Source organism: Vibrio gallaecicus (genome assembly GCF_024347495.1).
Classification (GTDB): domain Bacteria; phylum Pseudomonadota; class Gammaproteobacteria; order Enterobacterales; family Vibrionaceae; genus Vibrio; species Vibrio gallaecicus.
In genome coordinates this window covers 576,715-634,385 of sequence record NZ_AP025490.1, presented here as the reverse complement: position 1 = coordinate 634,385, position 57,671 = coordinate 576,715, and the positions used below count along the sequence as shown (strand labels likewise).

Annotated in this window: 50 protein-coding genes and 1 other annotated feature (1 of these 51 running past the window's edge); of the genes, 19 read left to right on the top strand and 31 right to left on the bottom strand. The window is 40.9% G+C overall.

What is annotated here, in order from left to right; translation table 11 throughout:
• Positions 1 to 29 precede the first annotated feature (29 nt).
• Both pgeF and rluD read right to left on the bottom strand, forming a co-directional pair.
• Positions 30 to 770, bottom strand: a complete 741-nt coding sequence (pgeF, locus tag OCU78_RS02790) for a peptidoglycan editing factor PgeF (RefSeq protein WP_137374582.1) — start codon at positions 768 to 770, stop codon at positions 30 to 32.
• A gap of 2 nt (positions 771 to 772) precedes the next feature.
• The gene (gene rluD, locus OCU78_RS02785; RefSeq protein ID WP_004735031.1) at positions 773 to 1,747 is read right to left on the bottom strand and encodes a 23S rRNA pseudouridine(1911/1915/1917) synthase RluD; all 975 of its coding nucleotides are present in this window, start codon (positions 1,745 to 1,747) and stop codon (positions 773 to 775) included.
• Between the two features lie 138 nt (positions 1,748 to 1,885).
• Here rluD and OCU78_RS02780 point away from each other — a divergent pair, with 138 nt between their 5' ends.
• The 6 genes from OCU78_RS02780 to yjjX all read left to right on the top strand — a co-directional run bounded on the left by OCU78_RS02780 (position 1,886) and on the right by yjjX (position 9,590).
• Positions 1,886 to 2,611, top strand: coding sequence for an outer membrane protein assembly factor BamD (locus OCU78_RS02780; protein ID WP_137374581.1), 726 nt, complete (start codon positions 1,886 to 1,888; stop codon positions 2,609 to 2,611).
• 138 nt (positions 2,612 to 2,749) lie between these two features.
• Complete coding sequence (locus OCU78_RS02775) at positions 2,750 to 4,183, top strand: MltF family protein (RefSeq protein WP_137374580.1); 1,434 nt, start codon at positions 2,750 to 2,752, stop codon at positions 4,181 to 4,183.
• Positions 4,184 to 4,649: 466 nt separating this feature from the next.
• Positions 4,650 to 4,985: a ribosome hibernation-promoting factor, HPF/YfiA family gene (gene hpf / locus OCU78_RS02770; protein ID WP_137374579.1), complete on the top strand. Its 336-nt coding sequence runs from the start codon at positions 4,650 to 4,652 to the stop codon at positions 4,983 to 4,985.
• Between the two features lie 112 nt (positions 4,986 to 5,097).
• Positions 5,098 to 5,218, top strand: a sequence feature (Phe leader region).
• A 12-nt stretch (positions 5,219 to 5,230) separates the two neighbouring features.
• Positions 5,231 to 6,406, top strand: a complete 1,176-nt coding sequence (gene pheA, locus OCU78_RS02765; protein ID WP_137374578.1) for a prephenate dehydratase — start codon at positions 5,231 to 5,233, stop codon at positions 6,404 to 6,406.
• Between the two features lie 270 nt (positions 6,407 to 6,676).
• Positions 6,677 to 9,013 carry a putative bifunctional diguanylate cyclase/phosphodiesterase gene (locus tag OCU78_RS02760; RefSeq protein WP_137374577.1) on the top strand — a complete coding sequence of 779 codons (2,337 nt, stop codon included), beginning with the start codon at positions 6,677 to 6,679 and terminating at the stop codon, positions 9,011 to 9,013.
• Between the two features lie 52 nt (positions 9,014 to 9,065).
• Positions 9,066 to 9,590, top strand: coding sequence for an inosine/xanthosine triphosphatase (gene yjjX, locus OCU78_RS02755; protein ID WP_137374576.1), 525 nt, complete (start codon positions 9,066 to 9,068; stop codon positions 9,588 to 9,590).
• Between the two features lie 94 nt (positions 9,591 to 9,684).
• On the opposite strand, the gene trpR is transcribed toward yjjX, so the two are convergent.
• Positions 9,685 to 9,978 (bottom strand): trp operon repressor, encoded by a 294-nt coding sequence (gene trpR, locus OCU78_RS02750; RefSeq protein ID WP_137374575.1) that lies wholly within the window; start codon positions 9,976 to 9,978, stop codon positions 9,685 to 9,687.
• 257 nt (positions 9,979 to 10,235) lie between these two features.
• Positions 10,236 to 12,185 carry a transglycosylase SLT domain-containing protein gene (locus tag OCU78_RS02745; RefSeq protein WP_137374574.1) on the bottom strand — a complete coding sequence of 650 codons (1,950 nt, stop codon included), beginning with the start codon at positions 12,183 to 12,185 and terminating at the stop codon, positions 10,236 to 10,238.
• A 300-nt stretch (positions 12,186 to 12,485) separates the two neighbouring features.
• Between OCU78_RS02745 and ettA the strand changes: the two genes are divergently transcribed.
• From ettA to OCU78_RS02730, 3 genes are all read left to right on the top strand, one after another.
• Positions 12,486 to 14,153, top strand: a complete 1,668-nt coding sequence (gene ettA / locus OCU78_RS02740) for an energy-dependent translational throttle protein EttA (RefSeq protein WP_137374573.1) — start codon at positions 12,486 to 12,488, stop codon at positions 14,151 to 14,153.
• Between the two features lie 93 nt (positions 14,154 to 14,246).
• Entirely contained in the window at positions 14,247 to 14,612 is a 366-nt protein-coding gene (locus OCU78_RS02735; protein ID WP_137374572.1) for a PilZ domain-containing protein, read from the top strand.
• Positions 14,613 to 14,665: 53 nt separating this feature from the next.
• Positions 14,666 to 15,685, top strand: coding sequence for a M23 family metallopeptidase (locus OCU78_RS02730; protein ID WP_137374571.1), 1,020 nt, complete (start codon positions 14,666 to 14,668; stop codon positions 15,683 to 15,685).
• Between the two features lie 162 nt (positions 15,686 to 15,847).
• Here OCU78_RS02730 and tyrA read toward each other — a convergent pair whose 3' ends face one another.
• The 3 genes from tyrA to nagZ form a co-directional block, all read right to left on the bottom strand.
• On the bottom strand, positions 15,848 to 16,975 hold the full coding sequence (gene tyrA, locus OCU78_RS02725) for a bifunctional chorismate mutase/prephenate dehydrogenase (RefSeq protein ID WP_137374570.1): 1,128 nt from the start codon (positions 16,973 to 16,975) through the stop codon (positions 15,848 to 15,850).
• Positions 16,976 to 17,140: 165 nt separating this feature from the next.
• Positions 17,141 to 18,214: a 3-deoxy-7-phosphoheptulonate synthase gene (locus OCU78_RS02720; RefSeq protein ID WP_137374569.1), complete on the bottom strand. Its 1,074-nt coding sequence runs from the start codon at positions 18,212 to 18,214 to the stop codon at positions 17,141 to 17,143.
• Between the two features lie 246 nt (positions 18,215 to 18,460).
• Complete coding sequence (gene nagZ, locus OCU78_RS02715) at positions 18,461 to 19,450, bottom strand: beta-N-acetylhexosaminidase (RefSeq protein WP_137374568.1); 990 nt, start codon at positions 19,448 to 19,450, stop codon at positions 18,461 to 18,463.
• 100 nt (positions 19,451 to 19,550) lie between these two features.
• On the opposite strand from nagZ, the gene OCU78_RS02710 reads away from it, so the two are divergent.
• Together OCU78_RS02710 and murQ are read left to right on the top strand one after the other, a co-directional pair.
• Complete coding sequence (locus tag OCU78_RS02710) at positions 19,551 to 20,666, top strand: anhydro-N-acetylmuramic acid kinase (protein WP_137374567.1); 1,116 nt, start codon at positions 19,551 to 19,553, stop codon at positions 20,664 to 20,666.
• A gap of 39 nt (positions 20,667 to 20,705) precedes the next feature.
• Positions 20,706 to 21,632 carry an N-acetylmuramic acid 6-phosphate etherase gene (murQ, locus tag OCU78_RS02705; protein ID WP_137374566.1) on the top strand — a complete coding sequence of 309 codons (927 nt, stop codon included), beginning with the start codon at positions 20,706 to 20,708 and terminating at the stop codon, positions 21,630 to 21,632.
• A 137-nt stretch (positions 21,633 to 21,769) separates the two neighbouring features.
• Here the strand turns inward: murQ and OCU78_RS02700 are convergent, their stop codons facing one another.
• Positions 21,770 to 22,114 (bottom strand): DUF2799 domain-containing protein, encoded by a 345-nt coding sequence (locus tag OCU78_RS02700; protein WP_137374565.1) that lies wholly within the window; start codon positions 22,112 to 22,114, stop codon positions 21,770 to 21,772.
• A 400-nt stretch (positions 22,115 to 22,514) separates the two neighbouring features.
• Here OCU78_RS02700 and OCU78_RS02695 point away from each other — a divergent pair, with 400 nt between their 5' ends.
• The 3 genes from OCU78_RS02695 to btsR all read left to right on the top strand — a co-directional run bounded on the left by OCU78_RS02695 (position 22,515) and on the right by btsR (position 27,044).
• Positions 22,515 to 24,014 (top strand): carbon starvation CstA family protein, encoded by a 1,500-nt coding sequence (locus OCU78_RS02695; RefSeq protein WP_137374564.1) that lies wholly within the window; start codon positions 22,515 to 22,517, stop codon positions 24,012 to 24,014.
• A 524-nt stretch (positions 24,015 to 24,538) separates the two neighbouring features.
• The gene (locus tag OCU78_RS02690) at positions 24,539 to 26,239 is read left to right on the top strand and encodes a sensor histidine kinase (RefSeq protein ID WP_137374563.1); all 1,701 of its coding nucleotides are present in this window, start codon (positions 24,539 to 24,541) and stop codon (positions 26,237 to 26,239) included.
• Between the two features lie 73 nt (positions 26,240 to 26,312).
• Positions 26,313 to 27,044 carry a two-component system response regulator BtsR gene (gene btsR / locus OCU78_RS02685; protein ID WP_137374562.1) on the top strand — a complete coding sequence of 244 codons (732 nt, stop codon included), beginning with the start codon at positions 26,313 to 26,315 and terminating at the stop codon, positions 27,042 to 27,044.
• An 81-nt stretch (positions 27,045 to 27,125) separates the two neighbouring features.
• Here the strand turns inward: btsR and ispH are convergent, their stop codons facing one another.
• The 6 genes from ispH to murJ form a co-directional block, all read right to left on the bottom strand.
• On the bottom strand, positions 27,126 to 28,070 hold the full coding sequence (ispH, locus tag OCU78_RS02680; RefSeq protein ID WP_137374561.1) for a 4-hydroxy-3-methylbut-2-enyl diphosphate reductase: 945 nt from the start codon (positions 28,068 to 28,070) through the stop codon (positions 27,126 to 27,128).
• A gap of 220 nt (positions 28,071 to 28,290) precedes the next feature.
• Positions 28,291 to 28,722 carry an FKBP-type peptidyl-prolyl cis-trans isomerase gene (gene fkpB, locus OCU78_RS02675; RefSeq protein ID WP_137374560.1) on the bottom strand — a complete coding sequence of 144 codons (432 nt, stop codon included), beginning with the start codon at positions 28,720 to 28,722 and terminating at the stop codon, positions 28,291 to 28,293.
• 150 nt (positions 28,723 to 28,872) lie between these two features.
• The gene (gene lspA / locus OCU78_RS02670; RefSeq protein ID WP_137374559.1) at positions 28,873 to 29,379 is read right to left on the bottom strand and encodes a signal peptidase II; all 507 of its coding nucleotides are present in this window, start codon (positions 29,377 to 29,379) and stop codon (positions 28,873 to 28,875) included.
• 82 nt (positions 29,380 to 29,461) lie between these two features.
• Positions 29,462 to 32,338 (bottom strand): isoleucine--tRNA ligase, encoded by a 2,877-nt coding sequence (gene ileS, locus OCU78_RS02665; protein WP_137374558.1) that lies wholly within the window; start codon positions 32,336 to 32,338, stop codon positions 29,462 to 29,464.
• Positions 32,339 to 32,401: 63 nt separating this feature from the next.
• Entirely contained in the window at positions 32,402 to 33,337 is a 936-nt protein-coding gene (gene ribF, locus OCU78_RS02660; protein ID WP_137374557.1) for a bifunctional riboflavin kinase/FAD synthetase, read from the bottom strand.
• Positions 33,338 to 33,408: 71 nt separating this feature from the next.
• Positions 33,409 to 34,971 (bottom strand): murein biosynthesis integral membrane protein MurJ, encoded by a 1,563-nt coding sequence (gene murJ / locus OCU78_RS02655; RefSeq protein ID WP_137374556.1) that lies wholly within the window; start codon positions 34,969 to 34,971, stop codon positions 33,409 to 33,411.
• 251 nt (positions 34,972 to 35,222) lie between these two features.
• Here murJ and rpsT point away from each other — a divergent pair, with 251 nt between their 5' ends.
• The gene (rpsT, locus tag OCU78_RS02650) at positions 35,223 to 35,483 is read left to right on the top strand and encodes a 30S ribosomal protein S20 (RefSeq protein ID WP_137374555.1); all 261 of its coding nucleotides are present in this window, start codon (positions 35,223 to 35,225) and stop codon (positions 35,481 to 35,483) included.
• Between the two features lie 214 nt (positions 35,484 to 35,697).
• Here rpsT and OCU78_RS02645 read toward each other — a convergent pair whose 3' ends face one another.
• Both OCU78_RS02645 and nhaR read right to left on the bottom strand, forming a co-directional pair.
• A complete protein-coding gene (locus OCU78_RS02645) occupies positions 35,698 to 35,991 on the bottom strand; it encodes an ArsR/SmtB family transcription factor (RefSeq protein WP_137374554.1) in 294 nt (97 codons plus the stop codon).
• 131 nt (positions 35,992 to 36,122) lie between these two features.
• Complete coding sequence (nhaR, locus tag OCU78_RS02640; RefSeq protein WP_137374553.1) at positions 36,123 to 37,013, bottom strand: transcriptional activator NhaR; 891 nt, start codon at positions 37,011 to 37,013, stop codon at positions 36,123 to 36,125.
• Between the two features lie 386 nt (positions 37,014 to 37,399).
• On the opposite strand from nhaR, the gene OCU78_RS02635 reads away from it, so the two are divergent.
• Positions 37,400 to 38,545, top strand: a complete 1,146-nt coding sequence (locus OCU78_RS02635) for a Na/Pi symporter (protein WP_137374552.1) — start codon at positions 37,400 to 37,402, stop codon at positions 38,543 to 38,545.
• A gap of 214 nt (positions 38,546 to 38,759) precedes the next feature.
• Here the strand turns inward: OCU78_RS02635 and OCU78_RS02630 are convergent, their stop codons facing one another.
• The 5 genes from OCU78_RS02630 to rppH all read right to left on the bottom strand — a co-directional run bounded on the left by OCU78_RS02630 (position 38,760) and on the right by rppH (position 44,083).
• A complete protein-coding gene (locus OCU78_RS02630) occupies positions 38,760 to 39,611 on the bottom strand; it encodes a thymidylate synthase (protein WP_137374551.1) in 852 nt (283 codons plus the stop codon).
• Positions 39,612 to 39,637: 26 nt separating this feature from the next.
• Positions 39,638 to 40,441 carry a prolipoprotein diacylglyceryl transferase gene (gene lgt / locus OCU78_RS02625; protein WP_137374550.1) on the bottom strand — a complete coding sequence of 268 codons (804 nt, stop codon included), beginning with the start codon at positions 40,439 to 40,441 and terminating at the stop codon, positions 39,638 to 39,640.
• A gap of 71 nt (positions 40,442 to 40,512) precedes the next feature.
• Positions 40,513 to 41,304 carry a sulfite exporter TauE/SafE family protein gene (locus tag OCU78_RS02620; protein ID WP_137374549.1) on the bottom strand — a complete coding sequence of 264 codons (792 nt, stop codon included), beginning with the start codon at positions 41,302 to 41,304 and terminating at the stop codon, positions 40,513 to 40,515.
• An 8-nt stretch (positions 41,305 to 41,312) separates the two neighbouring features.
• Entirely contained in the window at positions 41,313 to 43,562 is a 2,250-nt protein-coding gene (gene ptsP / locus OCU78_RS02615) for a phosphoenolpyruvate--protein phosphotransferase (protein WP_137374548.1), read from the bottom strand.
• 2 nt (positions 43,563 to 43,564) lie between these two features.
• Positions 43,565 to 44,083, bottom strand: a complete 519-nt coding sequence (gene rppH / locus OCU78_RS02610) for an RNA pyrophosphohydrolase (protein WP_137374547.1) — start codon at positions 44,081 to 44,083, stop codon at positions 43,565 to 43,567.
• 611 nt (positions 44,084 to 44,694) lie between these two features.
• Here rppH and mutH point away from each other — a divergent pair.
• Positions 44,695 to 45,360, top strand: a complete 666-nt coding sequence (gene mutH / locus OCU78_RS02605; protein ID WP_137374546.1) for a DNA mismatch repair endonuclease MutH — start codon at positions 44,695 to 44,697, stop codon at positions 45,358 to 45,360.
• A 40-nt stretch (positions 45,361 to 45,400) separates the two neighbouring features.
• Here mutH and OCU78_RS02600 read toward each other — a convergent pair whose 3' ends face one another.
• The 9 genes from OCU78_RS02600 to xerD form a co-directional block, all read right to left on the bottom strand.
• The gene (locus OCU78_RS02600; protein WP_137374545.1) at positions 45,401 to 45,712 is read right to left on the bottom strand and encodes a DUF6482 family protein; all 312 of its coding nucleotides are present in this window, start codon (positions 45,710 to 45,712) and stop codon (positions 45,401 to 45,403) included.
• Between the two features lie 200 nt (positions 45,713 to 45,912).
• Complete coding sequence (locus OCU78_RS02595; protein ID WP_137374544.1) at positions 45,913 to 46,164, bottom strand: DUF1127 domain-containing protein; 252 nt, start codon at positions 46,162 to 46,164, stop codon at positions 45,913 to 45,915.
• 109 nt (positions 46,165 to 46,273) lie between these two features.
• Positions 46,274 to 46,396, bottom strand: coding sequence for a hypothetical protein (locus OCU78_RS02590; RefSeq protein WP_257217142.1), 123 nt, complete (start codon positions 46,394 to 46,396; stop codon positions 46,274 to 46,276).
• 257 nt (positions 46,397 to 46,653) lie between these two features.
• Positions 46,654 to 47,988 (bottom strand): cyclic-di-GMP-binding transcriptional regulator VpsR, encoded by a 1,335-nt coding sequence (gene vpsR, locus OCU78_RS02585; RefSeq protein ID WP_137374543.1) that lies wholly within the window; start codon positions 47,986 to 47,988, stop codon positions 46,654 to 46,656.
• A gap of 241 nt (positions 47,989 to 48,229) precedes the next feature.
• Positions 48,230 to 49,762: a lysine--tRNA ligase gene (gene lysS / locus OCU78_RS02580; RefSeq protein WP_137374542.1), complete on the bottom strand. Its 1,533-nt coding sequence runs from the start codon at positions 49,760 to 49,762 to the stop codon at positions 48,230 to 48,232.
• 81 nt (positions 49,763 to 49,843) lie between these two features.
• A protein-coding gene (gene prfB / locus OCU78_RS02575) for a peptide chain release factor 2 (RefSeq protein ID WP_137374541.1) occupies positions 49,844 to 50,942 on the bottom strand; the annotation gives its coding sequence in 2 pieces (ribosomal slippage) (positions 49,844 to 50,866 and positions 50,868 to 50,942; 1,098 coding nt in all).
• A gap of 286 nt (positions 50,943 to 51,228) precedes the next feature.
• Complete coding sequence (gene recJ / locus OCU78_RS02570) at positions 51,229 to 52,965, bottom strand: single-stranded-DNA-specific exonuclease RecJ (RefSeq protein ID WP_137374540.1); 1,737 nt, start codon at positions 52,963 to 52,965, stop codon at positions 51,229 to 51,231.
• 67 nt (positions 52,966 to 53,032) lie between these two features.
• Positions 53,033 to 53,836 carry a thioredoxin fold domain-containing protein gene (locus OCU78_RS02565; protein WP_137374539.1) on the bottom strand — a complete coding sequence of 268 codons (804 nt, stop codon included), beginning with the start codon at positions 53,834 to 53,836 and terminating at the stop codon, positions 53,033 to 53,035.
• 26 nt (positions 53,837 to 53,862) lie between these two features.
• Positions 53,863 to 54,780: a site-specific tyrosine recombinase XerD gene (gene xerD / locus OCU78_RS02560; RefSeq protein WP_137374538.1), complete on the bottom strand. Its 918-nt coding sequence runs from the start codon at positions 54,778 to 54,780 to the stop codon at positions 53,863 to 53,865.
• A 151-nt stretch (positions 54,781 to 54,931) separates the two neighbouring features.
• Here xerD and fldB point away from each other — a divergent pair, with 151 nt between their 5' ends.
• The gene (gene fldB, locus OCU78_RS02555; RefSeq protein ID WP_137374537.1) at positions 54,932 to 55,453 is read left to right on the top strand and encodes a flavodoxin FldB; all 522 of its coding nucleotides are present in this window, start codon (positions 54,932 to 54,934) and stop codon (positions 55,451 to 55,453) included.
• Between the two features lie 126 nt (positions 55,454 to 55,579).
• Here fldB and brnQ read toward each other — a convergent pair whose 3' ends face one another.
• Positions 55,580 to 56,893, bottom strand: coding sequence for a branched-chain amino acid transport system II carrier protein (gene brnQ, locus OCU78_RS02550; protein ID WP_137374536.1), 1,314 nt, complete (start codon positions 56,891 to 56,893; stop codon positions 55,580 to 55,582).
• A gap of 351 nt (positions 56,894 to 57,244) precedes the next feature.
• On the opposite strand from brnQ, the gene OCU78_RS02545 reads away from it, so the two are divergent.
• Positions 57,245 to 57,671: the 5' portion of a tRNA1(Val) (adenine(37)-N6)-methyltransferase gene (locus OCU78_RS02545; RefSeq protein ID WP_137374535.1), read on the top strand. It continues 302 nt past the right edge of the window; 427 of the gene's 729 nt are visible here — the first part of the coding sequence; it begins with the start codon at positions 57,245 to 57,247; its stop codon lies beyond the right edge, outside the window.

Here is a 57,671-nt window from a genome sequence, read left to right as displayed (position 1 = left end):
CGAAAAGATATAGAGGTTATATAGAAGCGTTACGTCATCCAGATGAATGTTGCTTGACGACCAGTTACTCCATCTCTTCTGTATGAATAAAATAATTCAGGATCTGAGTAAGTACAAAGATTTGAATCTGAGATTTCAGTGACTCCGACTGAGTTCAAACGCTGACGAGCTAATTGAGACATATTCGCCAACCACTTGCCCTGTTCAGGTTTTGTTTGAAATGCAGCTTTCGCGTTCGAATCAAAATCAACAAAGGCTTGAACCACATCACTTCCCACTTCAAATACTGATGGACCAATTGCAGGACCAAGCCAAGCCATAATTTCGCTTTGTGGATCATGTTCTTTAAACTTGGCTATCGCATTTTCAATAATGCCACCAGCAAGACCACGCCACCCCGCATGAACGGCTGCAACTTGAGTGCCTGAAGTATTCGTCAACAATACAGGAAGGCAATCGGCTGTCATTGCAGAGCATACGACACCTGGAGACATTGAAAATGCGCCATCTGCATCCAAAACTTCTAGAGTAGGCTTCAGCAATTCAACCACATGGGTAGAGTGAGTTTGATTTAACCAGACAGGAGCACTAGGCATGTCTTCTTGGCATTGAAGATATTTTCGATTCTTCTGAACTAAATTAATGTCATCCCCAACATGAGTACCGAGGTTTAGCCCTCGATATTCATCTTTTGAAAAACCACCAACTCTTGTCGAAGAAAATGCTTTGACATTTGAAGGCGAATTCCAGTCAGGGACGATCAGCGACATAATTAAATGTCGTCTTCGTGATTTTCGCGAGCATCAACGCGTAGTGCTTCTGCCATCACAACCATGTCATTTGGGACAGGAGCGTGGAACTCAACTTCTTCACCAGTAATAGGGTGAACAAATTTAAGCATTACAGCATGCAGTGCTTGGCGATCAAAAGAACGAATCATTGTCGTCAGCTCTTCAGATGCACCTTTTGGAATACGAGCACGACCACCGTACGCAATATCACCTAACAGCGGGTGCTGAAGGTATGACATATGAACACGAATTTGGTGAGTACGACCTGTTTCTAGACGCAGACGAATACGAGTATGTTCGCGGAAGTGTTCAGCAACACGGTAGTGAGTTACCGCAGGCTTACCTAATTCATTTACGTCCATTAACGTACGCTTAGTTGCATGACGGCTAATGCCTTTCTCAACCACACCACCCGCTGTCATTTTACCAATAGCAATTGCTTCATATTCACGAGTAATACGACGTTTAGCAAGAGCTCGTACAAGACGAGTTTGAGCTGGAACCGTTTTAGCCACAACCATAAGACCAGTTGTGTCTTTATCAAGACGGTGCACAATACCCGCACGAGGTACTTCAGCAATCTGAGGGTAATGGAAAAGCAATGCGTTTAGTATGGTTCCATCCGGCGTACCTGCGCCTGGGTGTACAACCAGATCGCGAGGTTTATTGATAACCAATAAATCATCATCTTCATAGACAATGTCTAACGGAATATCTTGTGCTTCCCAGCGCTCTTCATCCGCAAGCTCTGCTTGTAAGATGATCGCTTCACCGCCTAAAACTATGGTGCGCGGTTTAGTGATAACTTCGCCATCCACTTGGATTTTGCCGTCAAGAAGCCACTCTTTAATACGAGAGCGAGAAAAATCGGTAAATAGTTCAGCGACAGCTTGGTCTAAACGTTGACCTAACTGGCTGCTTTTTACTGTGTCTGTTAATGTTATCTGCTGAGCCATATCGAACTTTTTTAAAAACCGTGAGACTAATACCCATTAGTATGGATAAAATAGAATAATTGCATCATTGTATCTGTTACTGGTTAGAAAGTAACGGAAGCTTACGAAATATTTAAATTCAAGGAATCGACCCCGGACATGAAACACTTTACTTTATCGGGCCTATTGGCATTAACATTGTTAGTTGGCTGTTCAAGTAGCAACGAAATAGTTCCTGATGTTCCACCATCGGTTCTCTATTCAGAAGCTCAAGTTTCCCTGCAAAGTGGTAGCTGGCTAACAGCAATAGAAAAGTTAGAAGCACTAGACTCTCGCTACCCTTTCGGTGCTTACTCTGAACAAGTGCAACTCGACTTAATCTACGCTTACTACAAAAATGACGACCTTGCGCTAGGCTTGGCAACCATTTCTCGATTTTTACGCCTAAACCCAACTCATGAAAAACAGGACTGGGTGCTATACATGCGCGGGCTAACACACATGGCTCAAGACCGAAACTTTATGCACGACCTATTTAATATAGATCGTAGTGACCGAGATCCAGAGCCTGTAAAACTTGCTTTTGCTGATTTTAAAAAGTTACTCGAACGTTTCCCTGAAAGCCCATACGCTGAAGATTCGCAAAAACGTATGTTTGCATTAAAAAATCGTTTAGCAGAATACGATTTAGCGACGGCTGATTTTTACTTGCGTCGCGAAGCATGGATTGCGGCGATCAACCGTAGTCAAGAACTACAAAAAACATACCCAGACACTATCGCTGCAAGAAAATCATTAGATATTCAATTGGAGGCTTACCGCCAATTAAAATTAGATGACGCAGCGAAAAGAACAGAACAACTTATCGAGCTAAACCCTCTATAAGTTATGTATGTGGGACACACACAAATCTAACGCACTATTTATAGTGCGTTTTTTTTCGTCAAAAATCGCAAACTTGATGAATCGCATTGTACACGGTATCTTTAATGAATAACTATTAACATAACATCAACATGGAGTGTGGATGTGAGCAGGTTGATATTACTCATTTTAATTGTCGGATTTACTCCGCTTTTAAATGCATTAGAGCTATCCCCATTAAGTAACGCCCCTTATGTGGGAGACTTAGATCAACTAAAGAAAAAAGGCACAGTGAGAGTGCTTGTTTCGGCTGATCTTGGTTTTTATTTTATAGAAGATGGAAAACCCAAAGGCATTATTGCTGAGATGCTTTACCACTTTGAAAAAAGCTTAAAAAAGAAAAACCCCTATCTAAATGTACAAATCATTCCCGTACAACGTGACGATTTACTTCCCTCTTTAAAGTCTGGTTATGGTGATGTTGCGGTAGCTAACCTGACCATTACCGACAAAAGACTGAAAGTGATCGACTTTGCTAACCCAATGATCCAAAACGGCAAAGAGCTGTTCATTACAGGTCTAAAAACTGAAAGCTTTACTTCAATTGAACAATTAAGTGGACGAGAAGTTTGGATAAGAGCTAGTTCTAGCTACTTTGAAAGTATCCAACGAGTGAATGAAGAACTAAATAAGAAGGGTTTGCCCCCAGTTTATGTTCACTTCATTGAAGAATCCCTTCAAGATTACGAATTAATTGAGCTAGTGAACCAAGGCTACATAGAGAGCACTATCCTAGACAGCCATAAAGCTAGGCTGTGGCTGAATGTTATGGAGAACATACAAATACATGAATCTCTGCCTTTACGTGAAAATAGCAAAATAGCTTGGGCTTTAAGAAAAAATAGTCCGCAATTAAAAAAAGAAATTAACAAATACGTAAAAACCGCCCGCTCCGGAACATTACTAGGCAATGTGATTTATCAAAAGTATATCGATAATACACGCTGGTTAAGCCGAGTGCTTAACCCCAAAAAAGTGGACCGAGTTGCGAATTTATCTGAAGTCTTTCAAAAGTATTCAAGTAAGTACGAATTCGATCCATTAATGATGTCTGCTCAAGGTTTTCAAGAGTCGGGATTAGATCAAAGCCGCGTATCTCATAAAGGCGCGATTGGAGTTATGCAAGTCCTGCCGAGTACCGCGAGAGATAAAAACGTCAACATTCCTAACATACATAAAGTCGACAATAATATTCATGCTGGTATCAAGTACATGCGGTTTATCAAAGATAGATATTTTAACGATGAAGCAATAAGCCCTGATGACCAAATATATTTTACATTAGCGGCCTACAACGCTGGTCCAGCTAAAATAAGAAAGATGAGAAAACTGGCGAAGACAAAAGGGTATAACCCAAATGTGTGGTTTAAAAATGTTGAAATCATCACCCGAAAATACGTGAGTAAAGAACCTGTTACTTATGTAACGAACATCAATCGCTACTATGTAATTTACAAACAACTCGAGGCAATACAAGCGATTAAAGGATCAGGCAATGCGCGGTTACTTAAAAACAACGCAAGCTTTAAATAGTGACCTTCCTTAACTTTGTCATAGACCGGCAGGGAATATAATTTCCCCTAAAGACGATACAAGCTAAAAACCAAAAAAACCGCTTTAATACAGCTAAGCGGTTTTTTATTGAATTCGAGTATTTATTGGTTGCTAAGAGCTTTCGAACAAAACATCATTTTAATAAGCATTTATCCTATCAAGTGCTTATTAAAACAAATGGTGAAGTTTTAATCATTCATTTTTTACGGCTGTATAACACCCCTAAAAACAACAATAATTTTTAGCGAAACCCTGCCTCCAATTTAGACTTTTTGTCATTGATAACAAGCAGTTTTATTATTTTAAGAACAAAGGTTTGCGTAAGATCACATTTGATTTTAATAATAATCTCTCTAGCCACAAAAGTGATCTTTATCACGTTTTTTATTCCTTGAAACAGTAATCTGAAGTTAACCCATAAGGGATACCACAGAGGAAAGAATCTATGAAAATGAACATCACTGGTAAAAATATCGACATCACCTCTGCAATCCGTGAGCACATTGAAAGTAAATTTAACAAGCTTGATAAATGGCAAATCGACATCATTGGATGCCAAGCAAGCTTTAGCGAAGAACCAAATAAGAAAAAGAAATTCGAAGCCGTACTAACAGTACCAAAAGGAAAACTGGTTGCTTCATCAATCCATGATGACCTATACGTAGCAATCAACGAAGTTGAACAAAAACTAGAACGTCAACTTAATAAACTCATTCATAAACCTGAAGCTCGCCGTTCAGAAAAACCAGAAATAGAAGAGCTAGAAGCCGAAGTTGAATAAAGGAAATCCGAAGATTCGAGAATAGCGCCTCTATGGCGCTATTTTTTTGCTTGACGCTCGAACAACGCTTGCTTATTGTGGTTAAACACTCATAAAAAAATCACATTTTATGCATAACCAACACCTGTTTATTTTTGACTTCTTTTTTCTTCCGTAAATCGGAGGCTAAGTCGTTTTAGAAAAACAAGTCAAAAACGAACAGAAAGCCTCCCAAATAAGGGAGGCTTTTTTATAAGGAAAAATTCATGACTGACCGCCATCTTTCTCTAGATGAGATTCGCCTTCGCTTAAATGATCTGGATGACCAATTACTATCTCTACTATCAGAACGCAGACAACTCAGTATTGAAGTTGCTAAAAGTAAAGTAGAAACCTCTAAACCTGTTCGTGACGCTGAACGTGAGCAACAGCTTTTAGTAAAACTGATTAATAATGGCAAAGATAAATATCAACTCGATGCTCAATATATAACTAAGCTTTTCCATACCATCATCGAAGATTCTGTTTTACTGCAGCAATCTTACTTACAAAACTTAGCGAACCCGCAGAGCCGTAAGCCACTTGCAAGAGTCGCTTTTCTAGGTTCGAAAGGCTCATACTCTCATTTAGCAAGCCGAGAATATTTCAGCCGTAAAAATATGGAGCTGATTGAGCTTAACTGCGGTCATTTTAAAGAAGTAACCACTACAGTTGAGTCAGGTCATGCCGATTACGGTGTGCTTCCTATTGAAAACACGAGCTCTGGTTCTATCAATGAAGTATACGACCTACTTCAGCACACGACTCTTTACATCGTAGGGGAACTATCACAGCCAATTGAGCACTGCTTAGTTGCTAAAAACGATATCAGAATTGAAGACATCAAGACTCTTTACTCACATCCACAGCCACATCAGCAATGCAGCGAGTTTCTAAGCAAGCTAAATGGCGTAACACTTGAATCATGTGCAAGTACCGCGGATGCGATGATGAAAGTGAAAGAATTAGGTAGTGATGATGTTGCCGCAATTGGTAACGCTTCAAGCGGTAAATTGTATGGCTTACAATCTATACAGGGAAATATTGCGAACCAAACAGAAAACCATACTCGTTTCATTGTCGTAGCGCGTAAACCTGTTGAAGTGTCTACACAAATTCCAGCAAAGACGACTCTGATTATGTCAACGTCACAAGAGGCTGGGTCTCTGGTTGAAAGCTTGTTAGTTCTGCAACGTCATCACATCAATATGACCAAACTTGAATCTCGTCCAATCATGGGGAACCCTTGGGAAGAAATGTTCTATGTCGATTTAGAAGCTCATCTAGATTCAGAAAACATGCAGCATGCAATTGCGGAGCTCACCAAGCTCACTACGCACTTAAAAGTACTAGGCTGTTACCCAAGTGAAAATATCAAAGCAACGCAAGTAAAACTTCAGTAGCTTATATGTAGATCACTGTCTCGAACAATGTGTACCCCATAACGTTCGAGGCAGTCATCCGTGACTTTGATAATGTCACGTATCTTTTTAAGAACAACCGTGCTGAATCAACTGAACTTTGAACGGTCTTAACAGAGAACAATAGTTAACTTTGATATAAAACTCTATTCCCATAACAACAGATCACGGAATAAGGTCTAATAAATAGCACCCAATCTATAACTGATATAGGCTTATACGCCAAAATTATAAATACTGTTGTAGCCCGTCATGAAGCTAAGTACTAAAATTTTACTTCTCATTGCCCCTGTCATACTTTGCAGTACGGCGATGTCTAGCTACATCATTTATACCAACCAGAAAGATGCTTTTATTAAGCGGGAAGAGAATTCTTTACAGCTTGATATGGAGAAATTAGCGGGACATTTTCGCCAGGCTCGTTCATTTCTGAATAGTTACTCATATACGCTAACTAAGAGTGACATCATAAAACGTTACTTTCTTCTCAAAGATAATCCATATAGAGAATTAGAGCTGGTTGAAAACCTGAAAGAGACCATTAATTTACTCCAAGATGGAAATAACAGTTTTACAGGTCTTGCTCTATTAGATGGTAATCGTGATGTTTTATATTATGCCGAAAACAGCCATGAGCAATTAGCTCAGATTGACCCAAAAATCCTTGAACACATTAACTACAGCTACCAATCGACCCTAGAAACCTCGAATATAAGTTACACTCGTAACTCTCAAGGTGAGGGAATGTTGGTTCGCTATGAAGTATTAGATCAACGTACTCTTGCCACACCACTGAGCTATCAAGTCGACGATGTTTTCTTTGTTGTAGTATCCGTTTCATTGGATAAATTCAATACGTTACGTAAACAAATCGAATACGATTATCAAACCAGTTTGTTCTTTTCTTCTGAACGAATTCAAACAAAAACAGGGTTAACTCAATCCATACTGTTATCACCCGCACTATATGCAACCGTTGATCCCGCTCCATTTTTGATGAGAAATAAACTCAATTCAATCTGGAACGAAATTACAGCTTCGTTTGTGCTGTCTGCCTTTGTCACCATGGGGCTGGTGCTTACCTTACTATATCGCACAATTATCACCCCCATCACACGCTTAGATTCACAACTAAAACAAGTGGAAAGACGACAACGGAAAAACATCGAACGCCTTGGCAGCAATGATGAAATTGGACGTCTATCAGATCGCTTTTACACTATGTATCAAGAGTTAGATAACACTTATCAGCAAACCAAAATCTTAGCTGAAAAGGACCAACTCACTCAAATAGCGAATCGACATCAGTTTCAAAACCATGCTGAAGTATCCTTATCAGTTCCTAATATAAACCGTTCTATTTGGGTTCTTTATCTTGACTTAGATAATTTCAAATTCGTAAATGATAAGTACGGACACCAAATTGGTGACTCTATTTTGGTCGCATTTGCTCAGAGAATTTCGAACATTTGCGATACTTACCAAAGCCACCATTATGCCACTTGCATGGTTTCACGATTATCGGGAGATGAATTCTCTGTATTCATCAATGCTCCAGCTAACTCAGGTAATGTTGCGAAAGATTTTTCTGATCAATTACTCGCGCCAATGCAACACGGTTTCATTACTGAACTTGGCAACTTTCCTATTACCGCCAGTATTGGTATTGCAACCTACCCTTCTGATGGCGACAACATAGAAAAACTTATCTCCAATGCAGATACTGCTATGTATCAAGCAAAGCGAGCAGGAAAAAACCAACACGCATATTATTCTTTAGATCTCGATAAGGTTGTACAGCGCCGCGCAGATATAGAAAGAGCATTAAGAGAAAATCATTTTGATGATGAATTTAAATTGATGTATATGCCCTATTTAGATACCGCAGGACAAAAAGTTATTGGTGTCGAAGTATTATTGCGTTGGTTTTCTAAAGAGTTAGGTTTTGTCTCCCCTGATGAATTTATCCCTATAGCAGAACAAACAGGGCTATTCGATCTGGTCGACAAATGGGTAATAAAAAATGCATTTGCATCGTTTCACAAGGTCCAAGACCAATTTCCTCACGCTATTCAGCTATCCATTAACCTATCTTCTGCAGAGCTAGAAACGATTAGATTATCCGAATTTATTCATCAACACGCTAAAGCTAATCGTATTCCCCCCGAATTGATTGATTTTGAAATAACTGAAACATTTGAATCAGAATCTCAAGGTTTTCCATTGCTTCATGAATTAGCTCGCCTTGGCTATAAGCTAGCGATTGATGACTTCGGTTCTGGGTACACTTCTATCACACAACTTGTTCAGTACCCTGTTCAAAAAATCAAATTAGATAAAGTGTTTTTAGAAACGCTAATGGCAACCAATAATCAGCATATTGTTAAACCAATCATCGAACTGTGCCATGCTCAAAATAAAATGGTGACAGCAGAAGGGATAGAAACAGAAGATATGTACCAATGGCTTGCTAACTACCAATGTGATTTTATGCAAGGTTACTATTTCGGAAAGCCTATGCCGATTGAAGAACTAAAATATTGGTCACAAACACGTTTGAGCACTAACACTCAATCACTATATAATTAGCATCAAGTAGTATTACTCTCACTAACGTCCATCTGCCAATAAGAGTTAAACCATGAAATCTGTTGTCATTGCCTCGCTAAACCCAGCAAAAATTAATGCTGTTAAAAGTGCTTTCCAATCGGCTTTACCCAATGAAGACTTCACGTTTACTGGAGTGAGTGTAGACAGCGGTGTTGCAGATCAACCCATGACTAACGATGAAACTTATTTAGGCGCCGAGAACCGAGTAAGAAACTCAGCTCTGGCTCACCCTAATGCACATTTTTATGTAGGGCTGGAAGCCGGAATAGAAGGTTCTATTACTTTCGCCTGGATGATCATTGAATCTCAAGGGCAAAGAGGCGAGTCTCGTTCTGCAAGCCTTATGCTTCCACCAGCCGTTTTAAATAAATTAGAACATGCTAACGAGCTCGGTGACGTGATGGATGACGTTTTTGGTACCAACAATATTAAGCAGCAAGGTGGAGCTATTGGGCTTTTGACACATAATCAACTGTCTCGAAGCTCTGTTTATCACCAAGCTCTGATTTTAGCTCTCATTCCTTTCATGAACCCAGAGCACTTTCCAGTATCGTAACTCATCCTCTGTTTTCAGAAAATTTATCGAATGATAAAACGTAAAAACGCTAGCAACTGGGCTAGCGTTTTTATCTGAGTTGAGTAAAAAATTATCACTTCAAAAGTAACTGAGCAATTTCTGCTTTTTCTTGGTCAGATTTAGCTTTTAACTCATTAGAACCACGAGTAATAGTTGCAACACCCACCCCGAGCATCTGGCTAACCTGCCTTTGTGATATATCACCTTTTATCAACTCACAAAGGATATTCACTCTTGCCACTAAGGCATCTCTTTCATCAGAAGTCATCATCATTGTCAGTAGTAGTTCATGCTGCCCGTTATCTGCGGCACTTTTTACTAAATCCATTAACTGCTGCCAATTTTCATATTCTGGTTGTGATGCCATGATCTACACTTACTTCTTGATTTATTCATGCTAGAACCATGAATGAGACAGATACGCATCAGAAAATAATCGAATGCTTGCTCTCATCCATACTGCTTAATGAACGGCACTTTTTGTTAATACCATTCATACGATTTGTCACTAGGTATACCGAAACACGCAAAACTATTCAATATTAAAGAGCGTAAGTAACCAATAAGGCTGACTCACACTCACAATTCAACTAGCCGCTTTGGTGAATTAGTAGTTCTCATGAATTAGTAATTCTGGTGAACTTCATGCTCATTCAAAAAAGCACCATCCACACCTAAGATATCTCTGTAATACGTTTCAAACATCAAGATATTTTGAACATAACCACGAGTTTCCTTAAATGGAATCGCTTCAATGAAGGCATACGCATCAAGCTTACCATCCGTTCTTTTACGCCATAGCTTCACTCGGTTTGGACCTGCATTGTAAGCTGCTAAAGCAAAGATTCGGTTGTTATCATATTGATTCAATAACCCATCTAGGTAGTGGCTACCAATCTCAATATTTTTACCCACCTCATAAAGCTCATCACGACCTTGATACGCTAGCTTATATTTTTTCGCTGTATATTTAGCGGTAGCAGGCATAATCTGCATGATCCCACGAGCACCCACCGGAGAATTAGCATCAGCATCGAGTGCGCTTTCTTGCCTTGCTAGAGACATCAAGGTGATAGGATCTAGATCGTTTTTCTCTGCATAAAAGTTAAACCACCACTTATGAGCGACAGGAAACCTAAGGGTAATGTTATCCCATATTTTGGCTGAGATACTAGCGGTCACAGATAAGTGATTCCACCCTTTTTGTGCAGCATAAGCCGCAAGCATTGCCTTTTCTTCTTTGGTTACATTCGAAAGTAACCATCTCCATTCACTTTTTGCTGCGGCAATTTTATCTACATCAATTAACTCAGAGATACGCACTAATGTTTCTTTATAAGGCGCAACTTTTTCACGCTCTAACTTTAATGTTGAAGTCGAATAATTAATTGACTGCTTGATTTCTTTTGCTGCCGCTACACTATAAAAATTTCTCTGCCCCGTGATTGCCATTAATCGCTGCTTGCCTTGTGTTACCTTGCCAGTTTCAACTTCAGCACGCCCTAACCAATATTGCCAACGTAAAGAAGCTTGATGGGATTCATCCAATTTCGATACCCACTTCACAAGACCTGACCAATCAGCATGTTGAATTGCAAGACGTGCTCTTCGCTCTAATAACGTTTGTCTTGACGTTGTGCTGATAACGTCATCTCGCCATACTGCAAGCGCATCTGAGTCGGTATTTATTAAGCGAAATGAAACATAATCAGCCAGCTCTTGTTGCTTTTTCTCAGGGAATTTTTGCGCTTTCATTACATCATTGAAAACTGACTGCGCTTCTGTAGAAGACTTCCTTGCCAGCTTTTCAAATGCAAACTCCGTTTGAGAACGATAAAAGTCATTAGCTGGGTATTTTTTCGCGAAAGTCAAAACGCCTTCCGGCTTACGGTAAATAGCCTTCATCGCTTTTGCTTGAGCAATTGACTCTTCACTGTCTAATTGCTTTGTTAGATAGCTCATCAGCTTGCCATTACGATTTTCGAAAGCTAACAACATTCGCTCTAAGATTAGTTCATCTGTTCGTAGTCCAGCTTTATCCCAATAGTTAAAAAGTGGGTCACATTGATCATCGACGCCATTGCCGCTTAGCCATAATTGCTTTGCACCATTAAAAGCAATTTCATGTTGCTCTCGTTCATAATGAGCTCGGTAATAAATACATTGGTATTTTTCTCCAACAGGCTCTTGTATTTGATACTCAAGTACTCCTTCCCAATCTTTATTTTTAGACAAAGCAGACAGATAAGGAGCGCTGATACGATTAGAGAAAGGAAAAGCTTTATTCTCAGCAATAAAGGCTCTGACTTCAGTTGGAGATTTTTTATCTAGTCCAACCAAAAAAGCTCGATAATCGACATATGGCGTTAAAGGATAAGCGGTAATACTAGGGCGAATCGCTTGGTAAGCTTTTAAATCTTTCTTATCAAGAATGTCTTGTGCTTTTTCGTAATTGATTCGCTGCATTTCTAATTCAGAGACAACGCTGGCAAGCCCATCTGGAACCATTGATATAGATGACACAATAGCCGCGGTTAACGCCGTTAATTTAGATTTTAAAATTCGAGAAAACATCCGCTCTATTCCTTAGTGCGTATTTGATATGCAATTCCTCTATTAACGCCAAACATCGCAGTAAATGTAAAGGTTTTGAGTGTAAATATTATTAAATTAACAATACTTCATCTGAATTATTACGGTATGAAGACTGACAGTGCCCGTTCCCTGTATTTATTGAGATTTTTAAAGATAAAAATTATCTAAGCCTCCATAGAACAAGCATCAAAATACGATTTATTGGCAGGGAGTAACATATTCCCCAATATTGGTATAAAATAGCCAATAATTTTGAACAATAATTAGGATCGATCGGCAATGGCTGAATACGTATATACCATGTCTCGGGTGAGCAAAACTGTTCCACCTAAGCGTCAAATTCTTAAAGACATTTCTCTTAGCTTTTTTCCTGGCGCTAAAATCGGTGTTTTGGGTCTAAATGGTTCAGGTAAATCTACCCTACTACGTATCATGGCTGGTATTGATACTGATATCGATGGTGAGGCACGCGCACAGCAAGGTCTTAACGTCGGTTACCTACCGCAAGAGCCTGTACTTGATGAATCAAAAACAGTTCGTGAAATCGTTGAAGAAGCCGTTTCTGACGTTGCTGATGCACTTAAGCGTATTGATGCGGTTTACGCTGCTTATGCAGAACCAGATGCAGATTTCGACGCTCTTGCTAAAGAACAAGGTGAGCTAGAAGCTCTAATTCAAGCAAAAGACGGTCACAACCTAGAGACTGCTCTAGAGCGTGCAGCTGACGCACTTCGTCTTCCAGAGTGGGATGCGAAAATTGAATTCCTATCAGGTGGTGAGCGTCGTCGTGTTGCTATCTGTCGTCTGCTTCTTGAAAAACCTGACATGCTGCTTCTTGATGAACCAACCAACCACTTGGATGCAGAATCAGTAGCATGGCTTGAGCACTTCCTTGTTGATTACAGCGGTACTGTTGTGGCGATTACCCACGACCGTTACTTCCTAGACAACGCTGCTGGCTGGATTCTAGAACTTGACCGTGGCGAAGGTATTCCATGGGAAGGTAACTACACATCTTGGTTAGAGCAAAAAGATGAGCGTTTGAAGCAAGAGAAAGCTGGTGAAAGCGCTCGTCAAAAGACGATCGAGAAAGAACTGGAATGGGTTCGTCAAAACCCTAAAGGTCGTCAAGCTAAATCTAAAGCTCGTATGGCTCGTTTTGAAGAACTAACAACTGGTCAATATCAGAAACGTAACGAAACCAACGAACTGTTCATCCCGCCAGGTGAGCGTCTAGGCGACAAAGTTCTTGAAGTTAAGAACCTAACAAAATCATTTGGTGATCGCGTTCTTATCGACGACCTATCGTTCAGCATGCCTAAGGGTGCCATCGTAGGTATCGTGGGTGCTAACGGTGCAGGTAAATCGACTCTGTTCAAGATGCTAAGTGGTGCTGAACAGCCAGATTCAGGCACAGTTGAACTGGGCGAAACCGTTAAGCTTGCTTCTGTTGATCAGTTCCGTGACAGCATGGACGACACTAAAACAGTATTCCAAGAGATCTCTGAAGGCGCTGATATTATTAAGATCAACAACTTCGAAATCCCTGCACGTGCATACTGCTCTCGCTTCAACTTCAAGGGTATCGATCAGCAGAAGATTATCGGTGAATTGTCTGGTGGTGAGCGTAACCGTGTTCACTTAGCGAAACTGCTAAAAGCGGGTGGTAACGTATTACTACTCGATGAGCCTACCAATGACCTAGATGTTGAAACACTACGAGCACTTGAAGAAGCGCTTCTTGAGTTCCCTGGTTGTGCAATGGTTATCTCGCATGACCGTTGGTTCTTAGACCGTATTGCTACTCATATTCTAGATTACCGTGATGAAGGTCAGGTTAACTTCTACGAAGGCAACTATACTGACTATACTGAATGGCTAAAACAGACTATCGGTGCACAAGCTGCAGAGCCTCACCGTATTAAGTACAAGCGTATCGCTAAGTAAATTTGCTTGTATTTTAATCTAAGGTCGCTATTATCGCGACCTTAGATATTTACAAGTCATCGTACTTATAATAAATCATGAGAGAGAACTACTATGGTTGAAAGACGTCGATTTTCACGAATCATTTACCAGGTTCCAGCTAAAGCTTCACAAGACCGATTACAACTCAATGGTTTTGTTCAAGATTTATCGCTACATGGTGTATTACTGCAGTGCGATGATGCTTTGTTATTCAATCACTCTTTACCTCTTCATGTTAGCTTTCAGCTAAATGATAGTGATGTAGTGATTCAACTAGAAGCTTCAATTATTTCTACCAACAATACCTCAATGCGTTTACGCATAGAGCATTTAGATATTGATAGTATTAGTCATTTGAAACGCTTAGTTGAACTTAATGTCGGTGATGATGAGTTACTTCACCGCGAAATTGAACACCTATCCGACCTAGGCAGCTAAATTCAATAAGCAAATGCTCTAGTTAGTTAAATAAACCATTTTGTTATGTAGTTATGTCCCAAAAAGTTTCTATCACTATTCCTTCTGGCCAAGGGAAACAGACGTTTTACTTTGGTCGAAAATCCCTTCTATTAATTGCCTCTGCACTATTATCTGTGCCTGTCTTAATAGGCGGATCTGTATATTTATATTCAGAAAATCAAAACCAACAGATTACAACTTCTGAAAAACAAGCTGAATTTGAAAGTGCCCTTAGCCAACTTCATATTGAAAAAGGTGAAGTGGAATCTCTGTATCAAGAGCAGGTAGACACCAACCACTCTTTATCACAAGAATTAACAGAAAAAGAAGGGAAAATTCAACTGCTCGGAAAACGTGTTTTTGATGTCGAATCTGTTTTAGGTCTAGCCGATGAAGACTTGTTAGCGGATGATTCGACTTTAGAAGATCGTATTGATGCTGCTGCAATTGATTCAGCGGTAAGAGCGACCATGTTTCGTTTGATTCCTAATGATAGCCCTATGGCTTACCAACGCATCTCATCATCTTACGGTCGAAGAACTAATCCTATAACGGGCAAGAGACATACTCATACAGGTATTGACCTGACTTGTAAGCGTGGTGAAGAAATCCTTGCTCCTGCTGATGGGGTGATCGAAACCGTCAGACCAAGTAAAAAAGGCTTTGGTAACTTCCTAACTATGCGTCACTCTTTTGGTTTCATGAGTTCATATGCTCACTTGCAAAAGTTTAACGTTCGCAGCGGTCAATTTGTGAGTAAAGGAGATGTAATCGCAAAGTGTGGTAACTCTGGTAACTCTACCGGTCCTCATTTGCACTATGAAGTACGCTTTTTAGGGCGTTCACTTAACCCTCAGTACTTAATGGATTGGACACCCGAGAACTTTAATTACGTTTTCGAAAAAGAAACAAAAGTGAAATGGGGTCCACTTGTTCAATTAATTGATAACGTGGTTAGGCTGCAAATTAATTTAACCAATGTTCCATACAAAGATTCAAGTATTGAAACGGTATCGAGTGAAGATAGCAAAAAGCCTATCACGACTAATTAGCCTATGATGATCTAATTGCTTTAGGGCTATGATGAGCTAATTACTTCTAGTCTACTATGAGCGAATTGCTTCTGGCCTACTATAGACCGAATGCTGTCTAGACATTCAATACAAAAAAAGAGCGACCAAATGGTCGCTCTTTTTTATGATTTAAAAACGATTCTAGCCTCTATGAATAGAGTCATGGGCTTGCTTTAATAGGTTCTGACTTTCTTCTAAAAACTGTTGAGAGTAATCACCAAACCAATCACTAACTTGATTGAAGCTTTGAACAAAGGTTTCCTTATCCTTACCATCTAAAATATTCAATGCTTCCCCAAAACAATTATGGAAACGTCTAATCATCTCAATATTTTCATCCGATGAAAGAATGATGTCACCGTATAGGTTAGGGTCTTGTGCAAACAAACGACCAACCATCGCAATTTCCAATCGGTAAATTGGCGAGCTAAGTTTCAACAACTGATCAATGTTAGGGTTTTCTTTACTTAAATGAAGACCGTAAGCATATGAAGTGAAGTGGCGGAGTGCTTGAATTAAGGTCATACCATGATCATGTTCAGCGGCATCCATTTGGCATAGGCTAGCACCCCAAATACCAAATTGTTTTAATAGCCACTGGTAGCTTTCTTCATCACGACCATCACTGTAAACAATCACTTGTTTAGCAAGGCTTGGAACGTCAGGACCAAACATCGGGTGTAAACCCACAACAGGACCTGAATGCATGTTAAGCATAGTTTGCAGAGGCTTAGACTTAATGGATGTTAAATCACATAAGATACAGTCACTCGGCAAGTTACCTAGCTTTTCAATTACACCTTCCGTCAAGTGGATTGGCACTGTAACAACAACAAGACCAGCATTGTCTAGTAGCTCATCAGCTTTATCCCAGTCTTTACTTCCTAAGATTTTCACATCGTAACCTGAAAGCTTGAACATACGTCCAAACAAGCCACCAAGTTGACCATTACCACCAACAATAACAACTGAACGCAATTCTGGCTTAAGGCACTTAAAACCAGAGTCTTTCTCACTGGCATAGGACTCACGCATAGTACGGCGTAAAATATCTTCGATTAACCGTGGTGGTACACCAATTTTTTCAGCTTCTTTACGACGCGAGGCAAGCATTGCGGCTTCGCGCTCTGGTACATAAATAGGCAAACCGTGCTCACTTTTAACCTCTCCGACTTTCTCAACTAAAGAAAGGCGCTGAGCCAGTAAATCCAACATTTGTTTATCGACTGCATCGATTTGGTCGCGTAATGCGTTCAGTTCAACGGCCATTTTATTCCTTACTATCTATAAGCCTGTGCTAGTCCGAATCTCACTAACGACAGATCTTTAAATGCCCCAAATCAATGAGGCACCTAAACTTTAAACTCTGACTAATAAACTTTAGCTAACATCTTAATTAAAAAGTTTTAGTTAAAAACCTTAACTTGTAGCTAACTAACCTTTCAGGCGGTTTTCTAAGAACGGGACTAACTCCGTATGTGCATGTTTTAATAGTGCCTCAGTTGAATCCCAATTGATACATGCATCCGTAATTGAAACACCATACTTCATTTCATTTAGAGGGATATCAGAAGACTGGTTACCTTCGTTCAAATGACTCTCGATCATTAGGCCAATAATAGATTTATTACCTTCACGAATTTGGTGAATCACATCTTCAGCAACCAATGGCTGACGTCGGTAATCTTTACGAGAGTTTGCATGGCTGCAATCCACCATTAATGCAGCATCAAGACCTGTTTTTTGAAGCTCTTGCTCACACTCATGAACGGATACTGAATCGTAGTTAGTCTGCTTGCCACCACGTAAAATCACATGACCATTTGGGTTGCCTTGAGTCGTCAATAGTGCAACTTGACCTTCACGGCTAATACCCATGAAACGGTGGCTTGAAGACGCAGCTTGCATTGCGTTAATTGCCGTTCCTAAGTTGCCATCGGTACCATTTTTGAAGCCGATTGGCATAGATAGACCACTTGCCATTTCACGGTGTGTTTGTGACTCGGTAGTACGAGCACCAATGGCCGCCCAGCTAAAAGTATCGGCTAAGTATTGTGGGCTAATAGGATCAAGTGCCTCTGTCGCTAATGGAATTTCCATCTCTGCTAGTTCAACAAGAAGCTCACGACCTACATGCAAACCATGCTCTATATCGAAAGTGCCATCTAAATGCGGGTCATTGATTAAACCTTTCCAGCCAACGGTAGTTCTTGGCTTTTCAAAGTACACACGCATCACAATATACAGTTGGTCACTAAGCTCTTCAGACAATGCTTTAAGGCGTTTCGCGTACTCTTTCGCAGCTTCTAGATCATGAATAGAACAAGGACCACACACTACAAGCATACGGTGATCTTTCTTATGAATGATATTAGCGATAGTTTCGCGAGACTCTTGAATAAAGCGACGAGCGTTATCACTTAAAGGCAGTTTTTCTTTAAGTTCTTCAGGAGTAATCAGTACCTGTTCGTCGATAATATTGACATTGCTTAATTCACTTTTTTGCATAACTCAACCTGTATATTTATTTTTACACCCAGACATCCATATGGGCTAACAATCTTTAGAAACTAAAATAACAGCTATAAAAACGATTGCAAGTGTAAATAATAAAAAACATTTAGTGTAAATTAATATTTACACTAAGATTTTAATTAGTTATAAGATACAAATAGTTCTAAACCGCGTCTCACACATACAAAAAAGACGATATTTCTCATATCGCCTCCTTAAAACTTATTGAGTGTTTATTTATCACCCAGCGTTTAGCATTCGCTTAATTTGTTCTGAAGCCTCTTTCCATCGGCTATCCGAATGAAGAGTTGGTAAATCAAAGTTGCGTTTTTTAAGCAATGAGTTAGCTAAAGGCACCTCTTGAATAGCTAAGTGATCAAGAGCTTCAATTTGTGCATTTCGTTTATTACACATCAACACCATGTCACAACCCGCATTCAAAGCAGCCTTCGCTCTGTCGGCGGGTCCACCCATAATTGCCGCCCCTTCCATAGTTAAGTCATCAGAGAAAATGAGCCCTTTGAACCCTAACTGCTGCTTAAGTACAGTCTGAAGCCAGTATTTAGAACCACTAGCTGGCTGGCTATCGTAATTGGGATAAATCACATGCGCTGGCATCATTGCATCAAGAATGCCCGCTTCAATTTGAGCCTTAAAGATAGCCATATCTGTTTCAAAAATATCATGGCGCTCGTCATAAGGGGTTTCTAAGTGAGAATCAGCAATCACACCACCATGCCCAGGGAAGTGTTTACCTGTTGTAGCCATCCCTACGGATTTCATCCCCGATATAAATGCACTGCTGTGGCGAACAATAGTCTCAATATTATCGCCGAAAGCACGGTTTCCTATCGCTTTGCACTCATGACCTTTATCCAAAACAGGCGCGAAGCTTAAATCAATATCGTGAGCAATCAGCTCAGCCGCCATTAGCCAGCCAGCTTGCTCAGCTAATTCTTCACCATTTTTATGTTTCGCAAATTCTTGAGCAGCAGGAATGATAGAAAACGCGTCACGAAAACGCTGAACTCTTCCGCCTTCTTGGTCAACACCAATTAAAATAGGACGCTTAGCCGCTTTTCTTATAGCGGTATTCAAGGCTAGAAGCTGCTCACTATCATAATAGTTACGAGCAAATAATATGACACCACCTACGGTTGGATGCTCCAAAACTTCTTTATCTTCTGCCGTCAATTCACAACCTGCGACATCGAGCCATAACGGTCCCATATTTATCCCTTACTAAGCCTAAAATTCATAAACTTATCGAGATTATTCGCTTTGATTTTGCATTACAATGTTTTTAACCCAATGTCGGAAGAGTTTAGGAATGAAACAGAGAGAGCTTTATATTGGTGTGATGTCTGGCACTAGCATGGATGGAGTCGACACAGCATTAGTCAGCATTAGTGGCAATAAAATTTCCCTTATTGCCCATGGTGAACACCCAATGCCTAATAGTCTTAAACAAAGCTTACTCAATGTTTGTATTGGTCAAGCTACAGATTTAAAAGCCATTGGTGAAATAGACCACCAGCTTGGTCACCTCTTTGCTGATGCCGTATTAGATTTACTCGAAAGGTCTGGCTACTCTGCAAAAGATATCACTGCGGTAGGTAACCATGGTCAAACGGTTTTTCATCAACCTACAGGCTCTTCTCCCTTTACTATGCAGTTAGGTGATGCCAACGTCATTGCGACCAAAACAGGTATTCAAACGATTGCTGACTTTAGACGAAAAGATATGGCGTTAGGCGGGCAAGGTGCACCTTTAGTCCCTGCATTTCATCACACGATATTCAAAGCAAGCTCTAGCTCAGTTATCGTTCTAAATATTGGTGGCATTGCCAACATTTCCGTTCTGCGACCAAATCACCCAGTACTTGGCTATGACACCGGACCTGGCAACATGCTCATGGACGCTTGGGTTGATAAACACCTCAACCAGAAGTTCGATCGTGATGCACAATTTGCTAAGCAAGGATCTACTCACGAACCATTATTAGAACAACTACTACGTAACGCTTATTTCGAGCAACGTCCTCCAAAAAGTACTGGGCGAGAACTATTTAATTTACCTTGGCTCGAAAAACAGTTATCTCAATTTACCCATTTATCACCTGAAGATGTTCAATGTACACTTTGTGAATTTACCGCAACCACAATAGCAAACGAAGTTAACCGCTATCACTTGGGCACCGAACCTGAATTACTGGTTTGTGGCGGTGGCGCCTGTAACCCACTCATAATGGAAAGGCTTACACGATTACTCCCTAATTGGAATGTTGCCTCCACAGATTCAAAAGGTGTCAGCGCTGATTATATGGAAGCAATGGCTTTCGCATGGCTTGCCCAACGACGAATTCATAACTTACCTAGTAATTTACCTGAAGTGACTGGGGCGAGTAAGCTCGCCTCTTTGGGTGTTTTATATTATGCAGACTGACCTCCCACAGCTGCTCGTAGACAATCTTTAAGGATACCTATGACCAACGACGCTTTAATTTCAGCCTTATCTCAACTCGTCTCTGAAGGGCGAAATCCAGACACCATGGATATAGACCTTCTTTCATCACACGAGATAATAGAACGTATTAACCAGCAAGATAAACAAGTCCCTCTAGCTGTCGAAAAAGTTTTACCCGAAATCGCTCAAGCCGTAGATAAAATAACGGAAGCATTTAGAAAAGGTGCTCGACTTATTTATATGGGCGCAGGCACCAGTGGTCGTTTAGGTGTACTTGATGCATCTGAGTGCCCACCGACTTTTGGTGTTTCTGACCAAATGGTAGTGGGTCTTATTGCCGGTGGACCAGAGGCAATATTAAAAGCAAAAGAAGGAGCCGAAGATTCACCTGAACTTGGGGAAAACGACCTAAAAGACATTAATTTCACTGAAAATGATGTGTTAGTTGGGATTGCCGCAAGTGGTAGGACACCTTATGTTATTGGCGGTTTGGAGTATGCTAATGAGATCGGTGCCACCAGCATTGCCCTATCTTGTAACCCTGACTCTCCAATTGCTGACATTGCTAAAATCGCTATAAGCCCGGTAGTTGGTCCTGAAGCATTGACGGGATCAACACGCTTAAAGTCAGGTACAGCACAGAAATTGGTTCTCAACATGCTGACGACTGCGAGTATGATCAGAATAGGAAAAAGCTATCAGAACTTGATGGTGGATGTAAAAGCGACCAATGAAAAGCTGGTCGCTCGAGCGGCAAGAATTGTTATGCAAGCAACAGACTGTGAGAAGCATCAAGCCGTATCGACCTTAAGAGAAACCAACTACGAGGTTAAACTTGCGATCTTAATGATCTTAACTGATCTAGATTTAGCTACCGCAAAGCTACAACTTTCGAAACAGCAAGGTTTCCTACGTAAGGCTGTCGAGATCAATACTGAGCTTTAGATTTAGACCTCATTGAATATAGATCTCATTAAATGTAGGTCTCGTTAAAAACAAAACGCGCTTTGCATCTCTAATCGTCTTAAAGATAAAAAGCGCGTTAAGTTGAATGTACTCAACTAAATCTTGAAAAGAAAAGCCTAGTTACTGTATTCAGTCCAACCACGTTGCCACTCCATACGGAACTGCTGAGCATGCTCGAAGCCTGCGCATACTCCTTCGTAATACTGACCTGACAGCCCAATTTGAAAGGCATGGTTCGGATCGCAAAACTCTTCTACACCTTGCTGATAACCAGTTTCATAACTCGCTTGATCAACACTGCCTAATGCTGATAACTCACTATATAGACGTTGAGGGTTTCCTTTCACACCGTCTCGATAACCTATTTCTACCCAGTCACCTTCATTTGCTAGATCTTGAAGGTTTGCCGTACAACCTGACAATGCAGCCATAGCCAATAAACACGTTGTTATTCTTTTCATTTCAATCCCTTACTTTTATAACTATAGGTTGCCACTAAAAGGCAATAATAACCAGTGAACGATTTAAATCCCTTTTAATCAGTAGTCATATTTGCATTGGTCTAGAGTGTTCCAACAAATTAAGCATTAGTGAAACTCTCGATATAGTAAAGCGTTAGATATTTGTAAAAGCTGGCAACCTAAAAGATAGAACCACTTAAATAGGTTAATAACCACTTAGACATTTTATTTAGCCACTCGCACTTACCCTAAACCACTCAAGCTTCCTCCAAACCACTTAATTCAGATAAGCACCACTAAACTCGCCATTCGACCACTCGCTTCAGTATCGCGTGAAGCTTCTATTTCCTTATTCTAGTATGCACTCTGACTTACTCATTCAACTCAGGGATAACACGTTATGATGTGGTTTCTAACTTGCGTAGCAGCTTTAATTGGTGGCTATTTTATTTACGGTACTTTTATCGAAAAGGTTTTCGGTATCAATGAAAACCGTAAAACCCCAGCAATTACCAAACAAGATGGCGTGGATTTCGTACCCATGTCGACACCTAAAGTATATTTAGTTCAATTACTTAACATCGCAGGTGTTGGACCAATATTTGGACCTATTATGGGGGCTTTATACGGTCCTGCTGCAATGTTATGGATTGTTCTAGGCTGTGTATTTGCAGGCGCAGTTCACGACTACTTCTCTGGCATGTTATCTATCCGTAATGGCGGAGCTTCAGTTCCTACTATCACTGGACGTTACTTAGGTAATGGCGCAAAACACTTTATGAATATCTTTGCCATTGTCCTACTACTTCTTGTTGGGGTTGTTTTTGTTTCAGCACCTGCAGGTATGATTACTAACCTAGTCAATGACCAAACTGATTTCACCATGTCGATGTCTACAATGGTTGTAATTATCTTTGCCTACTACATCATCGCTACTGTTGTCCCTGTAGATAAGATTATTGGTCGTTTCTACCCACTATTTGGCGCACTGCTGATTTTCATGTCTGTTGGATTAATCACTGCTATTGGCTTATCAGACGAGCACCAAATCATGGGTGGCTTTGAGATGAAAGACATGTTCACCAACATGAATCCAAATGACCTACCACTTTGGCCTGCACTATTCATCACTATTGCTTGTGGCGCTATATCAGGTTTCCACGCGACTCAGTCACCACTTATGGCGCGTTGTATGGAAAATGAAAAGAACGGCCGTTTCGTTTTCTACGGTGCAATGATTGGTGAGGGTATCATTGCTCTAATCTGGTGTGCACTTGCTCTATCGTTCTTCGGTTCAGTTGAATCTCTGTCTGACGCGATTGCAAACGGTGGTCCGGGTAACGTGGTATACAGCGCTTCATTTGGTTTGCTGGGTGTATTTGGTGGTATCCTTGCTTTCCTTGGCGTGGTTATTCTACCAATCACTTCTGGTGACACAGCTTTCCGTTCAAGCCGTCTTATCCTTGCTGAATACTTCAACATGGAACAGAAAACACTGCGTAACCGCCTACTAATGGCATTACCTCTGTTTGTTTTAGGTGGCATTTTGACTCAAGTAGATTTCGGTATTATCTGGCGCTACTTTGGTTTTGCTAACCAATCAACCGCAGTCATGATGCTGTGGACAGCATCCGCATACCTACTACGCCATAATAAATTGCACTGGATAACAACCGTTCCAGCTATTTTCATGACAACAGTATGTATCACCTTTATTTTAAGTAACAGCCAACTTGGTTTTGGCTTACCAATGCAATTATCGACTATTGTCGGCGTTGTATCTGCACTATTGATTACCGCTTATGTCATCAAGATTTCCAAAGGGAAAGGCGAACGTGACTACGCAAATGAACAAGATGAATCAGCTGATGAAAATAAAGCAGTCACTAAAACTGCATAGAGACAATGATCTCAACAATCACAGCAGCTTCAATAATAAGTAACACCTTTGCTTGCAACTTGGGTTTATCTAAAGCTTAAATAACCCCTTCTAAGCCCATCATATGATGGGCTTAGTTTTTCCTAACTAAAAACAATGCATTGCTAAAGCAACAAATAAGAATAGAAATAGGCATGGAAAACCACCATGACCTGCACTAGGGTTAAATAGATAACGATAAAAACCAAACGCCTAAATACTCTAGTGCTAGGAGAAAAACATGGAAGATTTTTCATTTTTTAAGTTATTTGATACCTCTGAATTATTCATTTTCTACTGATCTTTCAGTGCTCTACAAATGAATTAAACAGTGGGTTAAAACACTGAGACAGTAGTGATTAAAGTTAGGTCATAACATCTGTTTTCTACCTAACTTTAATCATTACCTACGCCAAGGTTAAGCCTTTCCATCTAATCCCTTATTTGTTTTGTTTAATACTAATCAATCACTTAAACTTATAACATCTGATCTTTAAGGGTTTGTAATGGAACTGGTTCTCTCCTTACTTCAACAAATGTGCGTCTACTTAGTACTTGCTTACATGCTAAGTAAAACGCCAATTTTCCTTCCTTTACTCAATGTTTCTTCTCGACTAAGACATAAGTTCAGTCTCTACGTCGTATTCTCATTATTTTGTATCATGGGTACGTATTTTGGCTTGCAAATCAATGACGCCATTGCTAATACACGAGCGATTGGAGCGGTCATGGGCGGGTTATTTGGAGGTCCTGTAGTTGGCTTCGCCGTTGGGCTAACAGGAGGAATTCATCGATATTCATTAGGGGGCTTTACCGACCTTGCTTGTGCCATTTCTACCACAGCCGAAGGTCTAATTGGCGGGCTACTTCATATTTATTTAGTTCGCAGGAATAAAACGGAGCAACTATTTAACCCTATGGTTGTTTTCTCAATCACATTGTTTGCCGAAATTATCCAAATGCTCGTCTTACTGATCGTTGCCAAGCCTTTTGCTCAGTCTTACGCGCTTGTTTCTGATATTGCTGCGCCAATGATTATCGCAAACTCATGTGGTGCTGCACTCTTTATGAGCATTATCCAAGATAAAAAAACCATTTTTGAGAAGTATTCTGCGACCTTCTCTCGCCGAGCTTTGACCATTGCAGAGCGCTCTGTGGGGATACTACATGGTGGGTTTAATTCAAAAAACGCAGAGCAAATTGTTCGTATTGTCTATGAGGAAACCAATGTTGGTGCTGTCGCTATTACCGATAGAGAGAAAATTTTAGCTTTTGTAGGCATTGGCGATGAACACCATAAACCCAATACGCCAATTTCTTCGCATTCCACCCTCGAAGCAATGAATAAAAACGATATTATTTATCTGGATGGTAAAGATACTCCATACCAATGCTCCTTATCTGCCAATTGTAAATTAGGATCTGCACTCATTATTCCATTACGTTCAGGTGATGAGGTGGTCGGCACAATAAAGCTGTACGAACCTAAGCTAAAGTTATTTTCTACCATCAACATGTCTATGGCTGAAGGTATTGCCCAACTGCTTTCAAGCCAACTACTTTTTAGTAATTATCAGCAACAGCAAACCTTACTTACTCAAGCCGAAATAAAGCTTTTACACGCACAGGTAAACCCACATTTTTTGTTCAATGCTTTGAATACCATTAGTGCAGTTACAAGAAAAGATCCGGATACAGCGCGAGGATTAATACAGCACCTTTCTCAATTTTTCCGCAGTAACCTCAAGCAAAACATCAGCTCGGTAACGGTCAAAGATGAACTTGCTCACGTCAATTCCTATCTTACGATTGAGAAAGCTCGCTTTACTGATCGGCTTGAAATTATTTGGGAGATAGACCCGAGTTTATATGACTTGAAGATTCCAAGCTTCACTTTGCAACCTTTGGTTGAAAACGCCATTAAACATGGGATATCGAACTTACTCGAAGGTGGATGCATTCGAATATACAGCCAAGAAACTGCTCATGGTTTTAAAATTACAGTCGAAGACAATGCTGGTAATTACCAAGATCCCGAGGATAACCATCAAGGGCTAGGCATGGAAATTGTAGATAAGCGACTCACTCATCTATTTGGCGCTCAATCTTCATTAAAAATAGAATGTATTCCACAGCAATTTACCCGAATGAGCTTTATGATCCCTAAGCAAGATCATTTCCAATCACATACTCATAATCAGGTTTAGAAATGTCACAAGGAACGAGACTTTTACAAGCGAAGATAGCTTTACACGGCACGCTTATTCTTAAGGAGCAAGTATGTTGAAGGCATTAGTCATCGACGACGAACAGTTTGCACGAGAGGAGTTAACGGAGCTGCTTCTTGAAACTGGCGGTGTGGAAGTGATTGGCTCAGCAAGTAATGCGATTGAAGGTTTGAAGAAAATAAACCAACTCAAGCCCGATGTGGTTTATCTTGATATTCAAATGCCACAGGTTACTGGAATTGAATTACTTAGCATGCTCGACCCTGATTCTATGCCTTACGTTGTTTTTGTTACTGCCTACGATCAATATGCGATTCAAGCTTTTGAAGACAATGCTTTTGATTACTTGCTTAAACCCGTAGAACCACAGCGCCTGAAAAAAAGCGTGACTAGATTAAGTAAGGTGCACAACCAAGGGCTCACTCTACCAGTGCAAAGTGTTAATGAAATCGCACCTGAAAATTTAGAGCAAATTCCCTGTATTGGGCATAACAGAATTGTGATTATGTCGAGTAAATCAGTCGAGTGCGCTTACTCTGATATTAGTGGTGTTCATGTAAGAAGCTCAACACAAACTGCTTGCTCACAACTGACACTAAAGGTACTAGAGGAAAAAACTCATTTGATTCGCTGTCACAGGCAGTTTTTAGTGAATATACAATGGATTCAAGAAATAAAGCTTTTAGAGAATGGTTTGGCTGAAATCATCACTTCAACTGGCTTTGAGATCCCAGTGAGCCGGCGCTATTTGAAAGTATTAAAAGAGCAGTTAGGGATTCAATAGTGGGCGGGTATGTTCATAAGGCAAGTATGGACGAGTCATGGGATTTGAGTACGACTTACACTCAAACCCCATTTAGAATCGTTAGTCTATCTGTTTTATTTGTAACTCTTTAGGCACTTCGAAAAACATATTTTCTTCACGCCCTTGAATCTCTTCAATTCCCTCAGCACCTAACTCTCGAATACGATCAAGGATCTGATTCACAAGCTCTTCAGGAGCTGATGCACCGGCTGTAACACCTATCTTAACCTTGCCTTCGACCCATTCTGGTTTTATGTCTTCTGGGCAATCTGTTAGATAACCTGGCGTACCTAACTTTTCGGCTAATTCTTTTAGTCTTGTGGAATTTGATGAGTTCTTAGAACCAACAACAATAACCACATCTACATCATTCGCCATTTCACGAACGGCATCTTGTCGGTTTTGTGTCGCGTAACAAATATCGTCTTTACGTGGACCTTGGATCTCAGGAAAAACACGGCGCAGCTCTTCAATCACATCAGCGGTTTCATCAACCGATAATGTCGTTTGGCTGACATAGTGCAAGTTGGACGCATCATTAACTACCAAATGTTGAACGTCTTCCGGTTTCTCTACCAAATACATACCACCTGACTTACTAGCGTATTGCCCCATAGTACCTTCGACTTCAGGGTGACCAGCATGACCAATCAATACCACTTCCATATCTTTGCGGCTTGCACGAGCCACTTCCATATGAACTTTCGTTACCAACGGGCAAGTCGCATCAAAAACGGTAAGTTCGCGCTCTTTCGCTTCTTTGCGAACAGCTTGTGATACACCATGGGCAGAAAAGATCACGATATTATCATCAGGCACTTCACTGATTTCTTCAACAAAGATAGCACCACGCTGTTTTAACCCTTCAACAACAAAACGGTTATGAACCACTTCATGACGAACATAAATAGGCGGCTGATACATCTCAAGTGCACGTTCAACAATACTGATCGCACGATCAACACCGGCACAAAAGCCACGAGGGTTAGCTAACATTATTTTCATTTTATTGCTCAATTCATTGTCACTTTACATACCCATAGCTTAACGCAGAGGCTATAAGCTTAAAGCGGGGCTAAAATCGTTTCCATGGAGTTCGCGATTAGCGAAGCTTGCATTCTACAGTGAAGCTCAAAAACAGTGAAGCGCTTGGTTAGAATCGACTGTAAGGTGCTATGTCTATCTGAAGGCAAGGCTAGAACCTCTTAACCTTGCCAATCAATCTCTATTCAACTTCTAAAATATCCACGTCGAAAGTAACATCTTGTCCCGCGAGGGGGTGATTAAAATCAACCGTCACCGAGTCACCAGCGATTTCAGTAATAATACCTGGAATTTCCATACCGTCAGGACCTGAAAACGCCATGATAGTACCGACTTCAACTTCTGCATCACCAACGAATTTCGCACGATCCATGTGATGAATATGGTCAGGGTTCGGCATACCAAACGCATCTTCTGCTTTTAATTCAATCGACTTTTTTGTACCAGCTTCTAAGCCGATCAAGCATTGCTCAAAATTCTCACTCAGGCTTCCATCACCCATAATAAATTTCGCTGGCTTGCCCATATTCTGAGTACTATCGGCAACAGATCCATCTTGCATTTTGATAGTAAAATGTAGAGTTACTGCTGAATCTTTTTTAATTGCTACCACGTGACTTTCCTTAGATTTCTTTATTATTGGAAGAACAGTTTTATTTGATTGTCTTATCCTGTGCAGCATAAACAAAAAGCGCTGTTGGAATCAACCGACAGCGCTTAGGGCTATTCTAATCTGTGAGTCATAGACTGACTTCAGAGCAGCTTATTTACTTTCATCTTTCTTACGAAAACCATCTAATATAATCATCGCAGCGCCGATACAGATCCCCATATCCGCTAAGTTAAACGCAGGCCAGTGGTATGCGCCCCAGTAGAAGTCTAGGTAATCCACGACAAAGCCATGCACAACACGGTCAAATACATTACCAACCGCACCGCCAATGATGATTGCATAAGCGATGTTATTCCACTTCTCCGATGCTGGAAGCTTACTCATCCAGTAAGTCAGCATGCCTGTTACCACAAAAGCGATACCGGTAAATAGCCAACGCTGCCATCCGCCTTGATCGCTTAAGAAGCTAAAAGCAGCACCGTAGTTATGAACATACAGTAAGTTAAAAAACGGTAGGATCTCAATTCGATTTGCCCAGCCGTATCCCATATTATCCATAACAACTAACTTAATGGCGATATCAGCAATAAAGACTAGCAGAGCTAACCATAACCAACGTACACCAGATTGTTTTAATGTTAGTGATTGTTCACTCATACCTTTTCCTAAAACCTAAAAATAACCCCAGTAGATACTGGGGCTATAATATTTCTAAAAAGTTCAGTTGCTTGCTAGCAAATTATGCGTATTTACGCACTTCACCTTCACCATCGACGTTTGTCACACAACGACCACATACTTTTTCGTGACCTTCAATTGTGCCTACATCTGGAGTATGGTGCCAACAACGGTCACACTTCTCAGCTTCTGTTGCGGCTACTTCAACAAATAGACCTTCAACGTCCGTTGCTTGAGCAGTATCAGACTTCTCGCTAAGTGGCTTAACAACAGCTGCAGAAGTAATCAGTACGAAACGTAGCTCATCTTCTAGTTTGTTGATTTTCGCCGCTAGTGCGTCGTCAGCGTACAGAGTTACTTCAGCCTGCAGTGCGCCACCGATTGTTTTTTCTTTACGCGCGTCTTCAAGAAGCTTGTTCACTGCGCCACGAACTGACTGGATTTCAGCCCAGAATTCGTTGCTTAGTTCTTCACCTTCTGCAAGACCGAATAGATCTTCGAACCATTCACCAGTGAATACGAACGTGTCGCGCTGCTCTCCAGTTGGTAAAGAGCTTGGCATTTCGTTCCAGATTTCATCAGCTGTGAATGACATGATAGGTGCCATCCAACGAACTAGTGCTTCTACGATGTAGTAAAGCGCAGTTTGACAGCTACGTTGAGCATGGCTGCCCTGCTTCGCTGTGTACTGACGGTCTTTAATTACGTCAAGGTAGAAAGAACCCATTTCGATAGAACAGAACTGCATTAGACGCTGAGTCACACCGTGAGTGTTGTACTCGCCGTATGCTTTAACAATCTCTTCTTGTGCAGCTTGAGCACGGCCCACAGCCCAACGATCAAGTGCTACCATTTCATCAGCAGGAACCAGATCAGTTGCAGGGTTGAAACCGTTTAAGTTCGCAAGGAAGAAACGAGCTGTGTTACGAATACGGCGGTACGCATCAGCTGAACGCTTAAGGATCTCATCAGAAACCGCGACTTCGTTTGTGTAGTCCGTAGAAGCAACCCATAGACGCAGAATATCCGCACCTAGCTTGTTAGTTACATCTTTAGGAGCAACAACATTACCGATAGATTTAGACATCTTACGGCCGTTACCATCAACCACGAAACCGTGCGTTAGCACTTGCTTGTATGGTGCTTCGTCTTTCATCGCGATAGATGAAATCAAAGATGACTGGAACCAGCCACGGTGTTGGTCAGAACCTTCAAGGTAAAGATCAGCACTGTGCGTTCTTTCTTCATTCGGGAAGTTGTACTCTTCACGAGAATCCACAACCGAGAAGTGCGTAACACCAGAGTCAAACCATACATCTAGCGTATCCATTACTTTTTCGTACTTATCAGCGTCTTCAGCGCTCATAAGTTCAGCAGCATCTACATCCCACCAAGCTTGGATGCCTTTCTCTTCAACAAGTTTTGCTACTTTTTCAATAAGAGCTGGGCTTTCTGGGTGAAGTTCTGACGTTTCTTTATGAACGAACAGAGCAATTGGTACACCCCAAGTACGTTGACGAGAGATACACCATTCAGGGCGACCTTCGATCATACCTTCGATACGGCTTTGACCCCACTCAGGCATCCACTCAACATTCTTCGTTGACTCTAGTGCTTTAGCACGTAGACCAGCTTGATCCATAGAGATGAACCATTGTGGTGTTGCACGGAAGATGATTGGAGTTTTGTGTCTCCAACAATGTGGGTAGCTGTGCTCGTAAGCGTGGTGGTGCAGCAGTGCACCTTTCTCTTTTAGAACTTCTAAAACAGAGTCGTTCGCTTTGAATACGTGCTGACCAGAAAATAGCTCAGTGTCTGGCAGGTAAACGCCGTTAGAACCTACTGGGTTAGCGATTTCTAGGTTGTACTTCTTACCAACCACGAAATCTTCTTGACCGTGACCAGGAGCGGTATGAACCACACCAGTACCAGAGTCAGTTGTTACGTGATCGCCAAGAACAGCAGGAACCGTGAAGTCGTAGAACGGGTGGTTGAACTGAGAAAGCTCAAGATCAGTACCAGTAGCAAAACCAAGGTTATGGAAGTGATCGATACCTGCACGGTCCATTACGTCTTTTGCTAGTTCAGAAGCAACAACGATACGTTGGGCTGGCTGTTCGCCATTCTCTTCAACTTGAATAAGTACGTATTCTAGATCATCACGTAGACATACTGCGCGGTTTGCAGGCAGAGTCCATGGTGTTGTCGTCCAGATAACGATAGAGATTTCGCCTTGTCCAGCGTGTCCTTCAGCTAGAGTAAACTTCTCTAGAAGCGCCTCTTCGTCAGCTGCAGAAAACTTCACATCGATAGATGGAGAAACTTTATCTTTGTATTCAACTTCAGCTTCAGCTAGAGCAGAACCACAGTCAGTACACCAGTGAACAGGTTTGAAACCTTTAAGAAGGTGACCTTTGTCTGCAATTTTGCCTAGAGAACGAATGATGTTCGCTTCAGTGCCAAAATCCATAGTGCGGTAAGGTTTGTCCCACTCACCCATGATACCAAGACGCTTGAAGCTCTCTTTCTGATCTTCAACTTGACCTGCTGCGTACTTACGACACTCTTCGCGGAATTCAGCAGCAGAGATCTTCTGACCAGGCTTACCTTTCTTCTTCTCAACCATTAATTCAATTGGAAGACCGTGACAGTCCCAACCTGGAATGTACGGTGCGTCAAAACCAGAAAGGGTCTTAGATTTAATAATAATGTCTTTAAGAATCTTGTTCAGCGCGTGACCAATATGAATATCGCCGTTCGCGTATGGAGGGCCATCATGTAGTACGAAAGACTTTTTACCTTTCTTTGCTTTACGGATTTCACCGTAAAGATCTTCTTTGTACCAACGTTTAAGCATTTCTGGCTCACGATTAGCCAGGTTGCCGCGCATTGGAAACCCTGTTTCAGGTAAGTTCAGGGTATCTTTATAATCACTCATCGATTCTTAATTCCGTCATATTGGGCGAGGTTAGACATTATTTTAACCAGTGGAATCATCCGGTTAATTCTTTAACTGAAGCAACAACACCCTTGCAGCTTCAGCATCTAATTCTATTTGATTTTTAAGTGCGTCAAATGATTCAAATTTCTTTTCATCACGCAATTTATGTAAAAGTACTACTTCTAACTGTTTACCATATAAATTGGCTTTAAAGTCAAAAAAGTGTACTTCTAGTTGTTGCCTAATTCCATCAACTGTTGGTCTTTGCCCTATGTTAGCCACTCCACCGACGGTCACCCCATCAAGATCGAGAACTTGCACAACATAGACTCCAGATACAGGAGAGACACAGCGTTTAAGAGGAATATTAGCCGTAGGAAAACCTATCGTTCTTCCTAATTTACGACCATGAGAAACGCGACCACTGATACTGTAATCACGCCCTAGCATCGTAGCACTATTTGCAAAATCATCTGCAGCTAATGCATTTCGTATTTCCGTGCTACTCACGCGGCGTTTATCTAAACAATAGCTTTGGGTGCTCACCACCTCAAAACCATATTTATCACCCGCTTGCTTTAACATAGCGAAATTACCGGTACGACCTTTACCAAAGCAGAAGTCGTCACCAACAACTAAAAACTTAACGCCAAGCTTATCGACAAGCAATTCTTTAATAAATGCTTCGGCGGATAAACTCGAAAAATACTGATTGAAATTCACACACAGCAATCGATTAATATCAAGTTTACTGAGCTGAACAAACTTATCTCGCAAGCGAGTCAGGCGCGCCGGCGCTTTATCCCTAGCAAAAAATTCCATAGGTTGCGGTTCAAATGTCATAACGACAGAAGGTAACGCTAACAAGTCAGCTTGACGCGATACTTGTTGTAAAACTTCCTGATGCCCTAAATGAACACCATCAAAGTTACCTATGGTTAATACACAGCCATGATGCTGCGCTTTAATATTGTGAATGCCTCGGATAAGTTCCATTATAACCAGCTAAAACCTGTAATTTTGCATCATTTATTGTGTGAAACCGACGGATTATATACTAATCAGCATTAATCTGTCGCGGCTTTTAAATGTTTTACTCGGACACCTAGAACAAGCACTGAAGCGATATAAGCTGCCGCACCAAAACCAATTAACGCAGCCAACATAAATGCTCGGTGAGCAAAGGTCCAAGATAGCCACTGCTGGGAGCTTTCTAGCTGCCATAATATTGCCGACACCATAACACCACCAGCTAACACCAATTTAGCACTGAATATTAAAGTGGTCTTAGTTAGCTGATAAACACCCGCTCGATGCAAGCCTCTGTAAAGTAATGCCATATTTACGAATGCTGAAAGTGCAGTGGCAATGGCTAACCCTACATAACCATAAAAATAAGCAAAGATAGCGTTGAACACCATATTAGTGGTCATGGCGATAATGCCGTATTTCACTGGCGTTTTTGTATCTTGTCGTGAGTAATATCCAGGGGCTAATACCTTAATCAACATAAAGTTCAACAGCCCAGAAGCATAAGCAACAAGAGACATTGAAGCTTGGTCTACATCATGCGGTGTAAATTCTCCTCGCATGAATAAAACCATCAACATTGGTTTAGCTAAGACTATCAGCCCCAACATTGCTGGAATTCCTAATAAAAGAACCATACGAACACCCCAATCCATGGTGTGAGCAAAGCCATCACCTTGTGAATTAACGTGCTTACGGGATAGAGCAGGAAGAATCACGGTCGCAATTGCGATACCAAATAGACCGAGGGGGAATTCGAGTAATCTATCTGCGTAATAAAGCCAACTGATAGAGCCTGTTGCTAAGAAACTCGCGATGAATGTGTCAAACAACAGATTAATTTGACTGACAGATACACCAAATAAGGCTGGGATCATTAATGTGCGGATCTTTACAACCCCCGGATCTCGCCACCCCCATTTAGGCTTAACCAATACTCCAGCTTTGATAAGAAAGGGCATTTGGAAAAGAAATTGGACTAAGCCACCTAAAAATACGCCGATTGCTAAGCCAATTTCAGGCTGAGCAAGATTAGGAGAGATAAACCACGCACTGCCGATAATCATCACATTCAAAAAAACAGGTGTAAATGATGAAACAGCAAATTTACCTAGGGTATTAAGAATGGCTCCAGACAAAGCAACAAAAGTGATAAACCATAAATATGGAAAAGTAATTTTGAGCATAAAGCTCGCCAATTCAAACTTAGGAGCTGCCGGTCCATCATTAAGCCAATCAATAAACCACCCGGCTCCGAACATGGCCGTTATAACCCCAGAGCCTAAAACACCAGCAATAGTCACAATGGAAACTAAGACACCTAAGGTACCTGACACTTTAGCAATCAAATCACGGGTTTTATCTTTATCACCTTTTGCATGGTATTCAGTTAATACAGGAACAAAAGCTTGAGAAAATGCCCCTTCGGCAAATAAGCGACGCAAAAAATTGGGTATTTTATTTGCGAAGAAAAAGACATCGGCACTTGCTCCAGCCCCCATTAAATTGGCGACGACAACATCTCGTACAAGCCCTAACACTCGGGAAACAAACGTCATTGCACTGACGATCATGCCTGACTTTAACAGTCGTTTACTCACAAAAACCTCTGACACTGGTTGATTACTTTTAGGCAAGGATAAATACTATCCTATTCTTGAAGGTATATTTATTAGCATTGGTCTACAAATGCTGTTAGAATCCCCGCCATCTTAACCGCGATGACTCTTCCAATCCAAATATTGTTTGGCTTAGCTGGGTTTTTGCACAAATCATTTGACAATTAAGCGCTAATGAGGGATAGTCCTCGCCCTTAAATTGTCACCGAACTAAGTTTTTGGGAGTTAGACCCTTGGCAAACAGTAAATCTGCTAAGAAGCGCGCTATCCAAGCTGAGAAACGTCGCCAGCACAATGCTAGTCGTCGTTCTATGATGCGCACTTACATGAAAAAAACTATTGCAGCTATTGAAGCTGGCAATAAAGAAGCTGCAACTGCAGCTCTTGTAGAAGTTACACCACTTCTAGACCGTATGGCGGTTAAAGGCCTTATTCATAAGAATAAAGCTGCTCGTCATAAGTCTCGTTTCGCTGCTGCAATCAAAGCTCTTTAATTAGAACTGCGATTACAACGCTTAACGAAAAAACCGGCCTTGGCCGGTTTTTTTATATCTGAAATTTGAGTATCTCGCTTTTACCACCTGGCTTAAGCCGTTAATTCGCACTTAAGCTTATTTCTATTTTTCTAATAGAGCCTGATGCATCTTTTAACCTTCAACTTCTTCACTTCAGGGCTCGATACTTAGTTTTTATTTACAGCTCGTTTCTTTACTCACAGTAGATGCTGTGTAGAAGTTCAATCATTGCCTTCACTTCACCACTACTTAATGTGTAATAAACAGTTTGTGCTTCCTTACGCGTTTGGACTAAACCATCTCGGCGTAACCACGCTAAATGTTGAGATAGAGCAGATTGGCTTAATTCCAGCATCCCACACAGTTCACCAACAGATAGTTCAGAGTTGTGCAGTAAGCATAAAATTTGTAAACGTCGCTCATTAGCCATCGCTTTTAACAAAATCACCGCTTGAGATGAATTTTGTTCCATATCTTTCAAGTTCATAAGCCGACTCCTATACAACTTCTGACATTCATAACCAGAAAATTCGATGTTACTAATACGATTTACTACTAATATACTTGGAATAATAATCCAAATTGATGTATTTCCAAACTATTCATTTATAGATAAAGCTATTCAAACAACTTACTGAAATCAGCATCACACACATTTTTTACTGCCGGGTGCTGAATCATTCTTTCAGCAAATATGACGTAGTACTCTTCTTTAAACTCTTCAATATTACCAAGTAATTGTAAAGAGATGTCTTCTTCAAGTTCTGATATATAAACCGTTGGTGCCAATAAGATCACATCTGGATGATAACGAGCAAAAGCCTTCATCAATGCAACATCATCAAACTCACCAAGAATATCTGGCTTTAGCCCTTGCCTATCAAACCACTGTAATACCTTTCTGCCCATTGATGTTCGACTTCCAGGAATGAGTAATTTTTTTTGTTCTAATACTGCAGGGAAACTGACACCTTCGATGTCCCCAGAGCAGAAAAAGCTCATACCGCTTTCACCTAGCTTTTTGCTGAATAACCCAGGGCTTTTCCCTGAATCAACAGGACAGTCAGATAAAATCATGTCTAGCTTATGCTGTGATAACTGTTCAAGTAGCAATTCATGAGTAGACTCAAAACAACGTAAATGGATTCGGCTGTCATCAGGAATGGTAGTCATTAATATTTTACTGACAAACCTTTTAGACAAAGCATCCGCTACGCCTACATCAAATAAAATATTGGAATGCTGACTATAGTTAACGATATCAAGCATCTCGTAGCTTAAGCCAAACATACGATCTGCATATTTGAAAACTAACTGACCGAGCTCTGTGGGTTCAACACTACGACCATTTCGCTTCGTTAATTTGCCATCCATTCTTTCTTCAAGCGCTTTAATCTGACCAGTTACTGTTTGAGGTGTTAAAAACAATGCTTCAGCAGCTTTAGTAACAGACCCTTGCTTGCAGACCATCCAAAAATAGTAAAGGTGGTTATAATTTAGGTGCGACATAGAGACTCAGTTATCGTGGGATTCACCTCTATTTATATCAAATATGACACGCCCCCTCAAATAGTTCGTAAAAACCTACAAAAATGAACAATAACGATAGTTTTTCCTACATATCAATTTTCACATTGTCATATTAAAAATAAAAACCGAAAAAAAATTCAAATAATCGAGCTAGATCCCACCGAACAAAAACCAAAATAAAACCTTTAAAAACATACAGATACTAGAGTGTCATTTTATATTTACATATTTCACAGTTAAAACATCACGAAAAAAAAGAGACCTCATAAAAATGTAATATTACTGAAATATTTCCCCTCTAACATCACGCTCAGATTAACTCATAGACTTAACACAGACTCTTACAGTCAAATGGAGAATACATTATGAACCAAGCTACTACTGCAGCAGCGCCAATGGCGAGCACTACTCGCTGGCTACGCTGGGCTAACTTGGCATTCATGCTTTACCTACTACTACTTTCTGTTTCAATGGTAGGTACAGGCTTTAAATGGGCAACGGGCGAACAAGCAAAAGTTTTATTTGAATTTGCATCTCACCCTGTTGCTGGCTTAATGATCGGTTTAACCGCTACGGCTCTTATTCAATCATCAAGTACTGTTACTTCAATTATTGTTGGCTTAGTTGCTGGTGGTTTACCAGTTGAAGTCGCTATCCCTATGATTATGGGTGCTAACATTGGTACAACAGTAACTAATACGCTAGTTAGCCTTGGTCATGTACGTTGTAAAGATGAGTTTAAGCGTGCTTTTGCAAGTGCTACTATTCACGATTTCTTTAATCTCCTTGCCGTTGCCATCTTCTTACCAATAGAAATGATGTTTGGTATGTTAGAAAAGATTTCTCATTGGTTGGTTTCTCCAATGCTAGCAACTGGTGATATGAGCATTAAAGGCTTTAACTTCATCAAGCCTATTACTAAGCCTGTTGTGAGCGCGATTAAAGAGCCTCTATCAACATTTGGTGATACTGTCGGCGGCGTTATGCTGATTGTATTGGGTATCGCAACTATCTTCATCGCAATCACTGTGATGGGTAAACTTATGAAGAGTTTGATGGTTGGTCGTGCTCGTGAAATTCTAAAGAATGCAATTGGTCGTGGTCCTCTTCACGGTATCGCTTCAGGTTCAATTGTAACGATTCTAGTACAGTCATCTTCTACAACGACAAGCTTAATGGTTCCACTTGTAGGTACGGGTGTCCTTAAGGTTCGTGATGTTTACCCGTTCACTCTTGGTGCTAACATCGGTACATGTATTACCGCTTTACTTGCAGCAACAGCCGTTTCCGGTGAGTTCGCAGTATTTGCACTCCAGATTGCCCTTGTTCACTTAGTGTTTAACTTGATGGCTACAGTATTCATCTATGGTATTCCGTTCCTACGTGAGCTGCCGGTTAAGGGCGCAGATTTCATATCTGACATGGCAGTAAAAAACAAAGCTGTTGTTGCTGGTTACTTAGCTGCAGTATTCATCGTAATGCCAGGTACTATTCTTGCTCTAACAGCATAGACATTACCTTTCATAAAATACGATAGTAAATAAAAATCCCCGCTCTCATTGAGGCGGGGATTTTTGTATCCAAAGATAAAGTTCCAGATACAAAAAAAGGTTGGCTATTTCTAGCCAACCTTTTCATTATTTCTTTATCTAAAGTTATCTATCGAAGATTACTTCTCTCCTTTCCCATTCTTTCTAGCTTTAACAAAAGAACAACTAGGAAAGGTTAAACCGAAAATGGATACTTAATTGCATCATGGCATTCATAGCCTTCGACCCAAAAATCATCTAATGTCACCCAAGTTTCTAAATCTTCAAGTGACTTAATTTCAGGGTTAATATGAAAAGTAGGAGCAGCTAGCGGCTCTCTTTTCAACTGAATGTCTTTCATTGGCGCCAGTTGATCTTCATATATATGGGCATTCACAATTTTATGATAAGCCACGCCAGGCTTCTTACCTGTAATTTGAGCGATGATAGCCAAAAACACATAAACCTGAACCATATTGAAATTAAGTCCAAGTGGCACGTCACAAGAGCGCTGAGTGCTATTTAAATATAAAGTGTCACCCAATAAAGAAAAATGATGGCTATACATACACGGTCTTAAGCAACCCATGTGGAATTCACCTGGATTATAAAAATTAAGAATCTCCCCCCGGTCGTCAACACCGCGAGTCAAGTCATCCACAATTTTCTTCAATTGATCGATATGACCGCCATCAGGTTTAGCCCATGCTCGACCTTGAACACCGTAAACTCGCCCCATATCATCTTCACCTTTACGGTAAGGATTATTTAGCCAGGCGTCATTTAAGTTTGAATTGGCATCCCAAGTCTTGGTACCAAGCTTTCTGAAGTCTTCTGCATTATCGTAACCTCGGATGTAACCAAGGAGCTCTGCAACAGCCGCTTTCCAAAAACTTTTACGAGTTGTCACTAGCGGGAATTGATTCTGACCAACATTGTAGGTTAGATCGGCATTAACCACGGTAAGACAGCGCTTACCTGTCCGCTCATTTTCAATCCACACACCATCATCTACGATACGCTGACAAAGATCTAAATACTGCTTCACGATAACTTTCCTAACAAAAATGAATTCTACTGAACAATTTTACTGTTTGATTTGTATGCCCACGCCACCATCAACGCACCTAAAATCACCATTGGTAGCGATAATATTTGCCCCATAGAGATGAAGTCACCAAACAAACCAAGGTGGGCATCAGGCTCTCGTACATACTCAACAAGGAAGCGGAAAGAACCGTACCCCATCAAGAACAGACCAGAAACAGAACCTAACGGGCGAGGTTTACGAATAAACCAATTGAGGATGAAGAATAAAACAATACCTTCCAATGCCATCTCATACAACTGAGATGGATGGCGAGGCAATGGTCCACCGTTAGGGAAAACAATACCCCATGGAACATCTGTTACACGTCCCCATAATTCACTGTTCATGAAATTACCTAGGCGTCCCATCCCTAAACCAAACGGAACTAAAGGTGCGATAAAATCAGCCACGCCAAAGAATGGTCGACCGTTCTTGCGTGCATACCAGAACATTGCGCTAATAACACCGAGTAAACCACCGTGGAAAGACATACCACCGGTCCATACTTTGAACAGATATAGCGGGTCTTGCAAAAACAAATCAAAGTTGTAAAACAGAACGTAACCAACACGCCCACCAATCACTACCCCAAGAAAGCCAGCGAACAATAAGTCAGACACTTGCTCTCTCGTCCATCCACTATTCGGCTTATCAGCTCGGCGGTTCGCTAACCACATAGCAAACATAAAACCAACAAGGTACATCAACCCGTACCAACGAACAGCAATAGGACCTAGTTCGATAAGAACAGGATCAATATTTGGGAATTCAATAAACCCCTGAGACATACTCGACTCTCTATAACAATAAAATGAATAACAATGAATGAAACGCGCGGACTAAGAATACTGAAATGGGACTACAGCAACATAGCGCCAGCAATGAACATTAAAAATACAGCAAAGAATTTTTTTAAAACCGATGTCGGTAATTGAGTAGCAAGCTTTGCCCCTATGCGAGTTGTCAGCACAGAAGCACTCGCTACGGCAACTAAAGCAGGTAGGTACACATAGCCAACACTGTATTCAGGTAAATGTTCGACGGATGAGCCATGCCAAACAAACCCAAGCATGCCTGATAAAGCAATCACACAACCGCACACTGAGGACGAACCCACAGCTTTACGCATCTCTATGCCATGATAATTTAAAAAAGGCACAGACAATGATCCACCACCGATTCCAGCTAGGCTTGAAATAACACCAATCCCACTACCATAGATGATGGTTTTAGCTGAACTCGGCATAGACTTTTGACTGGTCGAACGAATCGATAGCAGCATTTGCAGTGCAAGTAGCAACACAATGAAACCAAAAACTTTAGGAAGGTATTCCGTAGGGATGACATCTGCAATAAAAGACCCCATGAAGCCCCCTATCACGACCCCTGGCATCAACCACTTAATAACAAATATATCAACATTACCCAGCTTTAGATGATTTAAAGCGGATGAACCTGAAGTCACTATTATTGTGGCTAAAGAGGTTGCCAGTGCCATTTGCATAGCAATATCAGGGGATATCCCAGATTTCGGAAGGAGAAAAAGGAGAGCAGGAACAACAAGTAGCCCGCCACCAATACCCAGTAAACCTGCTAATACGCCAACTACCGCACCTAATACTACTAGCAAGCCTATTAGTTCATATGTCACGTTATATCCTATTTCTTACCCGCTCGAATAAAGCCAGTAAACTCTCGTTCTTCAAAATAACGTAACATCATACTATAGATGCTACTTCCGTAGGGCTGTGATAATGCTTTATTCGCCAAATCTTGTAGCTCTTGATGCGTAGATTGGCGAATCAAATACTTAGTTCTTGCAACATTAGAGGTGTTCATACTTAGGGTGTCATACCCTAACCCAACTAATAACAAGGCTCCCATCGGGTCCCCTGCAAGCTCACCACATATACAGACAGGTAATGAATGTTGTTTACAAGTATCGTGTATTTGTTTCAAAGCCATAATCACTGCAGGGTGCATAGATTCATAGACACTCGCTACACGTGAATTGTTCCGGTCTACGGCTAATAAATATTGAGTTAAATCGTTGGTGCCAACTGATACAAAATCCACTTTATTAGCAATAAGAGGCAGTAAATACACGATTGAAGGCACTTCCAGCATAATCCCTATACGCGGCATTCTCACTCGGCTATCCAACAAACTCACTTCATCATAAGCTTGTTCAATAAGTTTGATGGCATCATCAAGTTCCTGTGCACCAGAGATCATCGGAAGTAAAATACTTAAATTCTGACTGTCACAGCTTGCTCTAAGCATTGCGCGTAATTGAATGATAAAAATATCGGGATGATCGAGTGTAAAACGAATCCCACGCCAGCCTAAGAATGGGTTATCTTCCTCAATTGGAAAATACGGCAAGGCTTTATCTCCACCAATATCAAGCGTTCTCATAACCACTTGTTTATTCGGGTAGCTCTCCAAGACTGAACAATACTGCTTCACTTGCTCATCTTCTGAAGGGAAGCGCTGCTGTAAAAGAAAAGAGATTTCAGTTCGATACAAGCCAACGCCATCAACACCTTGATTAAGTGCAATGTTGGTATCAGCACTCAGCCCCGCATTCAACAAAATATCAACATGCCTGCCGTCTTGTGTCAGTGCCGGTTTAAACAGCTCTTGATTGACCATTGAAGAGAGCTCACTCTCCTCTAACACTAACTCACCATATTCACTCAGTAAGTTACTATCAGGTTCAATGAACACTTCACCGCTGTAACCGTCAACAATGGCTTGCTTACCATTTATTTGTTCGAGGTTCAGGCTCAGCCCCATGACTGCTGGTACGCCTAAAGCACGAGACAAAATAGCAGCATGAGAGTTTGCTGCCCCTTCAAGAGAAACCACTGCTAATAACTTCCCTTTAGGGATAGAAGCTAAAACAGAAGCGGTTAACTCTCGAACGACTAAAATTATCGGCTTTTCTAAAGAACGCTGTTCATATTCAGTATTATGGAGAAAGTAGAGTAACCTTTGTCCTAATTCGCGAATATCTTGAGCACGTTCTCTTAGGTACACATCCGACATTCTAGCGAAGCGGTTTGAATAACTTTCAACGACTTGCCTTAGTGCCCAATCCGCCCTATCACCTTTTTGAATCTGAGATTTCAGATCTTTACGAAGCATTGGATCGTTCAGTAAGTGAGTAAATAAATCAAAGATCGCCAAAGCATCTTTATTAATATCACTATCTAAACGCTTTCTCATACGCCTAAAATCACTCAGCGCATTTTCAATAGCCACTACCAACTGCTCATGCTCTTTTTCAATATTAAGCGTAGAGGCCGGATAGACGTCAGTCAGTTCAGGTTGAGTGTTGTCCCACCAAAGATCGCCAATTGCTACACCCGAAGAAGCTGCGATACCTTTGCTTGATAAACGCTGCTGTTGCTCTAAACGCCATAAACCTTGCGTTTGTGCATGGGCAACAATCACTGCTAGCTGGGCAGAAAGAGTGACAAGGAAAGATTCTTCCATTTCACTGAATAAACGGGGTGACTTTTGTTGAATAACCAGTACGCCAAGCACTTGCTTGCGATAGATAATTGGAGTGCCTAAAAAAGAGTGATAAACATCTTCACCTAATTCAGGGAAAAACTTATAAGCAGGATGATTTGAGACTTCGGCAAGGTTAATAGGTTCAGCACTGCGCTTAACAAGACCAACTAAACCTTCCGAAAAATTAATATGAATACTGTCAGTTTTAAAATTCAGACCTTGAGTTGCCATCAACTCAAGGCGCTGCATTTCATCGTTAGCAAGGTACACGGTGCAGCATTCAGTCTGCATCGCGCTGCATGTCTCTTTTACTAAAATATCAAGGGCAGTATAAACATCTTCAACCCTTGAAACTTGTTCAACTATGTCCCTTAGTTGACTGAGCATGCTTACCCTCTACGTTGTTTACGTTTTCCTTTTGTCTTTCGCTCTTTAAACGGCATTGCTAAAGATGCGAATTCTTTCATTGCTCGACGATACACATCTCGCTTAAAAGAAACGACTTGTCTTACTGGGTACCAATAGCTTACCCAGCGCCAACCATCAAATTCAGGTGTACTTCCACGCTGCATATTAATACGAGATTCATCGCAATCTAGTCGTAGAAGAAACCACTTCTGTTTTTGTCCAATACAGACAGGTTTTGAATCCCATCGAACTAAGCGTTTGGGTAGCTTATAGCGTAACCAATGACGACTAGTCGCAACGATTTTCACATCCTTTTTTGTTAGACCAACTTCTTCATATAACTCTCGGAACATTGCCTGCTCTGGAGTTTCACCTTCATCAATCCCCCCTTGGGGAAACTGCCAAGAATGTTGCCCGTACCGTTTAGCCCAGAAGACCTGACCATGGTTGTTACAGATTACAATACCAACGTTTAATCGGTAACCATCGCCATCTATCACTGGCCAACCTCTATCTAAATTTTTAATTACATTGATTTTTCCACATATCCCCAAGCGGAGCAAACTTAGTGATGTGATTAAACCGATATTTATGATTTTATTCTTAATTCTGGATAACTTTTGTTCAAATTTAAGTTACCCACATAAGAGTGAGACATAGACCACATTTATTCACCTTTTCTGTGAATAACTATGTGAAGAATTAACAATAATTGGCTATCAATAATCTTCATATAGATTGAAAAGTTATTGAGCATTTTAACTTTTAAAATATAACAATTAAAAATCAACAAGTTAAATTAAAAGTAAAAAATAAAATTAAAACAAAATCGGAAGGATCTTTACAGAAAAACAATCGGTCAAAGATCAACCAATGTGACCTTTATCCACACAGCACACTAAAAGCTTCATTTTACTCTTGATATAGCAAGTATTCATTCATCTTAAAATGCCTGTTTATTTATACAGATCACAATTATTTTTATTTTTACGTAACTAATCTGTGGATAACCTTAATTTTGATCAAAGGATGCACAGCAAGATCGTTTATTAACCGGTAATCATTTCCAATAACTTCTGATAAAATTCATTTTTTATATTGCCTCTTTATTATGAAACCAGAACCTAAAACCCAAGAAGAATTACTAGAAAGAGCCAATGCTATTGCTGGATTGTCATTTCAAGAGTTAGCCAACGAAGCCAAGATGGATGTACCACCAGATCTTAAACGAGATAAAGGTTGGGTTGGGCAGTTACTTGAATGGCATTTAGGAGCGCTCGCCGGCAGTAAACCTCAACAAGATTTTGTTAACTTAGGGATCGAATTAAAAAGCATTCCTATCAGTTATAGCGGAAAGCCACTAGAGACAACTTTTGTCTGTGTTGCTCCACTAATCGGTGTACAAGGTTTAACTTGGGAAACCAGCCATGTGCGAAATAAGTTATCTAAAGTGCTGTGGATACCAGTTGAAGGAGAAAGAGAAATTCCTTTAGCGGATAGAAGAGTTGGATCGCCTTTGCTTTGGACACCAAGCTCTGAAGAAGAGGACGTGTTAAGAAGAGACTGGGAAGAGCTAATGGAAGTTATAGTGCTCGGTAACATACAGCAAATCACCGCCCGGCACGGAGAGGCTCTGCACTTACGTCCAAAAGCAGCCAATAGCCGAGTTCTCACAGAAGCTTATGGCATAAATGGAAAACCAATAAAAACTAAGCCAAGAGGCTTCTATTTAAGAACGCAATTTACTCATCAAATTTTAACGGCACATTACCTATAATTATTTAGCCTTTAATCTATATATCTGAAGGTTTTTTTAATTAATGCGTAGTTAATGACAGCTCTATATCACAATAGGGCTGGCTTGGTGTAGAGCCGAACTCATCGTACGTATTGTGTAATCGTAAATACGCTTTCTCTATACCCAATCGCACTAGTTCTTCTTTTACTTGATCCAAAGATCCGAAATGTAGCGGCTCCCCGCCTTTTTTTACTGGTTCAAGTTTATGCTTATATTCAACTGCCAATAAGTATTCAGTCACATCCGAACACCCAATCACATACACTTTAGGTGGTTGATAAGACTCCTTGTGATGCCCGTGTAACCACATGTCTAATTGATGTTTTTGCATGATTCACCTCCACTGCTCTATTCAAGCTTAGTTGAAGTCATTTACTTTGCTAAAAAATACATTTGAAACGTAAAAAGAGAAGTGAGTAACCACTTCTCTTTTCAATTTGATATTCATTCAAGATCACTCTAATAATCCCGACACCATAATAAATATCTCACAATACAATTTAGGGGCTGAAGGTATCTCAACCCCATATATTACGTTGGTATTCGTGCACTTAAAACTCGGCGTAGATGACGAACTCGACGCTCAATAGTTACAGCTTCAGGTTCAGAAAACGCAATAGGTCGACCATCACTTTCCAAGCCAATATCTCTTAGTAAATGTTTGTTTTCCCATGGTAAATCAAATGAACTACGGCGAACTTTTCGTTGCCATTCTCTTTCTTCTCGGCGTAGATCAGCACGAACAAGAACAGTCGCAAGTTTTAAATAAATTGAGTGACGCATAATAATTCTCCAGTAATAGGATTAACTGAGAAAATAGCGTTCTAGATGAGATAAGGGATAGGTTCCCATTTAGCTGCTATTTCCGCAGCCAAATAAGGGTACGGATCTGTTAGTTAGATTTATCTTGGGTGGCTAGATCAGTAGTCATAAATGTACCAGCCATGTAAGCAGGCATATCTTTGCTACAATCCGACGATGCGTAAATGTGATGAATAAAATTAAAATGTTTCATTTACGCCTCCAAGCTAACTAAAAAATCCAAATATATGATGATGTATAAAGCAGAGATAACTTTGCTTTCACGGTTGAATTCTATTCAAATGAGTATAAAATTCAACCTATAAATTTATAACATTATGAAAACAAAGTATTCACCTAGTAAATTGTTGCATATCCATTTAAATATAACATATTCATATGAGCTATATAAAAACTAAAGAATATATCGCTGAAACGAAAAAGCCACGCTAGATACGTGGCTCGATTTCTCTATATAGTGCTTTCAGATATTAAGCTGTGCTTATTCAACAAACGATACATTGTTGCTCTTGATACCCCTAGCTCTTTTGCCGCTAATGACACTTGCCCACAATGTGATTCTAAGACAAGAATTAAAGCATCCTTTTCAGAGCGTTCACGGATACTTTTAAGACTCCGCTTTCCATCATTATGCTTTGGTAGCTCTAATGCTGCTTCATCAATCATTACCGAGTCCGACATAAGTACTGCACGTTTTAGTTGATTCATGAGTTCACGAATATTGCCAGGCCAATGGTAACGAGTGAGTGCTTTCATCGCATCTTCAGAAAAGCTACGAGCTTGCGCATTAAACTCTTTTGAATACTCTTGTAAGTAATAACCGGACAGAATAGAAATATCCCCAGCACGCTCTTTGAGGCTAGGTACATTAATTCTTAGCACATTGATGTAATGATACAGCTCTTCGTTAAACTCACCGTCAATCAGTGCTTTTTCTATATCCGAAGAGTTCGCGGCAAGAATACGGACATCGACAGCTTTTGAACCTGTCGGAGTATCAACTTTCCCTTCCTGTAAAAATCTCAATAGATTCATTTGCTGAGATTTTGGCATAGCAAGAGCATCATTTAATAAAACCGTTCCACCATTTGCCTGTTCTAATATTGAGGTTTTAGGGTTATGACTATGAGATACCCCGAATAAATCCGACTCGATCCTTTCCTCGGATAAGGCTCGGCAATTAACAACAAGAAAAGGGTTATGTGCTCGTGAAGAAGTATTGTGAATCGCCCTAGCAACGGTTTCTTTCCCCGAACCACTCTCACCATAAATTAAGATACTGACATCGGTAGGACCGATGCGTTTGACTTGATCTCTTAATCGCTTAACGGCTACAGATTCACCAAGTAGCCCCATATCATGGCTATTACCATAATTAGGCCATACCTTTTTTTCTAGCTTAAGCATGCCAAGCTGATGGCCAATAGTATTTAATAATTGGGCATCTGGGATCGGAGCTGTGAAAAAGTCGATACAGAAATTAACGATAAATTGGCAAATAGTATCCGAACCTAATTGCGACTCTCGGATAAAAGCCAGCCAGCGAACTTGTTTATGCGTACTAACTAGGTTCGCTATCCCATTTAAACTGAATTCATCGTGGCTTAAATCAACGATACCAATACATGGACCTGTACTGGTAATTAAGGCATCCGCTTTACGTAAATCAGCACATTGTGTGCATTGCCAGCCAACCTGTTCTAAAACAGATAGCCAAGGTTCATACGCACCACCCACGACGATAAGAGAACCTGGTAAGGAATCCATCTTGAATTGAGTTCCCATCCTATTTCCTTACTTTATTTATGATTAAATTCATCAACAAAAACTAAAATAAGTCTTAGTCGCATTAAAAATACAAACGTTACAGTAATGAGACTATCCAAGATAACCAGTCTCAATAGTAAGACTATGTCATATTCAGTGATGTTTCGAATAAATAGTGCGGGCTATATACGATTTTTCTATAAAAACAAAAAACCACCCGAAGGTGGTTTTAGATATTTATAACTTATTGATTTATCAATTAAGCTTGTGGGCGCATTGCTGGGAACAAGATTACGTCACGGATAGTGTGCGTGTTTGTAAATAGCATTGCTAGGCGGTCGATACCGATGCCTTGGCCCGCTGTTGGCGGTAAGCCGTGCTCTAGTGCAGTAATATAATCTGCATCGTAGTACATCGCTTCATCATCACCCGCGTCTTTTGCGTTAACTTGTGCTTTGAAACGCTCGTCTTGGTCTTGTGCATCATTAAGCTCAGAGAAACCATTCGCCACTTCACGGCCACCGATGAAAAACTCAAAGCGGTCTGTGAAGAATGGGTTGCTGTCGCTACGACGAGCCAGTGGAGAGATGTCCGCTGGGTAACCCGTGATGAACGTTGGTTGAATTAGTTGAGGCTCAGCCGTTTCACCAAAGATCTCTTCAAGAAGCTGACCACATGTCCAGAACTTCTCAACGTACAGACCCACTTCTTCTGCAATTTTAACCATCAATTCTCTGTTCTGAAGATCGTCTTCAGTAAGAGCTTGAATGTTTGCATTTTCAGGTGTGTAGTGTTTGATTGCATCGAACATGCTCATGCGAGCGTAAGTGCCACCGAACTCAACTGTTTCGTCACCGTAAGGCATAGAAGTCGAACCAAGAACGTCCATAGCTGCTGTGCTTAGCATCTCTTCCGTTAGATCCATTAGATCTTTGTAGTCAGAGTAAGCTTGGTAGAATTCCATCATTGTGAATTCTGGGTTGTGACGTGGAGAAAGACCTTCATTACGGAAGTTACGGTTAATCTCGAATACACGGTCAAAACCACCAACCACTAGGCGCTTAAGGTAAAGCTCAGGTGCAACACGTAGGTACATGTCGATGTCTAGTGCGTTGTGATGAGTGATGAATGGACGTGCTGTTGCACCACCTGGGATCACATGCATCATTGGCGTTTCAACTTCTAGGTAGCCTTTTGAGCTCATGAAGTTACGAATTGAAGACACAAGCTTAGAACGCACAATGAATGTCTTACGAGAATCTTCGTTCACGATTAAGTCAACGTAACGCTGGCGGTAACGCATTTCTTGGTCAGTTAGACCGTGGAACTTCTCTGGTAGAGGACGAAGTGCTTTAGTTAGCAATTCAAACTCTTCCATGTTCACGTAAAGATCGCCTTTACCTGATTTGTGAAGCGCACCTTTAACACCGATGATGTCACCGATATCTAGGCCTTGGTACTTCTCTTTCAGTACTTTTTGTACATCTTTCGCTGCGTATGCTTGGATACGACCAGAAGTTTCTTGAATCGCAAGGAATGGACCACGCTTCGCCATAACACGACCAGCGATCGCAACGATGTGGTTAAGCTCTTCTAGCTCTTCCTTAGTCTTCTCACCGAATTCTGCTTGAAGATCGCCCGCTAGGTGCTCACGACGAAAGTCATTTGGGTGACCGTTAGCTTTGCAGTTTTGGCGGATGTGATCCAGCTTGCTGCGGCGCTCAGCGATTAGTTTGTTCTCTTCAGGTGAAGAAGCTTCTTGTGCGTTTTCATTTTGAACAGCATCAGTCATTAGAGATGTACCCTGCTTTTATAATTTGGACAGCTATATTTTTTCAAATATAGGCATTTTTACAAATATAGTTGGTAAAGCTTACAAACCTGATTTCAGGCTAGCTTCAATAAACTTGTCTAAGTCACCATCAAGAACCGCTTGAGTATTACGGTTTTCAATGCCGGTGCGTAAATCTTTGATACGTGAATCATCCAGTACGTAAGAGCGGATCTGACTGCCCCAACCTATGTCTGATTTCGTTTCTTCGCTCGCTTGTTTTTCAGCATTTTGTTTTTGAATCTCAAGTTCAAAAAGCTTAGCACGTAGCTGCTTCATCGCCTGATCTTTGTTCTTATGCTGCGAACGGTCATTCTGACATTGAACGACAGTGTTAGTCGGAACGTGAGTAATACGTACCGCTGATTCTGTCGTGTTTACGTGTTGACCACCAGCACCAGAGGCACGGTAAACGTCAATGCGTAAGTCAGAAGGATTAATATCAATCGTAATATTGTCATCAATCTCTGGGTAGATAAACGCAGATGCAAATGAAGTATGACGACGACCACTTGAATCAAAAGGTGATTTACGAACCAAACGGTGAACACCAGTTTCAGTACGCAACCAACCGTAAGCATACTCACCAGAGATACGTACAGTCGCGCCTTTCAGACCTGCCACATCACCATCCGACATTTCGATAACTTCTGTCTTGAAGCCTTTCGAATCAGCCCAACGCAAGTACATGCGGAGCATCATTGAAGTCCAGTCTTGAGCTTCTGTACCGCCCGAGCCTGACTGTAAGTCGATATAGCAATCTGATGCATCGTGATCACCAGCAAACATACGACGGAATTCCAGCTTTTCTAGCTTAGCTTCTAGCTCTGCTAATTCTGGTTCGATTTCGTCAAACGTTTCTTGATCTTCTTCTTCAACCGCTAGCTCAAGTAGCCCTTCAACATCCTCAACACCTTGGTCAAGATGGTCGATAGTTTCAACTACTGCCTCTAGTGATGAACGTTCTTTACCCAGTGCTTGTGCACGCTCAGGTTCGTTCCATACATCCGGTTGTTCTAGTTCTGCGTTTACTTCTTCTAGACGCTCTTTCTTAGCGTCATAGTCAAAGATACCCCCTCAGGATATTTGTGCGCTCAGACACATCCTGCAGACGGTTTTTTATAGGATTGATTTCAAACATTTTAGCTCATCATTTATGAGTAGAATTTAACCGAAGAATTGTACTCAAAAGTGTGACGGAGATACAGAATTTTTTAGGTTGGATAAAGAAGAGATCGCAGACTTGTACGTAGAATGTAAACCCGACGCTAAAATCATCGAGTTTGATTTACTTTTGAAACACGATTGAATGACGCTATTCACTTATTCAGTCATTAGATCTGACTGAATAAGGTGAATATTAGTGATACGGAATACGTACTCGCTTTTGCTTCTAGCGATGTTGCGTCTAATTAATTCGCATCTAGTTATTTCGCATCTAAATGATCAACCATTAGTTGAAGGGACTGATTCCCGCGAAATTCATTTATATCAAGCTTATATGCTAGATGGACAGTTTTAACAGATGCATCAGGCCAACGCCTTAGATCAACGTTAAAAGCGATACCATCAATCATGACATTGGTTGGGTGACCTTTATATAAAGGTTCCAGCATCAACTTTAAGTGTTTCTCACCCACAAGTTTTTGGTGAAGTACCTTAAATTCACCATCAAAGATAGGCTCAGGAAAAGCTTGTCCCCACGGACCACCAGCACGTAAAGTTTCTGCGGTATGCATGGAAAACTCTTCAGGTAACAACTCACCATCAGATAAAATAATACCTTTAAGCGCCGTTTCTCCGAGTTCTTTTTTAACACCTTCATTGAAGAGCTTACTAAAGCGATCGAAGTCTTTTTCCATAATGGTCAAACCTGCTGCCATAGCATGCCCACCAAACTTCAAAATTAAACCAGGGTTTTGAGTATCGATTCGGTCTAATGCATCGCGCATATGCAAACCAGGAATTGATCGGCATGACCCTTTAATGCTGCCCTCCCCGCCATCTGCGAAAGCAATAACAGGTCGGTGGTATTTATCTTTAATTCGAGAAGCAAGTATCCCAATCACGCCTTGGTGCCAATCTCTTTGAAATAAGGCTAAACCGGAAGGTAAATCGTCTTTACCAAACTCAAGACGTTCACAAAAAGCCATCGCTTCTTGTTTCATGCCTTCTTCAATCTCTTTACGAGTTTGGTTCAAGCCATCTAGCTCGCTGGCCATTCGACGCGCGGCATGAATGTTGTTACTCATCAGAAGCTCAACACCAAACGACATATCATCCAATCGGCCAGCTGCATTGATACGAGGACCAAGAGCAAAACCAAAGTCAGACGCCACTAATCGCTTAGCATCTCGCTTAGCGATTTCGATTAATGCTTGAATTCCTGGGCGCGCTTTACCTGCTCGAATACGCTGCAAACCTTGATGAACCAAAATTCGATTGTTCTCATCAAGAGGCACCACATCAGCAACAGTACCTAGCGCTACAAGATCAATCAGCTCCATTAGTTTAGGCTCTGTCATACCGTGTTGAGCAAACCAGCCTAACTTACGCATATGAACACACAAAGCCATCATCAAATAGAAAGCGACACCAACGCCCGCTAGTGCTTTTGAAGGAAATGCGCAGCTTTCAAGGTTGGGGTTAACCATTGCATCGGCAATTGGTAGTTCGTAACCAGGCAAGTGATGGTCTGTTACCAAAACATCTAACCCTTTCTCTTTCGCGAAACGAACACCTTCAATCGAAGAAACACCATTATCGACTGTCATGATCACTTCAGCGCCAAGTTCAATGGCTTGTTCAACAACCTCAGGGCTCAAGCCATAACCATCCTCAAAACGGTTTGGAACAAGGTAGTCAACGTTGGAACTTCCCAACATACGCAGGGCAAGCACAGACAATGCAGAACTTGTCGCGCCATCGGCATCAAAATCACCCACAATGATGATACGTTTTTGCTGCTGAATAGCATTGAATAGCAACTCAACAGCAGTATCGATGCCGCCCAACTTTTGATAAGAATGAAGACCTTTGGCCGCCGTTTCTAACTGACTGGCATTATTGATACCACGGCTTACATAAATACGCTTGAGAAGTTCAGGTAATTCAGCAGGCAATGCACTGGTATCAACATCGGGTCTACGTTGGATCTCTATCATAGTTCCTTAGGCCTAACACTTGGTTAAGCCTCCTTAAATCAAGTTGGGTAAATAATGCTAAGTCGGTTTATTGTTGCTCTAGTCGAGCCAGAAGTTGAGCTGGTGGTAAGTAACCACTTACAAGCTCACCGCTTGGTAAAAATATTGCAGGTGTACCGCTAATACCAAGATCACGACCTAATGCGTATTGCTGTTTAATATCTTGTTTTGATTTTTCAATATTCGCAACATTAGCTGCAAATTTACGGTTTACCTTCGCATCATGCATAGCGGTTTGTGGATCTTGTGCCGCCCAAATACCTGCCATTTGGTCAGCAACTTGACCCGTCGCACCTTGACGAGGGTAAGCCATGTAGCGAACAGTAATACCTAACTCGTTATAACCGTTCATTTGGCTATGTAAACGAACACAGTAACCACAGGTAATATCAGTGAAAACCGTTACGACATATTTTTCATTGTCAGCTTTGTATTCAATAGTTTTATCCGCAAGAGCTGCAATTTTACCTGCATTCAAAGGAGCCTGACGTTCAGCCAACACATCGCTGAACTTTCCATTTTCATCAAGCGAATACAAAGTGCCTGCTAGAAAATGGTCACCGTTAGGTGATGAAAAAATGATGCCGTTATTGGTTTGAACTTCCAGCAAACCATCAATATCTGATGGAATGATTTTCAGAACTTTAATACCAATCTTCTCAAAACGAGTTGTCAGCGATTTTGTAATTGCTTCTGATACATCAGAGGGCTGCGCAGACGCTTGAGATTCAGTAACCTGTGTCTCATCTACTTTTTTCGTTTCTTCTGACGCATTACATGCTGTGATAAAAAAGGGTAAAGCCAATAAAGGAAGACGGCGTAATACGCTCATTTAGTTCACCTTAAAATAAAATTGAATTAAGCACGAGGGTGATGCTGAGCATGAATTTGCTTCAGCCTTTCAGTTGCCACGTGAGTATAAATTTGGGTCGTAGATAAGTCACTATGCCCTAATAGCATTTGTACGACTCTTAGATCCGCTCCATAGTTCAGTAAATGCGTAGCAAAAGCATGACGAAGTACATGAGGCGATAGTAATTCCGTGTCAATTCCCGCCAGTACCGCATAATGCTTAATACGATACCAGAATGTTTGTCTGGTCATTTGGCGAGCACGTTTACTCGGAAAAACAACATCTGAACTATTATCACCTAATAATTGTGGGCGACCTTGCTCAATGAATGTTTCTATCCAATCAACAGCATTCTCGCCCAACGGCACTAAACGCTCCTTACCACCTTTACCGGTTACGCGAACAACCCCTTGGCGTAAACTGATGTTTTCCATGGTCAAACTCACCAGTTCAGTCACACGTAAGCCTGTCGCATAAAGTAATTCAAGCATCGCTTTATCACGAAGTTCGATCGGGTCATTAGGGTCTGGAGCTTCAAGCAAAGCATCAACCTGTTCTTCACTTAAGTCTTTAGGTAAACGCTTTGGCAACTTGGGACTAATGAGCAAAGCGCTGGGATCATCTGCTCGTATTTTTTCACGGTGCAAATATTGAAATAAGCGGCGAATAGCAGAAAGCATACGAGCACGAGACGTTTGTTTAAAATCTTGATCTGCTAGCCAGCTTTGGTAATCCTGCAAACCAGAAAGGCTGATGAAATCGAGGCGATAGTTATTCTTTTCCATCCAAACTAATAATTTAGACAAATCCGTGCGATAAGACACTAATGTGTTCTCAGAAAGCCCTCGCTCCATCCACATCGCGTCTAAAAACTGCTCTACGATTCCATGATCTAAACTCTGCCCTTGAGATGGCGACTGCATAGCGTTTGCTCATAATATTTAAAACACATTTGAGAGTAAGCTAGTGCACTATTGATTGCTATAAAAATTACGAGTTGGGCGGATAATCGCTGCAATCAAAAGCAATTTGTGGGTAGAATCCCCCATCCCAAACTAAAACCGAATATTTGCTATGAAAATTGGATTATTTTACGGCTCAACCACTTGCTATACAGAGATGGCTGCAGAAAAAATCAGAGCCATCATTGGTGAAGACCTTGTCGACATCCATAACGTGAAAGAAAGCCCACTTTCGTTAATGGCAGATTACGACCTGTTATTACTCGGAATCTCTACGTGGGATTTTGGTGAAATTCAGGAAGATTGGAACGAGGCCTGGGAAGATATTGCAACCACACCTGTAAAAGGCAAAGCGATTGCCTTGTTTGGTTTAGGTGATCAAGAAGGCTATGGTGAATGGTTCCTAGACGCAATGGGGCTGCTTCATGATGAGTTAAAAATTGCTGGCGCAGAAATGATTGGCTACTGGCCAAACGACGACAGCTACGAGTTTGAAGCGTCTAAAGCTCTCACAGAAGATAAGTCTCAATTTGTAGGTCTCGCGCTAGATGAAGACTCACAGTATGAATTAAGCGACGAACGCATTGAAAAGTGGTGTGAACAAGTATTGGTTGAGCTGCACGACAAACTGTAGTTTTAAATCTCTATTGAGACAGCACATAGATATTAAAAAGGGTAGATGCGTTGGCACCTACCCTTTTTCTATTCTTGTATCCGATATTTAAAGTGATTCACTCTAAACACAGGCTCTTCGCCTCGATTAAGCCACTTCTTCAGTGAACTCTTCTTGCTCTGTCTTACCAATAAAGAACATACAAATAATCGCGGCTACTGTTGGCATTAACCAGCCCATGCCAATTTCAAACAATGGCAGCATGCTGAATGCAGAAACATCAACACCTGCAATTTTAGCTGCATCAATCAAAGCAAACATCAAAGAAACTAGCAGAACTACGCGGTAAGCCACTTTGGTATTCGGTAATTTCTTACGAATGAAAGTTAACGCTACTAACGCGATAGCTACTGGATATAGAGCAAACAACACAGGAACTGAAAGCGAAATCAGTTGAGCTAAACCTACATTCGCAACAATCGCACAAGCTACACCATTAATGATGACCCATTTTTTGTAAGAGATAGGCGTCAATGAGCTAAAGCACTCAGAACAAGCTGAAATAAGACCAATTGCCGTTGTTAAACAAGCAAGCAATACGATTACAGATAATACAATTTGACCTGATGGACCAAATAGAGCTTGAACGTATTGGCTTAACACTATGCCACCGTTATCAGCGCCAGCAGCCACTACCGAACTTGTTGCTCCTAAATAGAATAGTGAAATGTAAACGAACGCTAAACCAGCCGCCGCGATACAACCTGCACTAATTAGGTATTTTGTTGTAGCAGCACGGTCCGTAATACCTTTATTGCGAATAGCATCCACAATTAGCATACCGAACATCAATGCTCCAAAGGTATCCATGGTGTTATAACCTTCAAGAAAACCTTTGGTTAACGGCTGAGTTAAGTACTCGCCTTGAGCCAATAAAATACTATCTTGCGGATTAATAAATACCGCAACCGCTAAAATGACAAGTCCAACAAATAGAACTGGCGTGAGTACCTTGCCAATGACGTCAATTAGCTTGCCTTGAGACCATGCGAAAAACATCGCAATAGCAAAAAAGGCAATAGAGAATATAGTCAGGTGCGCTTGAACGGCATCAATGAAGAACGGTTTCACCGCCATTTCATACGCAACTAAACCTGTACGCGGGGCAGCAAATGCAGGACCAATGATGATAAAAATCAACACAGCCATGATTGATGCAGCACGCTTAGGAAGATCTTGAGTTAAGTGCCCCCAAGTACCACCAGCAACAGCGATAGCAATAATGGTAATAAGAGGAAGTCCAACCGCTGTTAATAGGAAACCAAACATAGCTGGTAAATAGTGATCACCGGCTAATTGGCCAGCAAGAGGTGGGAAAATGATGTTACCCGCACCCAAGAAAAACGCAAAAAGCATAAAGCCCAATGCCGTAATATCTGTTATTTTTAAACTCTGTTTCACAGATAATCCTTAATTTTATTTTTGAATTGATGTTGTGTTTGCACGAATTATTCTTCCGTGACTTATCATTACTATTTATGTGAGCTTCTACGCTAAAAACGTGCACTCAATCTATAAAATAGTCGCGCATAATGACGAAACACTCATCAAGCTGCAAGTCAGCACAAAAAAACACTATATTAATTTGCATTTATAACCAATAACTAGTGAATTACACTGCTTTATTAAAAATAGCTGAAACTATAAACCACACAAAGACCACAACAAGCCACCAACAAATAGAACGCATAACCACACAAGTGATTAACATTAGAGGTAATCACTTAAATTATTTAAATAAATAGAATATTAGTGAAAAAGATCATGATTGAAACCAAGAGCTTCAATTTTAAACAGTTTTCCATTTTTGGAGGACAAAGTGGCATGCCAGTTAGCACTGATGGCGTTTTACTTGGAGCGTGGGCAAATTTTGCTAATAAAAATAGAATCATTGATATTGGGTCTGGCACAGGACTGCTTTCACTGATGATCGCACAGCGCTATGTATCAGCTTCGATTGATGCAGTTGATATCGACCGGCATGCAATTGAAGCCGCCACCATTAATATCAATAATTCTCCATGGAAAGAGCGAATCACCCTGCATCATGGTGATGTTACTGCTTTGCCTTTTAACGAGAAGTTCGATGGCGTTATATGTAACCCTCCTTACTTCAATAGCGGAGAGCAGGCGAAAAATAGCCAACGCGCCACGGCAAGGCACACTCATACTCTTGCTC

Excerpts from the sequence above, each read along its gene's own strand:
- pgeF (WP_137374582.1), bottom strand. The coding sequence starts at position 770 with ATGTCGCTGATCGTCCCTGACTGGAATTCGCCTTCAAATGTCAAAGCA.
- rluD (WP_004735031.1), bottom strand. The coding sequence starts at position 1,747 with ATGGCTCAGCAGATAACATTAACAGACACAGTAAAAAGCAGCCAGTTA.
- OCU78_RS02780 (WP_137374581.1), top strand. The coding sequence starts at position 1,886 with ATGAAACACTTTACTTTATCGGGCCTATTGGCATTAACATTGTTAGTT.
- hpf (WP_137374579.1), top strand. The coding sequence starts at position 4,650 with ATGAAAATGAACATCACTGGTAAAAATATCGACATCACCTCTGCAATC.
- pheA (WP_137374578.1), top strand. The coding sequence starts at position 5,231 with ATGACTGACCGCCATCTTTCTCTAGATGAGATTCGCCTTCGCTTAAAT.
- OCU78_RS02760 (WP_137374577.1), top strand. The coding sequence starts at position 6,677 with ATGAAGCTAAGTACTAAAATTTTACTTCTCATTGCCCCTGTCATACTT.
- yjjX (WP_137374576.1), top strand. The coding sequence starts at position 9,066 with ATGAAATCTGTTGTCATTGCCTCGCTAAACCCAGCAAAAATTAATGCT.
- trpR (WP_137374575.1), bottom strand. The coding sequence starts at position 9,978 with ATGGCATCACAACCAGAATATGAAAATTGGCAGCAGTTAATGGATTTA.
- OCU78_RS02745 (WP_137374574.1), bottom strand. The coding sequence starts at position 12,185 with ATGTTTTCTCGAATTTTAAAATCTAAATTAACGGCGTTAACCGCGGCT.
- ettA (WP_137374573.1), top strand. The coding sequence starts at position 12,486 with ATGGCTGAATACGTATATACCATGTCTCGGGTGAGCAAAACTGTTCCA.
- OCU78_RS02735 (WP_137374572.1), top strand. The coding sequence starts at position 14,247 with ATGGTTGAAAGACGTCGATTTTCACGAATCATTTACCAGGTTCCAGCT.
- OCU78_RS02730 (WP_137374571.1), top strand. The coding sequence starts at position 14,666 with ATGTCCCAAAAAGTTTCTATCACTATTCCTTCTGGCCAAGGGAAACAG.
- tyrA (WP_137374570.1), bottom strand. The coding sequence starts at position 16,975 with ATGGCCGTTGAACTGAACGCATTACGCGACCAAATCGATGCAGTCGAT.
- OCU78_RS02720 (WP_137374569.1), bottom strand. The coding sequence starts at position 18,214 with ATGCAAAAAAGTGAATTAAGCAATGTCAATATTATCGACGAACAGGTA.
- nagZ (WP_137374568.1), bottom strand. The coding sequence starts at position 19,450 with ATGGGACCGTTATGGCTCGATGTCGCAGGTTGTGAATTGACGGCAGAA.
- OCU78_RS02710 (WP_137374567.1), top strand. The coding sequence starts at position 19,551 with ATGAAACAGAGAGAGCTTTATATTGGTGTGATGTCTGGCACTAGCATG.
- murQ (WP_137374566.1), top strand. The coding sequence starts at position 20,706 with ATGACCAACGACGCTTTAATTTCAGCCTTATCTCAACTCGTCTCTGAA.
- OCU78_RS02700 (WP_137374565.1), bottom strand. The coding sequence starts at position 22,114 with ATGAAAAGAATAACAACGTGTTTATTGGCTATGGCTGCATTGTCAGGT.
- OCU78_RS02695 (WP_137374564.1), top strand. The coding sequence starts at position 22,515 with ATGATGTGGTTTCTAACTTGCGTAGCAGCTTTAATTGGTGGCTATTTT.
- OCU78_RS02690 (WP_137374563.1), top strand. The coding sequence starts at position 24,539 with ATGGAACTGGTTCTCTCCTTACTTCAACAAATGTGCGTCTACTTAGTA.
- btsR (WP_137374562.1), top strand. The coding sequence starts at position 26,313 with ATGTTGAAGGCATTAGTCATCGACGACGAACAGTTTGCACGAGAGGAG.
- ispH (WP_137374561.1), bottom strand. The coding sequence starts at position 28,070 with ATGAAAATAATGTTAGCTAACCCTCGTGGCTTTTGTGCCGGTGTTGAT.
- lspA (WP_137374559.1), bottom strand. The coding sequence starts at position 29,379 with ATGAGTGAACAATCACTAACATTAAAACAATCTGGTGTACGTTGGTTA.
- ileS (WP_137374558.1), bottom strand. The coding sequence starts at position 32,338 with ATGAGTGATTATAAAGATACCCTGAACTTACCTGAAACAGGGTTTCCA.
- ribF (WP_137374557.1), bottom strand. The coding sequence starts at position 33,337 with ATGGAACTTATCCGAGGCATTCACAATATTAAAGCGCAGCATCATGGC.
- OCU78_RS02645 (WP_137374554.1), bottom strand. The coding sequence starts at position 35,991 with ATGAACTTGAAAGATATGGAACAAAATTCATCTCAAGCGGTGATTTTG.
- nhaR (WP_137374553.1), bottom strand. The coding sequence starts at position 37,013 with ATGTCGCACCTAAATTATAACCACCTTTACTATTTTTGGATGGTCTGC.
- OCU78_RS02635 (WP_137374552.1), top strand. The coding sequence starts at position 37,400 with ATGAACCAAGCTACTACTGCAGCAGCGCCAATGGCGAGCACTACTCGC.
- lgt (WP_137374550.1), bottom strand. The coding sequence starts at position 40,441 with ATGTCTCAGGGGTTTATTGAATTCCCAAATATTGATCCTGTTCTTATC.
- ptsP (WP_137374548.1), bottom strand. The coding sequence starts at position 43,562 with ATGCTCAGTCAACTAAGGGACATAGTTGAACAAGTTTCAAGGGTTGAA.
- mutH (WP_137374546.1), top strand. The coding sequence starts at position 44,695 with ATGAAACCAGAACCTAAAACCCAAGAAGAATTACTAGAAAGAGCCAAT.
- OCU78_RS02600 (WP_137374545.1), bottom strand. The coding sequence starts at position 45,712 with ATGCAAAAACATCAATTAGACATGTGGTTACACGGGCATCACAAGGAG.
- OCU78_RS02595 (WP_137374544.1), bottom strand. The coding sequence starts at position 46,164 with ATGCGTCACTCAATTTATTTAAAACTTGCGACTGTTCTTGTTCGTGCT.
- OCU78_RS02590 (WP_257217142.1), bottom strand. The coding sequence starts at position 46,396 with ATGAAACATTTTAATTTTATTCATCACATTTACGCATCGTCGGATTGT.
- vpsR (WP_137374543.1), bottom strand. The coding sequence starts at position 47,988 with ATGGGAACTCAATTCAAGATGGATTCCTTACCAGGTTCTCTTATCGTC.
- lysS (WP_137374542.1), bottom strand. The coding sequence starts at position 49,762 with ATGACTGATGCTGTTCAAAATGAAAACGCACAAGAAGCTTCTTCACCT.
- recJ (WP_137374540.1), bottom strand. The coding sequence starts at position 52,965 with ATGATAGAGATCCAACGTAGACCCGATGTTGATACCAGTGCATTGCCT.
- OCU78_RS02565 (WP_137374539.1), bottom strand. The coding sequence starts at position 53,836 with ATGAGCGTATTACGCCGTCTTCCTTTATTGGCTTTACCCTTTTTTATC.
- xerD (WP_137374538.1), bottom strand. The coding sequence starts at position 54,780 with ATGCAGTCGCCATCTCAAGGGCAGAGTTTAGATCATGGAATCGTAGAG.
- fldB (WP_137374537.1), top strand. The coding sequence starts at position 54,932 with ATGAAAATTGGATTATTTTACGGCTCAACCACTTGCTATACAGAGATG.